This window comes from Mycolicibacterium confluentis (genome assembly GCF_010729895.1).
Taxonomy (GTDB): Bacteria; Actinomycetota; Actinomycetes; order Mycobacteriales; family Mycobacteriaceae; genus Mycobacterium; species Mycobacterium confluentis.
On the sequence record NZ_AP022612.1, the window covers coordinates 1 to 57,671 of the forward strand.

A 57,671-nucleotide genomic window follows, 5' to 3' on the forward strand; every position below is an offset into this window, starting at 1 on the left:
AGCCTGTTTCGACGACGTATTTGTCCTGTGCCTGCCACGGATAGTGCGGCAGCGCACCGGAATACGCCCCCGTCGGGCCGAGCATCTGCTCGTTTCCGTACGCGAGGTAGCTGAAGACGGGGAGCAGGATCGCAGTCTTCGCACTCGGTCGACCCAGAGCGGGCACGACGAAAAACGGGACATAGTCTTCATGTTCGCCTGCCGTGAGGTGTACCGCGTACACCCCGCTGCGAAGGTCGGAGGGAACAGTCCACTCGAACGAAGGGCTCCAGCCGGCGTCGGAAAGATCGTCGTCGTGGAAATGGATTGCGCCGTACTCCTCGGGCGCGTGTTTCCAGGAGAGCTCGCGGCCCGACCAATTGCGGCCGGTGACCCCGCGGGTCGGTTTGTTGACGACCTCGCCGTGGTGGCCGTTGCCCGAAGCATCGACCACCGACCAGGTGCTGATGCCCTGCGAGAAATCCCACGCCGCAGACGCATCAGTGGGCGCGGATGCGGCGTCATCGCGAATTGCTGCCAGCTCGTCGTCATCGAGCACACGCGTGAAAGCCTTCGGGGCGTCGATCTTGCCGTTGTAGAAGTTGCCGACGTCACCGCCAGCTGAGGTTTCCGCGGCGATCAGAAGGTCTCCCGGGCCCCACGCGCGGCCCGCGGGCATCGTTGCGGATGCGTGGCTGTCGAGTCCTGCCGTCATGCCCCAGCTCGGCTCGAGCGCAAGACGTGCAACTCCCGAGGCGGAGTCGTAGACCGCGGATACGCAGTACCACTGGCCGGCACGGACAGTCTGCTCGACGGATATCGCCGCCGATCCCATGCGCAGCGTCAGTCGGCCCTCTTCGAGCCGAAGAGCGAATCCGTCATCATCGCCGTTGCCCTTGGCGATGATCGTTTGAACAGGTTTTTCGGGAAGCGTCGGACAGATCCACATCTGAAGTGTGAGGTCGCGCGCTGCATCGAACTCCGCACTGCCTGTCGCCCGGATGTAGGAGCCGGGCCGCAGCTCCTGCAGGGCTCCGTCATACTCTCCGTCCAGCGTGCTTGCGACAGCCACGTCCTTGTAGCCCGGGCCTGCCGGGTTGGTATCGCCATGAATGAGACGGACCAGTCGAGCCGAAAAACGACCCGGCTCAGAACTCACCATGAAGGTGATTGCTGCGCCAGGCTCGACGCTCAACTTGTCCGCGTATCCAACAACCTTCATGTGGTTCCTCTGCTGGCTGGCACGCGGGCCCGGCCCGGGACCGCATTGGACTCCCAAAGGGGGAGCTGGCATTGTGCTCTTCTTTGAAGAACTTTCAATCTCTCCAACATCGCGTCCGCGAAGTAATCCGCCTCGTGTAAACCATGGCGGACAAACCTATGACAGATCGTCAACACGGGTGCACCGTCTAGAATCCGACGCAAGCGTGAATGACGGGTTGACCGTGGCGGGGCCCCGACCGCTCAGTTGGCGAGGACGGCCCGGCGTGGCGAGTAAATCCGGTGGCAGTCGCAAAGCCTCGGGCTTCTTTCGGATTTCCACAGCGACCGTTGCAGACCGAGGTGTTGCCATCGCGGGCGACAACGCGTTCGAGCCGAGGACTACGTCGCCGAAGCGACCGCTTGCACGCCTGACCACGCCCTCTCGCGGTTACCGACGTCGCTCCGAGTTGGCGGCACCGCCTCGAGGCCGACATCGCCAGCTCCTGTGCCCGCGTGATTAATCGGCCCAGTGCTAGATTTCAGCACATAATATTCGCAAAAGTCGAACGATTGGATCCGCAGTGCTGAATTTGCACCGAATGCGGCTTTTGGTCGAACTCAGCAGGCGTGGCACGTTGGCCCGGGTGGCGCAGGCGTTGTCGTTCAGCACCTCGACGGTTAGTCAGCAACTGAGCCAACTAGAGAAGGAAGCGGGCGCACGGCTCATCGAGCCTGTGGGTCGCGGAGTGCGGTTGACGGTGGCTGGCGAGATCCTTGTCGAGCACGCCGAAGTGATCCTGCGTCAGATTGACCGAGCCGAGGCGGCGTTGGCGGCCACCCGATCGGAGATCGTCGGCGTCGCCAAAGTGGCCACATTCCAGACCGCAGCGATCTCGCTGATCCCCGACGTGTTGCACGTCATGAGCGAACGACATCCTGGACTTACGATCTATCTTTCCGAGATCCAGCCCGATTCCGGCACGGCGGCACTGCTGGCCCGTGAGTTCGACCTCGTGCTCGGCGAGCAGTACCCGGGTCATGAGTCGCCGCCGGCCGCTGGTATCGATCGACGCCCACTGCTGAGTGATGCTTTGCGGCTCTACGTCAGCCCGCAACTGCGAGGAAATGTGGCACGGTCGGAGTTGGCGCACTTCGCGGATCTGCCGTGGGTACTTGAACCGAAGGGTAAGCCCGCTCGCATGTGGGCAGAATCCGCCTGCAAAGCAGCAGGATTCGAGCCGAATGTGCGTTACGAGTCGGCTGACCTGCTGGTACACGCGAGGCTGGCGGAGACCGGCCATGCGGTTGCCGTTCTGCCGGATCTCGTTTGGGAGACACGCCAACCCGGGGCGGAACTCATCGATCTGCCGAGCCGCCCGGACCGTCAGGTGTATACCGCGGTGCGTACGGGGGCGGAGACACGCCCAGTGCTGGTGGAGTTGCGTAGCGTGCTGGCGGAAGTCGCCGGCGGGCATATCGCGCCGCATAGATCGACACGGACGGCTCATGCAGAACCGCAATGAACTGTCGGCGTCGAGCGTCACGGCACCGGCTCCGAATTGGCCTGCTGGGGAACGGGCGGTGAGTTGTAGCCCGAGGTTTTGTGACCCGCGTCTGAAAGCCGCAACTTTACATTCTGTCCGGCACGGTCTGGACGTACGTGACACTTCGCTGATGTGAGCCAGGTCTCAACCCGTTGCAGTCTTATCTCACACGGATCGATGGGCGCGAATCGGCCCGCCGACCAGCGGGGGCGGTGCACCAGCAGCAGACCCCAATGCAGGTCCAAATCGTGAAGGAACGAGATGAGAACCAATAGGTGGGCCAATCTGTCCGTCGCGTACATCGCGCTGGTCGGTGCCTTCCTCCCGTATATCGGTTGGAGCGCCAGCCTCTCCGATATCAGTGAGGACCTGAGCCTGAGCTATTCGCAGGCCGGCAGCATCTCTTCTGTGACAGGGTTTGTCGCCGGTGTGATGATCCTGGTCGGTGGTGTGTTGGCTTCCCGGTGGGGCACCAAGCAGGTCGTCCTGACCGGTGTGGTTGCCGGTGTGGGTGGACAGCTGGTCTTCGCGATGGCGGAGAGCTTCGAGTTGGTGATCGCCGGCCGTGTCCTGGCCGGAGTGTCGGTTGGCTTCCTGTGGGTGGCCACGTACACGATGGCGGTCGACTGGTTCCGGGACAGCAGGCAGACCGGCCGAGCGCTGGGCATCATGATGTCCGGTGACGGTGTGGGGGCTTTGCTCAGCCTCTTCGCCTTCTCCGCGGTGATGACCGCCTTCGGCTGGCGCGTCGGCCTGGTCCTGCAGGCGGTGTTCATGGCGGTGGTACTGCTGCTCGTCGTCTTCGTGTCCAAGAACGCTCCAAAGGCCAGTGCGGACCTGGTGCAGGTGGAAGGCCTGGTCGACCGCACCGTGCCGGTGCCCGAGCGATCGGTGCGTGAGGTCGCCAACCGTAATGTGCTGTCTGCCGTGATCTTCTGGATCGGCGGTGTGGGACTGTTTTCGGTCATGGCGAGCTGGATGCCGGCCATCCTGGTCGAGGATGCCGGGATGTCCGAGTCGTTGGCGGGCTTTTTGACCTCGCTGTTCTCCATCGTGGGTATGGCCGCCGCGTTCGGTGCGCCGCTGCTGGCCGAACGTCTGGGCACCAAGAAGCCGGTGATCATCGCCGGCGGTCTGCTGACGGCCGGTTCGATCGCAGCGCTGACCGGGTTGCTGGCTACCGGCAACTATTTCTGGCTGGCCGTCTGTATCCCGTTGATGGGCCTGGGCGTTTACGCCGGCGAACCCCTCACGTTGGCCGAAGCAGTCGAATCGGTGAGCGCCAAGAACGCCAGCATTGTCAACGGCATCATTCTCGGTGTTCCGTGGATTGTCAGCGGATTCGCCTATCCGTACCTGCTTGGCGCGGTCAAGGATGCGACGGGCAGCTTCGTGCAGGGCTTCCTCGTGCTCACCATCGCGACAACGGCACTCTGCGCGATCTCGCCGCTGTTCATCAAGGAGCGCAAAGTCGCTGCAGCGCAGGAGTCGGACGCAGTGCCTGCCTAGCTTCGGAGGTGGCGAAAGCGTCCAATTTCGGGAGAACATGACCTGTGCCGACGAACGTCGACGCAGGTCATGTTTCTCTCTGATCTGGCTTTTCAGGGACTACCGAATCGAGCGTCTCACCGCGGCGGTTCCTTCTTGATTCGAGCGATCAGGGGACCGTAATCACCTTCACGGTGGTAAACCCGAGACCAGCTATGTAGCCGCTCCAAGCTCATCGCGGGTAGCGAGTGCTGTTTCTGGACTGCAATGTGCAGGATCCGGTCGATGGCGTTCAGGAAATCGCCGCAACCTATATCTACGAACACCGCGGTGCGTTCTTCGGGACTGAGCCGAGTGCCGATTCGGTCAGCCAACTCCCAGGCCAACTGGCTCTCCGTTACTCGGAGCATGTTGTGCCTCCGCTCCCTCTCGGCAAAAGCATTGTCTAACAGTTATTTTCGCGAGCAATGTGGCTGCGCGAGGTCGCCTGCGCCTTCGGCGACGTAGCCCTGCCGCGGGTGACGTCCATGATGACGCCACTCGTGAGCATCTCAGCCATGCTGCGCTCCACCCGTGCGGTAACGGTCTGAGAAACGTCCCAAATTCGGCCGCATACAACAAAGTCTGTCGAACTGCTCAACGAGAATCGAACGGCTGACTGTCTGTCATCTTCGGGACTTCATCTGACAAGTCGTCCACTGGCCGCAGTGCGGCGCAAACAAGCTGCTGTCCGACAATCCACAACCAGAGTCCGTGCCGCTGGCACACATCTCTTGACTCCGAAAACGCAGAGAGCGTTCCTGGCAGTTTGGCCCAAGATTTGGTCAATCTGCGGTTTGCCGGGTCTCGCTGACAGCCTGTGTGGCCGCCGAGTAGGTCTGCTGCACTGGAAGAATCGGAGTGCAGAGCTGGCGAGACGCCCCGGCTCTTCCCCGCGAGCGGCCTGGGGTCCCCGCGAGCGGCCGGGTCTGTACGGCGACACGCCGTGCCGGCCGTACAAGAGTGGCCGCTCGCGGGAAGTGACAGAGCTACTTGCTGGCGCGGATGGCTTCGAAGACGCTGGGGTCGAGCAGTGTTGAGGTGTCGCCGAGTTCGCGGCCTTCGGCGACGTCGCGCAGCAGACGGCGCATGATCTTGCCGCTGCGGGTCTTCGGCAGTTCGGGCACGACGTGGATCTCGCGGGGCTTGGCGATCGGCGAGATCTCCTTGGAGACTTCGGCGCGCAGTTCGTCGACCATCTGTTCGTGGCTCATCTCGGCGGCGTGCGATTTGAGGATGACGAACGCGCAGATGCCTTGGCCGGTGTGTTCGTCGGCGGCGCCGACGACGGCGGCCTCGGCGACTCCGGCGTGCCCGACGAGGGCGGATTCGACCTCGGCGGTGGAGATGCGGTGCCCGGAGACGTTCATGACGTCGTCGATGCGGCCCAGGACCCAGATTTCGCCGTCGGTGCCGTAGCGGGCGCCGTCACCGGCGAAATACCAGCCCTGTTCGGCGAACCGCGACCAGTAGGTCTCCTTGAATCGCTCGGGATCGCCCCAGATGCCGCGCAGCATGGCTGGCCAGGGCTTGTCGAGCACCAGGTAGCCGGTGGTCTGCTCGCCGTGCTCGGTGGCGGGCGGCAGTTCCTTGCCGTCGTCGTCGACGATCTTGGCCGAGATGCCGGGCAGGGGGCGCATCGCTGAACCGGGCTTGCAGTCGGTCACGCCGGGCAGTGGGGAGATCATGATGGCGCCGGTCTCGGTCTGCCACCAGGTGTCGACGATGGGGGTCTTGTCGCCGCCGAACACCAGTCGGTACCAGCGCCAGGCTTCGGGGTTGATGGGTTCGCCGACCGATCCGAGCAGGCGGATGCTGGACAGGTCATGCTCGAAGGCCAGTTCGCGGCCCCACTTCATGAAGGTGCGGACCACGGTGGGGGCGGTGTAATAGATTGTGACGCCGTACTTTTCGATCACCTGGAAGTGTCGGTGCTCGTCGGGGGAGGCGGGGGTGCCCTCGTAGACGACCTGCGTGACGCCGTTGGACAGTGGTCCGTAGACGATGTAGGTGTGCCCGGTGACCCAGCCGATGTCGGCGGTGCACCAGTAGACGTCGGATTCGGGCTTGACGTCGAAGACGTTGTAGTGGGTGTAGGAGGCCTGGGTCAGGTATCCGCCCGAGGTGTGCACGATGCCCTTGGGCTTGCCGGTGGTGCCGGAGGTGTAGAGCAGGAACAGTGGCTGCTCGGAGTCGAACGCCTCGGGAGTGTGCTCGGTGGAGGCCTTGGGGACCACCTGGTCCCACCACAGGTCGCGGCCCTCGGTCCAGGGCACGTCCATGCCGGTGCGGCGCACCACGAGCACGTGTTCGACGGGGCTGTCCTCGAGTCCTTCGAGGGCCTCGTCGACGCCGGCCTTCAGGGGTGCGGCCTTGCCGCGGCGGAACTGACCGTCGGTGGTGATGACGAGTTTGGCCGACGCGTCCTCGATGCGGGCGCGCAGCGCGGAGGCCGAGAAGCCGGCGAACACCACGCTGTGCATGACGCCCAGGCGTGCGCACGCCAGCATCGCGATGATCGCCTCGGGGACCATCGGCATGTAGATCGCGACGCGGTCACCGGCGGTCAGGCCGAGGTCGGTCAGGGTGTTGGCGGCCTGGCTCACCTCGTCCTTGAGCTGGGCGTAGGTGATGTCGCGGGCATCGCCGACGGGTTCACCCTCCCAGTGGATGGCGACCCGGTCGCCGTTGCCGGCCTCGACGTGGCGGTCCACGCAGTTGTAGGCGACGTTGAGTTTGCCGCCCACGAACCACTTGGCGAACGGGGCCTCCGACCAGTCCAGAACCTCGGTGAACGGGGTGTCCCAGTGCAGCCGATCGGCCTGCTTGGCCCAGAACGCCAGCCGGTCGGCCTCGGCCTCGTCATACAGCGCCGCGGTGGCGTTGGCATTCGCGACGAATTCCGGGGCCGGCGGATAGCATGACAAAACTTCGGTGTGCGTCTCGGTCATGTCTGTGAGGGTAGTCACCTGACGTTGCATCGACGTTGGCAACTCACATCTGCGCCCACAGGCGGCGGATGCGGTGCGCCGAGCGGTAACCGATTCCAGGGCGAGCGGTCCTGTGAGCATCTCGTCTAGGAGGTCGGCGTGCGTCGCATCCGCCCGGTGATGGCCCTTGCGGCTGTCCTTCTGACCGGAGTGTTGACGCTCTCGGCCTGCGGTGGCGGCGACGGCGGCGGCAGCGGGTTCGTCACCGTCAACGGCGGCGAACCGCAGAACGCGCTGATCACGACCAACACGAACGAGACCAACGGCGGGCGCATCCTCGACCGGTTGTTCGCGGGACTGATGTCCTACGACGCCAAGGGGGTGCCCTCACTCGAGGTGGCCGAGTCCATCGACACGACCGACAACGTCAACTACCGCATCAAGCTCAAGCCCGACTGGAAGTTCACCGACGGCTCACCGGTGACCGCGCAGTCGTTCGTCGACGCGTGGAACTACGGCGCGCTGACCACCAACGCGCAGTTGATGCAGAGCTTCTTCTCGCCCATCGTCGGCTATGACGAGGTCGCCGCGCCCGAACCGACGGCCGAGACCATGTCGGGCCTGCAGGTGGTCAGCGACACCGAGTTCACCGTGCGTCTCAAGGCGCCGACGATCGACTTCGAACAGCGCCTGGGGTTCACGCCGTTCTACCCCCTGCCGCCCGTGGCCTTCGAGGACATGGAGGCCTTCGGCCGCAATCCCGTCGGCAACGGCCCGTACCAACTGGCGCTCTCAGACCCGTGGCAGCACAACGTGCGCATCGACCTGGTGCCCAACCCGGACTACCGCGGCAACCGGGTGCCGGCCAACAAGGGCCTGCGCTTCGTGTTCTATGCCAACCTGGACACCGCGTACGCCGACCTGCAGGCCGGCAACCTCGATGTCCTCGACACGATTCCCAGCAGCGCGCTGCCCACCTACCGTGACGACCTCGGTGACCGCGCGATCAGCGGGCCGACGGCGCAGAACCAGACGCTCGACATCCCGTTGAGGCTGCCGCAGTTCGGTGGCGAAGAGGGCCGGCTGCGCCGCTTGGCGGTGTCAGCGGCGATCAACCGCAGGCAGATCTGCGACCAGATATTCCACGGTGCGCGCTCGCCCGCAAGGGATTTCACCGCCAGCTCACTCCCCGGCTTCAACCCCAACCTGCCCGGCGCCGACGCGCTGGACTACAACCCGCGGCGCGCCAAGCAGTTGTGGGCCCAGGCTGACGCGATCGCCCCGTTCAGCGGTCAGTTGGCCATCGCCTACAACGCCGACGGCGGCCATCAGGAGTGGGTGGACGCGGTGGCCAACAGCATCAAGAACACCCTCGGCGTCGACGCGGTGGGCGCGCCGATGCCCACCTTCGCGCAGTTGCGCACCGAGATCACCAACCGCACCATCGACACCGCGTTCCGGGCCGGGTGGCAGGGCGACTACCCGTCGATGCTCGAATTCCTGGAACCGCTGTTTGTGACCGGCGCCGGATCCAACGACGTGGACTACTCCAACCGGGACTTCGACGGGGCGCTGACCGTCGCGCAGGCCGCACCCACGCTCGAGGAGTCCTACGCGCTGACCAACGACGCCCAGCAGATCCTGCTCAGGGATATGCCGGTGATTCCGTTGTGGGACTACATCAACGCCGCCGGGCACTCCGACGCGGTCCGTGACGTGGCGATCGCGTGGAACGGCCTGCCCGACTACGAGCGAATCGCGCACGCCGCCGGCACCGACTGAGGGCTGGGCCGGTTATGGGTGGCTACTGGGCTGCGTTCATCGCGCGTCGCACCCTCGCGATGATCCCGGTGTTTCTCGGGGCGACGCTGCTGATCTACGCCATGGTGTTCCTGCTGCCCGGGGACCCGATCGTTGCCCTCGGCGGCGACCGCCCCCTGAGTCCCGCGATCGTGGCCCAACTGCGCGCGCAGTACCACCTCGACGACCCGTTCTGGCTGCAGTACCTGCGCTACCTGGGCAACATCCTGCGCGGCGACTTCGGCACGTCGTTCTCGGGCCTGCCGGTGCGTGACGTTCTGGCACAGGCGTTTCCGGTCACACTGCGCCTGGCCCTGGTGGCGCTCGTGGTCGAAACCGTCTTCGGGATCGTGTTCGGCGTGCTCGCTGGACTGCGCCGCGGCGGGTGGTTCGACGCAACCGTGCTGCTGGCGAGCCTGGTGATCATCGCGATCCCGATCTTCGTCCTCGGGTTCCTGGCCCAGTTTGTGTTCGGTGTCCGGTTGGGCATCGCCCCGGTGACGGTCGGTGATCAGGCCACCTTCGGGCGCCTGCTGCTGCCGGGCATCGTCCTGGGCTCGGTGTCGTTCGCCTACGTCGTGCGCCTGACCCGCTCGGCGGTCGCCGAGAACGCGGGCGCCGACTACGTGCGCACCGCGACCGCCAAGGGGTTGTCCCGACCGCGCGTGGTCACAGTGCACATCCTGCGCAACTCGTTGATCCCCGTCGTCACCTTCCTGGGCGCGGACTTCGGCGCGCTCATGGCCGGCGCCGTCGTGACGGAGGGCATCTTCAACATCCACGGCATCGGCGGCGCGCTCTACCAGGCCGTGACCAGGCAGGAGGCGCCGACGGTGGTGTCGATCGTGACGGTGTTGGTCATGGTCTACCTGCTGGCCAACCTCCTGGTCGACCTCCTGTATGCGGCGCTGGACCCGCGGATCCGGGAGGCCGGCCGTGTCTGATCTTCTTCGCCGCCCGCAGTTCGTGGTGGCCGGTGCACTCATCCTCCTGGTGGTGTTGGTGGCCGCGTTCCCCGGCCTGTTCACCAGCATCGACCCGCAGTACGCGAACCCCGACGAGAGCCTTCTCGGCCCGTCGGCGGCGCACTGGTTCGGTACCGACCTGCAGGGCCATGACGTGTACGCCCGCACCATCTACGGGGCGCGGGCCTCGGTGTTGGTGGGTTTGGGAGCCACGACCGCGGTGCTGCTGGTCGGGGGTGTGCTGGGTGCGCTGGCCGGGTTCTACGGCGGCTGGCTCGACGCCGTGGTGTCCCGACTGGCCGACGTGTTCTTCGGCATCCCCCTGCTGCTCGCGGCGATCGTGCTGATGCAGGTCATGCAGCACCGCACGGTGTGGACGGTGATCGCGATCCTGGCCGTATTCGGGTGGCCGCAGGTCGCCCGCATCGCCCGCGGGTCGGTGCTGCAGGTCCGGGAAGCCGACTACGTGGCGGCGGCCCGGGCGCTGGGACTGCACCGGTTCGGCATCCTGGTCCGCCATGTGGTCCCGAATGCGCTGGGCCCGGTGATCGCGGTCGCCACCATCGCGTTCGGTGTCTTCATCGTCACCGAGGCCACGCTGTCCTACCTCGGGGTGGGGCTGCCGCCGTCGGTGGTCTCATGGGGCGGGGACATCAACGCCGCGCAGAGCAGGCTGCGGTCCGGGTCGGCCGTGCTGTTCTACCCCGCGGGTGCCCTGGCGCTGACGGTGCTGGCGTTCATGCTGATGGGCGACGCCCTGCGGGACGCCCTCGATCCGGGGTACCGGGGCCGGATGGGTTGGCGCGCATGAGCGAACCCGTGCTGAGCATCACCGACCTGGCCGTGCGGTTCGGGGCCGACGAACCCGCCGTGAGCGCTGCCAGTCTCACTGTCCACGCCGGGGAGACCGTCGCGGTGGTGGGGGAGTCGGGGTCGGGGAAGTCGACGATGGCCGCCGCGGTCCTGGGCCTGTTGCCTGGGGGCGGGCGCATCGTCGGCGGCCGCATCGAATTCGCGGGCGCCGACATCACCGGCGCCGACCAGAACCGCATGCGGGCCATCCGCGGGACCGGCATCGGCTATGTGCCGCAGGATCCGGTGACCAACCTCAACCCCGTCTGGCGGATCGGCTTCCAGATCCGGGAGGCGTTGCGAGCCAACAACATCGGTGAGCGCAGCGAGGTCGGCCAGCAGGCGGTGGAACTGCTCGGCCACGTCGGCATGCCCGACCCCGCGGTGCAGGCGCGCCGGTACCCCCACCAGCTGTCGGGCGGGATGTGCCAACGGGCCCTGATTGCGATCGGCTTGGCGGGACGACCGCGGCTTCTGATCGCCGACGAGCCGACGTCGGCGCTGGACGTCACGGTGCAACGGCAGGTGCTCGACCACCTGCAGCAGATGGCCGCCGAACTGGGTACCGCGGTGCTGTTGATCACCCACGACCTGGCGCTGGCCGCCGAACGGGCCAGTCGGGTCGTCGTCATGCACCGCGGCCGCACGGTCGAATCCGGTGCCGCACAGGACATCCTGCGCCACCCGAGTGAGGACTACACCCAGAGGCTGGTGGCCTCGGCTCCCGCGCTGACAGCACGGTCCGCGGCGCCGCACGTCGTCGAGCGCCCACCCGGCGACGATCTCCTGGTCGCGACCGACGTCACCAAGGTCTTCCGGACCGGCGGGGGACTGCTGGATCGCACTCAGGAGCACACCGCGGTGGAGTCGGTGTCGTTCCGGCTGCCCAAGGCCACCACCCTGGCCGTCGTCGGCGAATCCGGTTCGGGCAAGACCACTCTGGCGCGCATGGTCCTCGGGCTGCTCACACCCACCTCCGGACGGGTGACGTTTGACGGTGTGGACGTCGCGACCACTGACCGGGCGGGCGAACTGGCGCTGCGGCGGCGCATGCAGCCCGTGTTCCAGAACCCATACCGCAGCCTCGACCCGCGCTACTCGGTCCGTCGAGCGATCGAAGAACCGCTGCGCATCCACGGTGTCGGTGACCGCGCGCAGCGCCGTCAGCGGGTCGCCGAACTGCTCGACGAGGTCGCGCTGCCAGCCGCGGCGATGGACCGGCGGCCGCGTGAGTTGTCGGGTGGGCAGCGGCAGCGGGTCGCCATCGCGCGGGCGCTGGCGCTGCGTCCGGAACTCGTGGTCTGGGATGAGGCGGTCTCGGCGCTCGACGTGATCGTGCAGGCGCAGATTCTGGAGCTGATGGCCGATCTGCAGCATCGACTGGGTTTGACGTACCTGTTCATCAGCCATGATCTGGCGGTGGTCCGGCAGGTCGCCGACACCGTGATCGTGATGTCGCGTGGCCGCGTGGTGGAGTCGGCGTCGGCCGAGGCCGTGTTCACCGATCCCCGCGACGAGTACACCCGCCGGCTGCTCGACGCGATTCCCGGAGCGCGGCCCGCGCTGTAACGTGAGCCGCCGTGACCGCTGATCCGCTCGCCCCGCTGCTGGCGCTCCCCGGTGTCGCCGAGGCCGCCGAGCAGACCCGCGAGGCCCTTGGCCGCGCCCACCGCCACCGCGCCAACCTGCGCGGATGGCCCGTGACTGCCGCCGAGGCCTCGCTGCGTGCGGCGCGCGCGTCGTCGGTGCTCGACGGCGGCGCCCTCCAACTGGACGAGGACAGTGCCAGCGACCCGGTGTTCGCGGGTGCGTTGCGCGTGGCGCAGGCCCTCGAGGGCGGCAGCGGCACCCTGGTCGGCGTCTGGAGGCGGGCCCCGCTGCAGGCGCTGGCCAAACTGCACTCACTGGCCGCCGCCGACCTCGTCGACGACGAGCAGTTGGGCCGGCCCCGCGTCTCCCCGGAGATCTCGGCGCGCCTCGACCTGATGTCCCGACTGGTCACCGGCGGCAGCGCCGTCCCGGCCCCGGTGCTCGCGGCGGTGGCGCACGGAGAACTGCTGGCGCTGGCCCCGTTCGGCAGCGCCGACGGCGTGGTGGCCCGCGCGGTGGCCCGACTGGTGACGATCGCGACGGGGTTGGATCCGCACGGCCTCGGCGTGCCGGAGGTGCACTGGATGCGGCGGGCCGCCGACTACCGCAAGGCCGCGCAGGGTTTCGCCTCGGGAACCGAGAACGGCCTGACCGAATGGCTGCTGCTGAGCTGTCGAGCAATGCAGGCCGGCGCGCGTGAGGCGCTGTCGATCGCGGATTCCAAGGACCAGGCCGGCAAGTCGGACGACACCGAGAAATAGACCCGTACATGCGAAGCGGGCGGCGCTCCGAAGGACTCGGATCGCCGCCCGCTAGCACGGTAGCCGGTTACCAAGCGTGCGACGTTTGGTTGCGTGGGTTGGCCTCGGCGTGTTTGGGTTGCGCTTCGGGTGTCACCCAACCCAAAGGGTTGACACGTCCGTCCGCTTTCCGCCAATTACGCAGGCCCGCAACGCTTCTGCCTCTATCGCGGCTTCGGCTCCGCGTGGGTGCCCGGTACCGTGCTGGGTTGCCCGCCTTCGGGAGATCGGTCCTTCTCTTCCGGGCCGATCTTGGCCTCGTCGGGCTTCCGTGCTTCCTTTGTACTCCGTGACCTCGGTCACATCAAGTACAAAACCCGGACATGTCGAAAAGACGATTTCGGATCGTTACCTGTCCCCGATTCAGACGCCGCGCGGACGTCAGTCTCGGAACGCGAACCGGCGCAACAGCGAATACGTCAGCGCGCCCGCGGCGAGCGCGCTGACGCCCACGGCGGCGGTCGTGGCCACGGCCGCTCCCGTCGGCGCGGGCAGGCGATCACGCAGCGACACCGGATTGGAGAACGTCAGCACGGGCCAGTCCCGGCCGGCGGCCTCCTTGCGCAGGGTGCGGTCGGGATTGACCACCGCGGGATTGCCCACCAACTCGAGCATCGGGATGTCGGTGATCGAGTCGGAGTAGGCATAGCAGTGCTCAAGGGCGTAGCCCTCGCGCGCCGCGAGTTCTCGAACGGCCTGGGCCTTGTTCTCGCCGAAGCAGTAGAAGGCGATGTCGCCGGTGTACTTGCCGTCCTCGACGACCATGCGCGTGGCCATCGCGTGCGTGGCGCCGAGGGCGCGCGCGATTGGCGCGACGACCTCCTCGCCGGACGCCGAGACGATCACCACGTCGCGGCCGCACAACTTGTGGTCGGCGATCAGGTTGGCCGCCTCAGCGAACACCAGGGGCGTCATGATCTCGTCCAGCGTTTCGGCGACCACGGCCTTGACCTGTTCGACGTCCCAACCCGCGCACATGCTCGTGACGTAGGACCGCATGCGGTCCATCTGATCGTGGTCGGCACCCGACATCAGAAACACGAACTGGGCATAACTGGACTTCAGCACCGTCCGCCGATTGAGCAGTCCCTGAGCGAAGAAGGGTTTGCTGAACGCGAGCGTACTGGACTTCGCGATGACGGTTTTGTCCAGATCGAAGAACGCGGCAGTGCGTTGAGGAGCGTCGTTCGGGGGCCTGGAGTGCTCAATATTGACGGCCGTGTGGTCTGGAACAGGGGCGGTCACGTAAGCCAGAATAGGTCGGCTCCGACATTTTCTGGGGTGATGATCAAAATGGCAGATCAAGCCACCTGTCGCACACTGCAATTCTTCAGTGTTGGTCAGATGACCAATCTCGTGTCGAGACTTGCGCTAGCCCGCGGTTACGTGTGTATAGTGAGTATTACTCGGCTTATGGCCGGGTGTGCATCAGCCCGACCCCCCGGGGCTGATACACGACGACCCTCGCCTCCTCCCCCCCTGGCGGGGGTCGTCCCTTATCTACAGGTCTTTCCTGTACCTCTCCGCTAACGCATTTCAGAGTTGCGGAATCCTGTTTTCGGCGAATGCGCAGCGGGCTGTCCACAGTTCCGCATCGATCCACAATTCGGTGTGCCGCAGTGGCGTCGCGATTCCTCCGGCCCGCACTGTGGCCTCGTGAGTGCAGACACCGGTTCGGTAGCAGTTCTCCTCGACGATTCTTCGCTGAGTGACGAGGTCCATGCCGTCACCGCCGCTGCGGGTCTGCGCACCGTGAGGGTGTCCGGGCCCGCCGCGCTCACCCGCGCGGGATGGTCGGCGGCACTGGCCGTCGTACTCGATACGGCGTCGGCACGCCGGTGCGCCGACGCACTGCCGCGACGACCCGACGTCTACGTCGTGACCCTGACCCAACCCGATGACGAGGATTTCCGGGCCGCGATAGCGGTCGGCGCCCAGGCGGTCCTTCGGCTTCCGCACGCGGCGGGAGAACTCGTGGCGGCGCTCGCCTGCACCCACGAGGCCGTGCGTGCCGACACGGACCGGGGCGAGTCGCTTGCGGTCATTGGAGGCCGCGGCGGTGCGGGCGCGTCGGTCTTCGCCGCCGCGCTGGCACTTCGCTCGTCGGCCCTGCTGGTCGATCTGGATCCGCACGGTGGCGGGCTGGACCTCCTGCTGGGCACCGAGGGCACAACCGGCCTGCGCTGGCCGGACCTTGAGGCCAAATCCGGCCGGGTCAGCTGGGACGCGCTGCGCCAGGCACTGCCGGCGGTCGGCACCGTCACCGTGCTGTCCGGGGCTCGTCGGGGCGGTGATCCGGATCCCGGCGCCACCGAGGCAGTCATCGAAGCCGGCCGACGCGGCGGCACCGCGGTGGTAAGCGATGTGCCGCGCCACATGTCCGATGCCGCCGTCGTCGCGTTGGGGTCTGCCGACCTCGTGGTCGTCATCTGTCCCGCAGACATCCGATCGTGTGCGGCCACCGCCGCCCTCGCCCCGGCCGTGGCGGCGGTCAACCCCAACGTCGGGGTGGTGGTGCGCGGTCCGGCGCCCGGTGGACTGCGCGCGGCCGACGTCGCCGCGATCACCGAGCTTCCCCTGCTGGCGTCGATGCGGCCCGAACCGCTGCTCGGCGAGCGACTCGAACGTGGGGGCCTGACGGTGAAGACGCGCTCACCCCTGGCCGCGGCGGCGAACCGAGTCTGGGATGTTCTGCGGCAGCGCCGACCCGGCGCGGTGGCCGCATGACCGCGTCACTGATCGACAGGGTGCGCGAACGGTTGGCGGCCGAGTCCGCGCCGCTGCGCCCCACCCAGGTGGCCGCGGCCATTCGCGCCGAGACCGGCGGCGTCGTCGGTGACACCGAGGTGCTGGCCACCATGCGGATGCTGCAGACCGAGTTGACGGGTGCGGGTGCACTGGAACCGCTGCTGAGCGCACCGGGCACCACCGACGTTCTGGTCAGCGGGCCGGACTCGGTGTGGTTCGACGACGGAATCCGGCTTCGCCGCAGCGCAATCCGGTTCGCCGACGACGCGGCGGTGCGCAACCTCGCGCAGCGTCTCGCGCTGGTCGCGGGTCGGCGCCTCGATGACGCCCAGCCCTGGGTCGATGCCGTGCTCACCGGATTGGCGGCCGGTGCTGCCGCGGTGCGCCTTCACGCCGTGTTGCCGCCGATCGCCGTCGAGGGGACGTGCATCTCACTGCGGGTACTGCGTCCAGCCACCCAGACCCTCGACGGATTGGCGGCGGCGGGCGCCATTGCGCCTGAGGCGTTGCGCCTGCTGACTCAGACCGTCACCGCGCGCCTGGCGTACCTGATCTCCGGCGGTACGGGCGCCGGGAAGACAACGTTGCTGAGCGCGATGCTCGGGGCCGTCGATGCGAGCGAGCGCATCGTGTGCGTGGAGGACGCCTCGGAGTTGGCACCGGCTCACCCGCACGTCGTCCGACTGGTGTCCCGCGGCCCCAACATCGAAGGGGCCGGCGAGATCACCCTGCGCCAGCTTGTCCGGCAGGCGCTGCGGATGCGCCCGGATCGGATTGTGGTGGGGGAGGTGCGCGGCGCGGAGGTCGTGGATCTGCTGGCGGCGTTGAACACCGGCCACGACGGCGGTGCGGGAACCGTGCACGCCAACAGCGCCGCCGAAGTCCCGGCCCGCCTGGAGGCGTTGGCGGCGACCGGCGGCCTCGACCGTGCCGCCCTGCACAGCCAGCTCAGCGCAGCCGTCCAGGTCGTGCTCCATGTCGACCGTCTGCGTGACGGGCGGCGCCGGTTGGCGGAGGTCGCACTGTTACGCCGTTCCCCGCACACGGGTCACAGCGAGGTCGTGACCGTGTGGCATGTTGACCGTGGATTCACCTCTGCTGTAGAGGATTACGAGGCTGCGGTAGCTGCGAGGCGGGCCTCGTGATCGGTACGGCCGGGGCGGCACTGAGCCTGGCGGCCGCGATCGTCGCCGCTCCCACGCCGCCGGGACGCCGGTTGGTCCCGGCCGAACGTCGCGTGCGGTCGATGCGGGGTGTGCAGACCGGAGGGTGGCTGGCTCTCATCGCTGTGGGTGCGGCGATGGGCGGAGTTCTGGCCGGGCTCGCGTGCGCGCTGCTGGCCCTCACCATCTCGGCCCGGGTCCGGCGCCGCATCGCCCAACGTCGCGCCACGAGGGACACGCACACCATGGAGGTGGCGCTGGACGTGCTGGTGTCTGAACTGCGGGTCGGCGCCCACCCGGTGCAGGCGTTCATGGTCGCGGCGCAGGAGTCGCACGGTGAAGTGGCCGCGGCGTTTCGGGGCGTGGCGGCCAGAGCCCTGCTCGGCGCCGACGTCCCCGCCGGACTGCGCTGCGCTGCAGCCACTTCGACGCGCGCAGCAGACTGGGAGCGGATGGCGGTGTTCTGGCGGCTCGCGGTCGACCACGGGTTGGCCATCGCGACACTGATGCGGGCGGCGCAACGCGACATCGTGGAGCGGCAGCGGTTCCGTGCCCGCGTCGAGGCGGGGATGGCCGGGGCCCGCGCGACCGCCTCGATCCTGGCGGGTCTGCCCGTGCTCGGTCTGGCGCTCGGTCAACTCATGGGTGCGCACCCCGTCGCGTTTCTGCTGAGCCGGGGCGCTGGTGGATGGTTCCTGCTGGTCGGGGTCGGCTTCGTGTGCTGCGGACTGCTGTGGGCTGATCACATCACGGGTTCGCCATGATCCTCGCCGCGCTGGCCCTGGCGATTGCGCTGCTGTTGAGCGGTCGGCCCGCCCGGGTCCCGAAGGAGGTGCGCCCTGTCGGTCGGATCGCGCCGCAGGCCGCGGATCCGTTGGCCGTCGCGTCGAGCCTGGACGTGCTGGCGGTCTGCCTGATCTCAGGCATGGCCGTCGTCACCGCGGTGCGGGCGACCGCACCGTCCGCACCGCCAGTCCTGGGCGACCTGTTGCGCGGCGCCGCGGATCTGCTTGCCCTCGGCGCGGATCCGGCGAGGGCCTGGGCGCCGAGGCCCGGCGAGCCACTCGACGAGTCGTCGACCGCGCTGCTGCGGTTGGCGCGCCGGTCCTCGTCGTCGGGTGCGGCACTGGCTGCGGGGGTGACCGAACTCGCCGAACAGTCGCGACAGGAGACCGGCCATCGTGCCGAAGCCGCTGCGCAACGTGCCTCGGTGGTGATCGCCGGTCCGTTGGGCCTGTGTTTCCTGCCCGCATTCGTATGTCTGGGCATCGTGCCGGTGGTGGCAGGTCTGGCCGGCGATGTCCTGGGTTCAGGGTTGATGTGACAGCTCGAGGAGAGGGGAAAAGTAGTGAAAGAGAACAGGTTACGTGTGCTCAAGGACAGGTTGGTGCTGCTGGCGGTCGACGAGAGCGGCATGTCCACAGTCGAGTACGCCATCGGGACCATCGCGGCCGCGGCGTTCGGCGCGATCCTCTACAGCGTGGTGACGGGGGACTCGATCGTCAGCGCCCTGACCAACCTGATCACTCGTGCCCTGAACACCGCCGTCTGAGCGGTGATGCCGGAATGGGCACGGTCGAGGCCGCGCTGGCGTTGGCCGCGCTGGTGGTTGTCACGGTGTTGTGCGTCAGTGGTGTCACGGCGGTCATCGCCGGCGTGCGGTGCACCGACGCAGCGCGGGAGGCAGCCCGGTTGGCGGCCCGCGGTGATGGGTCGGCGGCCACGGCGACGGCGCTGTCGGTGGCTCCGCCGGGCGCCGAGGTCCATGTGCGTCGTGACGGCGGATTCGTCATCGCGACGGTCACGGCGCGGCATGCGCTGCTGCCGGGCATCCCGATCCGAGCGCACGCCGTTGCCGCCGTGGAACCGTCGATGTCGGGGTGATTCCGGGGCCGCGAGTGTGGCGGCCGCCCTGTTCATGCTCGCGCTGCTGGCCGTGACGATGGCGGGAGCGCAGATCGGTTCGGCGGTGCTGGCGCGGCATCGAGCACAGGCCGCGGCAGACCTGGCGGCGTTGGCTGCCGCGGGTGCGCTGCCGTCGGGACCCGAGGCCGCCTGCGCGCGGGGCCGGGACGTCGGGGCGGCGATGACGACCGCGGTGGTGGGCTGTCAGGTGGATGGCCTGGACATCATCGTCAACGTCGAGGCCGCCGCGATCGTCGGTGTCGCGCGGGCTGCGGCGCGCGCCGGGCCGGTCACGGAGTAGAAGCGCGCCAGTTCATCGCCCGTGCGATGCGGTGCTGCGCTCCGCCCTCGACGCGTTCGAGGTTGACCCGGACCACGAAGCCGACCGATATGGGCTTGCCCTCCTGGTCGGCGACGTTCCAGACGTTGCAGTACGTGGTGCCCGGTGCGGCCTCGCCAGCCCGGGCCAGGGCCCGTGCCTCCATGGGGCTGAGGTTGCGGTCGGGCAGGTCATCGACGAACGCGCGGCTTCGGCTGGTGTCGGTGTCGGGATCCAGGCCGCTGTTGAGCAGCGACTGCGCGGTGTCGGTGGCCAGTCCGGTGGTCAGATTCCAGATCAGCGGCCCGGGCATGGCGCGTTCGGGCGGTTCGGTGTCCTTGGGCCCCACCCAGACATGTACACCGTGCACGGCGCCGTCGGTCATCCGGACCGGTTCGGTGCAGATCACCCGGCTGCCCTTGGGGTTGATGCTCGCCAGGCTGGTACCTGAGGCGACGGTCTCGGTGATGGCAGTCTGGATGGCCGCGAGATACGGACTGCGCCGCAGCACAGACCGGATCGGGACGAGCTCGGCCAACTCACGTCCCCGCGCGACGACGGCGGGTTCGCTGCCCAGCGTCTCCACCAGCAGCCAATCATGGCCCATATCGGCTGATCTTACTGAGCGGGGACAAACGCGTGCGAAGCGGCGCTCAGCAACGGCCTCATGGCGGGTTGGCCGGTGTCAGACGCTTGTAATGTTTCGCCAGCAATGTTGGGCGGTTGCACAGCGTCGGTGGTAGCGGTACGTTCGGAGGACGCTCGGTCGCCCCGATCACGCGTGTCGGCCGGAGCGTTTGGTGTTGGCCGCCCCTGGGGGCGATCGTTTGAGGGGTCGGTCGTTACCCCAGTCGGGCCAGCACGGTGCGCAGCACCCTGACCGCACCGGGCTTGTCCAACGGGTCGTTTCCATTGCCGCATTTCGGCGACTGCACACACGACGGGCAACCCTGCGGGCATTCGCACGCCTCGATCGCGTCCGCCGTGGCGCCCAGCCACGTCGCGGCCTGCCGGAACCCGCGCTCGGCGAACCCGGCGCCCCCGGGATGGCCGTCGTAGACGAAGACCGTGGGCAGTCCGTCCTCGGGCCCGATCGGAGTCGACAGTCCGCCGATGTCCCCGCGGTCACAACTGGCCACCAACGGCAGCAGGCCGATCGCCGCATGCTCGGCGGCGTGCAGTGCCCCCGGTGTGCCCAAGGTTTCGATTCCGTTCTCCGCCAACAGTTCCGGAGTGATCGAGTACATCACCGCCACGGTCGACAACGTCTGGGTGGGCATCGTCAACTCGACGAAGTCGATGACCTCACCGGCCATGGTGCGGCGCAGATACCCGATCACGGTGTGGGAGACGTCGACAGGCACCAACCCCAGGGTGACCTCGCCCAGGTCGACGCGCTCACCCTCTCCGGTCACCGCGATGTCGGTGCGTTCCCGGGCGTAGGTGGTGTAGCCGGGGTCCTCGGCGTGCACGAACGCCACCGCGTCCTCAAGCTGCAGGGCGTCGACGACGTAGGTCTCACCCTGGTGCAGGTACACCGCACCGGGATGCACTGTCGCTGGCGCCTGGCCCGCGCCGACACCGCCGAGCAGGCGCCCGGTCTCGGACTCGACGATTGCGACCTGCCCGCCGGCCCCGCGGATGTCGACGACGGGATGCGGATCCACATCCGGCGCGGGGAAGTATCGCCCCGACCGATGTCGTAACAGGCCGTCGTCCACCAGCGACTCGGCCACCATTTCGGCGTTCCAGGTCCGCACCTCGGCGTCCTCGAGCGGCAGTTCAGTGGCCGCGCACAGCAGTTGCGGCCCCAGCACGTAGGGATTGGTCGGGTCGATCACTACACGTTCGATGGGTCGGTCCAGCAGCGCCGCCGGATGGTGCACCAGATAGGTGTCGAGCGGGTCGTCGCGCGCGATGAGCACGATCAGCGCGCCCTGCCCCCGCCGCCCGGACCTGCCGCCCTGCTGCCAGAACGACGCCACGGTGCCCGGAAAACCGGCCAGCACGACGGCGTCCAACCCGGCGATGTCGACGCCGAGTTCGAGCGCGTTGGTGGTGGCCACCCCCAGCAGTTCACCCTCGGCCAGGGCCCGTTCCAGCACGCGCCGGTCCTCGGCGAGATATCCCGCGCGGTACGACGCGACGCGATCGACCAGGTGCGGCGCGCGCTCCTCGAGCCGAGACCGGGCGCTGAGCGCGGTCAGTTCGGCGCCGCGGCGCGACCGCACGAACGCCAGGGTCCGCGCGCCCTCGGCGACCAGGTCGGCCATCACGCGCGCGGCCTCCGAACCGGCGGTCCGGCGCACGGGAGCGCCGTGTTCCCCGGTGACGTCGGTGCGCAATGGTGGCTCCCACAGCGCGACGGTCCGCTCGCCCTGCGGTGAACCGTCCTCGGTCACCTCGACGACGGCCTGCCCGACCAACTCCGAGGCCGTCTCGCCTGGCGAGGCGGTGGTGGCGCTGGCGAAGATGACGGTCGGGGCGCCCCCATACCGCGCGCACAACCGCAACAGGCGCCGCAGCACCATCGCCACGTTCGACCCGAACACGCCGCGGTAGTAGTGGCATTCGTCGACCACGATGTAGCGCAGGCCGCGCAGGAACACCGCCCACCGCGCGTGATTGCGCAGCATCGACAGGTGGATCATGTCCGGGTTGGAGAACAGCCACCGCGACCGCTCCCGCGCGAACCGGCGGATCTCGCTGGGGGTGTCCCCGTCGTAGGCGGTCGGGCCCACATCGGCCAGGCGCGGTATCTGCGTGGTCAGCGCATGCGCTGCGCGCAGCTGGTCATGCCCCAGGGCTTTCGTCGGCGACAGGTACAGCGCACGGGCCCGCGGATCCTGCGCCAGGGCGGTCAGGATCGGCACCTGATAGGCCAGCGACTTCCCCGATGCGGTGCCGGTGGCCACCACGACGTGCCTGCCGTCGTGGGCGTGCTGGGCCGTCGTGGCCTGATGCGACCACAGCGCCCGCACTCCGCGCTCGGTGAACGCGGCCACGACGTCGGGGTCGACCCAGTCCGGCCAGGGCGCGGTCATACCGCTTCGAGCAGGCAGTTCGGCGATGTGCCGGATGGGATCGTCGACCACGCCGACGGGGGCTCCGGCGGGGCTTCCGCTGCCCGAAAGGGCCGCAGCGAGCAGTTCGCTGCCGAAATTCGCCGTCACATCCGTAATTGTTCACCAGAACGTTGCAACGAGACTGTCGCGGACGCTCTGATCATGATTTGATGTGGGTGGTCGCAGCTTCTGTGTGGTGTGCAACGCTCTCGCAGGATCGACGTTGCGGTCGCGGTTCCTGCGAGGGATGTGCGGTCACAACGGGCCCGGTGTTCCGCAACGGTGGTGCACCGCACCCGGTAGGAAAGTAAGGAAAGATCGGAAGATGCCACAGGGAACTGTGAAGTGGTTCAACGCGGAAAAGGGCTTCGGCTTTATTGCTCCCGAGGACGGCTCCGCTGACGTGTTCGTCCACTACACGGAGATTCAGGGTTCGGGCTTCCGCACCCTCGAGGAGAACCAGCGCGTCGAGTTTGAGGTCGGCCAGAGCCCCAAGGGGCCGCAGGCAACCGGCGTGCGCGCCGTCTGAGTTTCAACTGACAACAAGCGTCCCGGGCGGTTCCTACCGCCCGGGACGTTTTGTCTGCCTTAGTGTCGTGTCGTGAGCCAGTTGTCCTTCTTCTCTGCGGAGTCGGTGCCGCCTGCGGTCGCCGATCTCTCGGGGATGCTGGCTGCGTCGGGACAGATCGTGCTCGTGGCTGCCCCGGCGGGGTCGCAGGGCGTCGCCGCGCGCCTGTCGGTGGTGGTGGATCGGCCGTGGCGGGCGACGGGTCTGGCCGAGATGATCGAGGACGCCGGACTGCAACCGGAGATCGCCCGCACCGACGAGGACACGCCCCTGGTGCGCACCGGTGTCGAACCGCGCCTGGTCGTCATGGCCCGCGAGTGGACCCGGGGTGCGGTCAAGACCGTGCCGGAGGACTGGTTGCCGGGGTCGCGCGAACTGCGCGCCTGGACGCTGGCGGCCGGATACACCGACGGCGACCGGTATCTGCTGGGTCTGGACCCGCACGCGCCCGACACGCATTCGCCGCTCGCCTCGGCGTTGATGCGGGTGGGAATCGCACCCACTCTGATTGGAACTCGCGGAACCCGGCCGGCGTTGCGGATCAGCGGCCGTCGACGCCTGTTACGCCTGGTAGAGAACGTGGGGGAACCACCTGGTGATGTCGAAGCGTTTTCCCAATGGCCCCGTGTATGACAATGGTCAGCGGGGGAGTCAGTTTGCGTCTAGGTGTTCACAATGCAAAATTGGCAGTTGCCCGCAGGGATGGGGGCCTGCATGGCGATCAATGACGTAGGAGCGTAACCGCAGTTGGCTGGCGATGAGGGCAATGGCAGCGTCCGACGGCTCGTAATTGTCGAGTCGCCCACTAAGGCGCGCAAAATCGCCGGCTATCTGGGCCCCAACTACATCGTTGAGTCGTCGCGAGGGCACATCCGTGACCTGCCGCGCGCCGCGGCCGACGTGCCCGCGAAGTACAAATCCGAGCCGTGGGCCCGCCTCGGAGTCAACGTGGACGCCGACTTCGAACCGCTCTACATCGTCAGCCCGGACAAGAAGGGCACCGTCACCGAGCTCAAGGGCCTGCTCAAGGACGTCGACGAGCTCTATCTGGCGACGGACGGTGACCGCGAGGGTGAGGCCATCGCCTGGCACCTGCTGGAGACGCTGAAGCCCCGCGTCCCGGTCAAGCGCATGGTGTTCCACGAGATCACCGAGCCCGCGATCCGTGCGGCCGCCGAGAACCCGCGCGAACTGGACATCGACCTGGTGGACGCGCAGGAGACCCGGCGCATCCTGGACCGCCTCTACGGCTACGAGGTCTCACCCGTGCTGTGGAAGAAGGTGGCCCCGAAGCTGAGCGCTGGCCGCGTGCAGTCGGTCGCGACGCGCATCATCGTGCAGCGCGAACGCGAGCGCATGGCCTTCCGCAGTGCGACGTACTGGGACATCGTCGCCGAACTCGACGCCAGCGTCTCCGACCCGACCGCTGCGCCGCCGGTCTTCACCGCGCGCCTTGTCAACGTCGACGGTCAACGCGTGGCCACGGGCCGCGACTTCGACTCCCTCGGGACGGTCAAGAAGCCCGCCGAGGTCGTGGTGCTCGACGAGTCCAGTGCGGGTGCGCTGGTCGCCGGGCTGCGCGGCGCGTCGCTGTCGGTGGCGTCGGTCGAGGACAAGCCCTACACCCGTCGGCCGTACCCGCCGTTCATGACCTCGACGCTGCAGCAGGAGGCCGGCCGCAAGCTGCGCTTCTCCTCGGAGCGCACGATGAGCATCGCGCAGCGGCTGTACGAGAACGGCTACATCACGTATATGCGTACCGACTCGACGACGCTGTCGGAGTCGGCCATCAACGCGGCCCGCAACCAGGCCCGTCAGCTCTACGGCGAGGACTACGTCTACCCGACGGCCCGCCAGTACACCCGCAAGGTCAAGAACGCCCAGGAGGCACACGAGGCCATCCGCCCGGCGGGTGACACGTTCGCGACGCCGGACGCGGTGCGGCGCGAGTTGGACAACGACGAGTTCCGGCTGTACGAGCTGATCTGGCAGCGCACCGTCGCCTCGCAGATGGCCGACGCGCGCGGCACCACCTTGAGCCTGCGGATCAGCGGCCAGGCCGAGTCGGGCCAGCAGGTCACGTTCGCCGCGAGCGGTCGCACCATCACGTTCCCCGGCTTCCTGAAGGCCTACGTCGAGACCGTCGACGAACTGGCCGGTGGTGAGGCCGACGACGCCGAGCGGCGACTCCCGAACCTGCGGCAGGGCCAGCAGGTCCGGGCCGAGAACCTGACCCCCGACGGGCACGCCACCAATCCGCCGGCCCGCTACACCGAGGCCTCGCTGATCAAGGCGCTCGAAGAACTGGGCATCGGGCGGCCGTCGACGTACTCGTCGATCATCAAAACCATTCAGGACCGCGGCTACGTGCACAAGAAGGGCAGCGCGCTGGTGCCGTCCTGGGTGGCGTTCGCAGTGATCGGCCTTCTGGAACAGCATTTCGCGCGGTTGGTCGACTATGACTTCACCGCGGCCATGGAGGACGAACTCGACGAGATCGCGTCCGGTTCGGAGCGGCGCACCAACTGGCTGTCGAACTTCTACTTCGGCGGCGAGCACGGCGTCGAGGGTTCGATCGCGCGCTCCGGCGGCCTCAAGCAGCTGGTGGGCGGCAACCTCGAAGGCATCGACGCGCGAGAAGTCAACTCCATCAAGCTGTTCGACGACAGCGAGGGCCGCGCGATCAACGTCCGGGTCGGCCGCAACGGCCCGTACCTGGAGCGCATGGTCACCGGTGAGGACGGCGAACCGACCCCTCAGCGGGCCAACCTCAACGACGACCTGACCCCCGACGAGCTGACGCTTGAGCTGGCCGAGAAGCTGTTCGCCACCCCGCAGGGCGGCCGCAGCCTGGGCATCGACCCGGAGACCGGACACGAAATCGTCGCCAAGGACGGCAGATTCGGCCCGTTCGTCACCGAGGTGCTGCCTGAACCGCCCGACGACGGCGAAGCGGGCACCCCGGCCAAGAAGGGTAAGAAGCCGACGGGTCCGAAACCGCGCACCGGTTCACTGCTGCGCTCGATGGACCTCGAGACCGTGACGCTCGAGGACGCGCTCAAGCTGTTGTCGCTGCCCCGCGTCGTGGGCGTCGACCCGGCCACGAACGAGGAGATCACCGCGCAGAACGGGCGGTACGGCCCGTACCTCAAGCGCGGCACGGATTCCCGTTCGCTGGCCACCGAGGACCAGATCTTCACGATCGACCTCGATGAGGCGCTCAAGATCTACGCCGAGCCCAAGCGTCGCGGCCGCCAGGGTGCGGCCACGCCGCCGTTGCGTGAACTCGGCACCGACTCTGTGTCGGGTCAGCCGATGGTGATCAAGGATGGCCGCTTCGGACCGTACGTGACCGACGGTGAGACCAACGCGAGCCTGCGCAAGGGTGACGACGTGCTGTCGATCACCGACGAGCGGGCCTCGGAACTCCTTGCTGATCGGCGTGCCCGCGGTCCGGTGAAGAAGAAGGCGGCCGCCAAGAAGACCGCGGCCAAGAAGGCGCCCGCGAAGAAGGCCGCCAAGAAGGCGCCCGCGAAAAAGGCCTGAGCCGCGACAGGTCTGAGCTGAATCAGACCTCGACGTTGAATCAAGCCTCGACCGAGGGAACCTCCGACTTCGACAACCCTTCGGGCACCGCAAGATTGATGGGCCGGGCCAGCTGGGTCGGGGCGATGCGTCCGCGCAGTTCGACGATCTCGCCGACGTCCCAGCACAGCGCCTCGGCATCGATGGCGTCGCTGACGGCCTTGGCCGACGCCAGCACGTGGCCGGATTCGAGCTTGGCCAGTTCCGTCAGGCGTGCGGCCTCGTTGACCGGGTCACCGATCACGGTGTACTCGAAGCGGGCCTGCGCGCCGATGTGTCCGGCGATCGCGCGGCCGGCCGACACTCCGATGCCGAACTCGGCGTCACCGAGCACCGGCAGCAGGTTGTCGTGCAGTTCGCGCGCGGCGGCCAGGGCCGCGGCGGGGGCGTCCGGATGCTCGATCGGGGCGCCGAAGATACACAGCGCCGCGTCGCCCTGGAACTTGTTGACGAATCCGCCGTGGCGGGCGACGACGTCGACGACCACCCGGAAGAACTCGTTGAGCAGGCTGACGACCTCGCCGGGCGGACGCGTCGCCGCCAGGTGCGTCGAGCCCACCAGGTCGACGAACAGCACCGCGACGTCGCGCTCCTGGCCGCCCAACTCGGTGCCGCGCTCCAGGGCGCGGCGGGCCACGTCCTCACCGACGTAACGGCCGAACAGGTCGCGCAGGCGCTGCCGCTCCGACAGGTCGCGCACCATGTCGTTGAAGCCGGCCTGCAGCAGGCCCAGTTCGCTTGCGTCGTAGATCTGCATGTGCGCGTTGTAGTTGCCACGCTGCACCTCGCCGAGCGCCCACCGCAGCTGACGCAGCGGATCGGCGATCGACATCGCCACCAGAACCGTGCCCGCAAAGCCGATCCCCAGGGCGGCCAGGGCCATCAGCAGGATCGGGGTGACCAGCTGATCGGCCGAGGCCCGCAGGAAGGAGTATCTGCTGGCCACCACCGCGAGCACGATCGCCAGCAGCGGGACACCGGTGCTCAGCACCCAGGTCAGGACTTGGCGCAGGATCACGCCGGGCGCGCTGAAGTTCTCCGGCACACCGCCGCGCAGCGCCGCGACCGCCACGGGGCGCAGCACGCGTTCGGACTGCAGGTAGCCGATGATGGCGGTGGCGGTGGCGCCCAGCCCCGTGGCCACCGCCAGGACCGGCGCGGAATGACCTGCCACGGGCCAACTCGCGGCGATGAACACGAACGCGCCCAGCAGCCAGTTGGTCAGGCTGATGGCCGTGCGGTAGATCGGCATCCGCAGGGCGCGCGTGCGCGCCAACTCGGTGGCCTCCGGGTCGGAGTCGGTCAGCAGGCCGTCGCGGCGCTGCCACCGGAACACCGGCACCAGCAGGCGCAGGCTGACGAACGCGCCGATCGCGAACGACACCAGAAGGTAGGCCAGGAAGATCGCAAGGTTGAGCCGGGGCAGATCCTGGAGTTGGATGCGTTCCTGCGGCGGCAGTCCGAACCGCAGGAAGCCGAGGACGAACAGCGCGCCGATGATGTCGGCCTGGACCATGCCGAGCGTGAAGACCGGCCACGGGGTACGCACCACCCAGCGGACGAATGCGCTGATCCGTCCGCGCGGCGCCTCCCCGGTGGTCACCCGATTACCGTATCGGTCAAGGCCGACCAATCCGAACCCCACATCTCGCCTGTTGGTCCACCGTGTCGGCCGCGACCACTACTGTTTGACCGGTGTCCGGGGTTTTCACGCGATTGGTGGGCCAACACGCCGTGGAGGCGGAGCTGGTGGCGGCCGCAGCGGCGGCCCGCGGTGACGAGACTCACAGCGGCGTCACAGCCGGAACTATGACTCACGCCTGGCTGATCACCGGACCGCCCGGCTCTGGCCGGTCCGTGGCCGCGCTGTGCTTCGCGGCCGCGCTGCAGTGCGCATCGGACGGGACACCGGGTTGTGGAACCTGCAAGAACTGCACGACGACCATGGCGGGTACGCACGCCGACGTCCGCCGCGTCATTCCTGAGGGACTCTCGATCGGTGTCACCGAGATGCGCGCGATCGTGCAGACCGCGTCCCGGCGGCCCAGCACCGGCCGCTGGCAGATCGTCGTGATCGAGGACGCCGACCGTCTCACCGAGGGCGCGGCCAACGCCCTGCTGAAGGTCGTCGAGGAGCCGCCGCCGTCGACGGTGTTCCTGTTGTGCGCGCCGTCGGTGGACCCCGAGGACATCGCGATCACCCTGCGGTCGCGGTGCAGGCATGTGGCATTGGTGACGCCGCCGCCCGAGGCCATCGCCGGGGTGCTGATGGACACCGACGGGCTCAGCCCCGATGAGGCCCGGTGGGCCGCGTCGGTCAGCGGCGGGCACGTCGGCCGGGCCCGGCGTTTGGCGACGGACCCGGAGGCCCGGGATCGGCGCAAACGCGCGCTGGGTCTGGCGCGCGACGCCGCCACGCCTTCACGCGCGTACGCCGCGGCCGAGGAGTTGGTGGCGGCGGCCGAAGCCGAGGCCAAGGCGCTCACCGAGGGGCGCAACGAAGTCGAGACCGAGGAATTGCGGACGGCGCTCGGTGCGGGCGGCACCGGCAAGGGCACCGCGGGCACCATGCGGGGCGCCGCCGGCGCGATGAAGGATCTGGAGAAGCGGCAGAAGTCCCGACAGACCAGGGCATCCCGCGACGCCCTGGACCGCGCGCTGATCGACCTCGCGAGCTACTTCCGGGACGCGTTGATGGTGTCGACGGGCAGCGCCGGAATCACGGCCAATCACCCGGATATGGCGGAAAAGGTGGCCGCGATGGCCGACCACGCCTCGCCGGATCGGCTGCTGCGTTGCATCGAAGCCGTGCTCGAATGCCGAGAGGCGCTCGCGATCAACGTGAAGCCGAAATTCGCCGTCGACGCCATGGTGGCCACCGTGGGTCAAGCACTCCGCAGCGACCTGTAGACTCTCCTGGGCCCGGTGCTCCGGGCACGCCGCCTTAGCTCAGTCGGCAGAGCGATTCACTCGTAATGAATAGGTCGGGGGTTCGATTCCCCCAGGCGGCTCCACAGAAGGCAGGCTCAGCGCCTGCCTTCCTTGGTATTCCCCGTCTTTTGTGCGGAAATGCAGCTCGGAACCGTGTTTTCGCGACAATTCCGCACATTTCAGGCGGCCGAGACCCGGCCGAGCCCCGCGAGGGTCCGCTCAGAGGTCGTGGTCCGGCTTGAAGGCGCGCAGCGCCGCGGCCTTGGCGGTGTTGGCGGCCGGGAAGCCCGCGTAGCCGCTGGCGTGGTAGACCACCTCGGCCAACTCCTCGTCGGTCAGCCCGTTCTGCTTGGCGATGCGGAAGTGTGACTCCAGCTCGTCTTCGGCACCCAGCGCTATCAGGATGCCGAGGGTGACGAGGCTGCGGTCCCGGCGGGCCAGGCCTTCGCGGGACCACAGCCGCCCGAAGATGCCCTCGATGCCGATCTCCATCAACTCGTTGGCGAAGCCCTTGCCGAAGTTCACCTTCTCGTTGGGGAGGTCGGCGGGGAGGATGCCGGGCAGCATCTCGCGGAAGACGTTGAGACCCTCGTCACGCAAGTTAGTCATACGAAGTACTGTGGCACAGCCGACCGCTCCTTGCGGAAGTGATGCGGTGCTACGGAAATAGTGCTACGGTTTATGCATGGCGAAGGATTGGCGCACGCATCCCGTGACTCGCTGGGTCAGGCTCATCGTGCTCGGCGCCGGCGCTGGCGGGGCCATGGTCTGGTTCCTGCACAGCATCGTGCAGGGGGATCTCGCGGTGGCCTCGATCGCGCTGGGGCTGACCTTCTCGCTGCTTCTCATGCTGATCGGGACCGCCTGGATCCACATGGGTGCGATCCGTCGTCATGCCCGCTGGGACCGGCGCGGCACCACGTTCGAGCCCGACCCGGTGCACGGTGCGTTCACCAGGGCGATGACGTACTGCCTCACGGTCACCGCGGCCCTTGCGATCGTCCTGACCTGGACCGGCCGCCTCGCGGTGCCCGTCGACCCGATCAACGCGGAAGCGTTCTGGAAGGCGATCTGGGCCGCGGTGTTCCTGCTGGCCTACGGCCTGACTCAAGCGCCGACGTGGTTTCGCTCGGCGAGCCCGCACGGGTACCTGCGCCTCACTGACGAGGAGATCACCTTCAGTTCGGGATGGCGGACCAAGCGCGTCCCCTGGTCGGATCTCGTCGACGTCACCGATCAAGTTCCGGGGCGCTACGGCGTCCCGGAGGCGGTGCGGTTCTTCACAGCCACGGGGCCGGCCGGGCATGTCGACGCCAGCTTCTTCTCCGACGATCCCGAGGCGCTGAATCGGGTGGTGCTGCACTACTGGAGGAACCCGGACCAGCGTGGTCAACTCGCGGACGGAAGTGCGGCCCGCCGATTCGTCAGCGGGCAGGCGCCAGGTGGCCCAGCGGGCCTGAAGCCAGGCACACCGAAAGCGCGGCGGTTGCAGCCTGTGCCGTGATCGCGTGCCCGGCGCCTGAGAGGCGCACGTAAACCCGGTTGAGCCCGGGGTGGACGGGCACCTTGGCGGGCAGTCCTTCGTCCAGCGTGAGCACCATCGATCCCTCGCTGTTGGCCAGGTAGTTGATCTCGGCTGTCCAGTCCGCGGGCAGTAGCGGGCCGTCCAGGGGCATCCGCACCGGGCTGTCCGGCTGGGTCAGGTAGCCGCAGTTCGGCGTCGGGCCCGGGGCGATCATGCGGACCCAGGTGACGTTGGCGTCGACAAGGTGTCCGGCCGAGTCGAGCATGCGCAGTTTCGTTGTCGACGAGTCGAACTCGGGCCGGTCACGCAGCAGGGCGAACATGTGGCTGGCCAGGTTCTCCGGGTATGCCACCCGCTGCAGGATCATCGGATCGACCTCCTGGTCCAGCACAGGTGCGTCGGAAACCTGCTGTGCGGCAGCAAGACTGGCCTGTGCGTTCTGCAGGTAGGCCCGGGTCGGGTTGTCGCGCCAACTGGTCAGGAACGTCGCGGTGGAGTACAGACTGCTGACCAGGAACGCCGCCACGGCCGCCGTCACCAGCACCGTCCGGCGCGTCGAGGCGTCCAACCACTCGCTGCCCCGGCGGTTGGGCGCACACAATCCGACCGCGGCGCACAGCGTCAGCACCACCACCAGATCCGGCAGGTAGCGCAGGGTCTGCGCCAACTCCAGTGCGGTGAATCGGGACGAGCGCATCAGGTAGATCGGGATCTGGCAGGCCACTGCGTATCCCAGCGCCAACAGCCACACCGGGCCGATCCGCTGTTTGCGCCAGAACGTGAGGGCCACGACCGCGGCCAGCGCCACCCAGCCCAACACCATGACGGTCGTCGGCGGCACCCCCCAGGGTGAGGCGGGCGCCCAGCGCTGCCACGTCCAGGGACCGCCGACGAGTCCCGGCACGATGCCGTGGGTGAAGGAGCGGCTCAGCAGATCCCACGTCATCGACAGATCCGAACTCCACCGCTTCTGGTCCACCACAACCAGATAGAGCGCGATCCACACCGCCGTCAGGGCCAACGACGCGGCCCACAACCGCGTCCCGCGCCGCCACGCCGCCACGAGCGGTCGTGGTTCCCCCTGTACGTGGAGCAGCAGGGCGACCACGGCGAACGCCACGAACGGGATGACGGCGGCCTTCTCGAAGAACAGCAGGCCGCCGAGGAACACGAGCGCGCCCGTTGCCGCATAACGCTGATTGCCGGTGCGCGCCAACAGGATCGCATCGCCGCATACCCAGGCCAGCGCGGCCAGCATGGGCAGCGAGTTCAGCCCCGCGGCCCACCACGCGAAACCCGGCACGCCCAGCGGGGTGAACAGTGCGAACACCCATGGCACCAGGAGTACGGGGCGCCAGCCCAGGATCACGTGCAGCGTCCGAAGCAGTGCCAGCGAGGCCAGCAGTTGCAGCACCACCAACGACGCCGCGGGCCAGAACCAGACCAGCGGTGCGGCGCGCGTGATCAGTCCGCCCAGCAGGAATCCGCCCGGCATCACGTGGCCGTCGTGATCGTCGAACAGGTAACCCGTCGACAGCAGGTCCTGCGTCCCGGCCCGGCCCACCAGGATCAGGTCGTCCCAGTAGAAGTAGCCCCCGAACGCGAGCACGCCGCGGACCGCCAGGGCCACCCCGATCAGGGTGGCGGCGATCACAGCGACAGAACGGGCGCGCACCCTGCATTCATACCTGGGTAGATTGGGGCGGATGCGAGCACTGGTCACCGGCGCTGCCGGCTTCATCGGATCCACCCTGGTGGACAGGCTGCTGGCCGACGGCCACTCGGTCGTGGGCCTCGACAACTTCGCGACTGGTCGGGCCACAAACATCGAGCACCTCTCGGACGAGCCCGAATTCTTCTTCGCCGAGGCCGACATCGTGACGGCCGACCTCGACGCGATCTTCGCGCAGTACCACCCCGAGGTGGTGTTCCACCTCGCGGCGCAGATCGACGTCCGGCATTCGGTGGCCGACCCGCAGTTCGACTCCTCGGTCAACGTGCTGGGCACGGTCCGGGTCGCCGAGGCGGCACGCAAGGCTGGCGTGCGCAAGATCGTCCACACCAGTTCGGGCGGATCCATCTACGGCGTGCCAACGGAGTTTCCGACCGGTGAAGGCGTGCCCGCCGACCCGCACTCGCCCTATGCCGCGGGCAAGGTGGCCGGCGAGATCTACCTCAACACGTTCCGCCACCTCTACGACCTGGACTGCTCCCACATCGCGCCCGCCAATGTGTACGGACCCCGTCAGGATCCGCACGGTGAGGCCGGCGTCGTCGCGATCTTCGCGCAGGCCCTGCTCGAGGGCAGGACCACCAAGGTCTTCGGCGACGGGTCGAACACCCGCGACTACGTGTTCGTCGACGACGTCGTGGACGCGTTCGTCAAGGCCTCAGGCGGGGCCGGCAGCGGGTTGCGGTTCAACGTCGGCACCGGCATCGAGACCTCGGACCGCGAGCTGCACACGGCCGTGGCCAAGGCTGCGGGCGCGCCTGACGATCCGGAGTTCCACCCGCCGCGGTTGGGTGACCTCAAGCGGTCCTGCCTGGACATCAGCCGCGCCGAGCAGGTATTGGGCTGGCGACCTCAGGTCGAGTTGGCCGAAGGCGTGCAGCGCACCGTGGAGTACTTCCGCTCGCACGGACGCTGATCCGCTACGGCGCCTCGGACCCCGGTTCGCGGGCATTCTGCAGTGCCACGGCACGAGCCAGTCGGGCGTACTTCAACTCCAGGTCCCGGAAGCGCATGTAGGTGCTCATCGTCGTGAAGATGAACACGATGATCAGCACGTAGCCGATCAGATCCGCGCCGCGGGCCACGCCCAGCCAGTTCGCCACCACCGTGGTGTCGTCGGGGCGCAGGATCGCGTAGACCGCGGTGACCACGAACAGCAGATATCCGACCTTGACCCAGGCACGAGTCTTGGCGTTGGTCCGCGAGCGCAGCAGATAGAACAGCAGCAGCACCACCGCGGCGATCAGCAGACCCTGAATCCAGTTCATCGGGGCATCCTCCGCCGCAGGAATCCGTCGAAGACGATGTTGACGCCGTTGAGCAGTGGCTGTCCCTTCGACATCGAGTAGTCCGTGTACAGGATCTCGACGGGCGCCTCGGCCACGCGCCAGTGGTTCTCGGCGATCAGCGAGATGAACTCGCTGGCGTGGCTCATGCCGTTCATCGTGAGGTTCAGGCCGTCGGCCACCGTGCGGTTGAAGACCCGAAGCCCGTTGTGCGCATCGGTCAGCCCGAGGCGGCGGCTCGCGGGACTCACGGCTGCCGCGGTCCGCAGGATCACCCGCTTGAGCCACGGCACCTGTGTCGGCGGTCCGTGCGCGAACCGGGTGCCGATCACGATGTCGGGGCGATCGGGTTCGGCCATCCGGTTGATCATCGCCACGACGTCCGCGACGCGGTGCTGACCGTCGGCGTCGAACGTGACGAACAGGCGGGCACCGGGCCGCTGTCGCGCGTACTCCACGCCGGTCTGGATGGCCGCGCCTTGGCCGAGGTTCACCGGGTGGGTGACGACGTGCGCTCCGGCCCGCAGCGCCAGCGCCGCGGTGTCGTCGCGACTGCCGTCGTCGACACAGACGACGTTCGGGAAGACCGTGCGCACGTCGGCGATGACGTCGGCGATGACGGACGCCTCGTGATAGGCCGGGACGACGACCCACACCCCGTCGGGCGGGTGAGCTTGCGTTTCGATGGTGACAGGCTACGCGGGGTCGCTGGCAGGCCCTGGTCAGCGCGCCGAGGTCACGCCCAAAGTCGACTTGTTGACCGATTCCCCCAGGACGCCCCGCGAACAAGTCAACCTTCGGCGCGCAGGAACTCAGCCCCGCTCTCAGGTCTTGGCCAGCGCGGCGAGATGCACCGCAATGCCCACCACGGGTCCGCACAGCAGCGCGACCACAGTGCGGGTCTCCAGGTCGAGCGGTGTGGCGAGCAGCGCCGCGGCGGCCACCGTCGCACCCACCCAGCCCGCCGAGTAGGCCCGGTGCCGGGCCGCGGCGACGGTTGCCGCGCCCGTGACTGTCAGGACCGCGATCGCGACCGCGCCGGCCGTCAGCCAGGCCAGCAGCGCACCGTCGGCGATGTAGTCCGGCCCGAAGCCCACGCGCAGCAGCCACGGCCCGGCGACCGCGGCGAGCGCGACGCCGACCGCCCCGACCCCGACCACCAGCGCGATCGGCGCCAGCAGTGCGCGCAGGCGGTGCCGACGCTGATCGACGAAGTGCGCGATCAGGTTGCCCTGCATCGCGGTCAGCGGGACCAACAGCGGTGCGCGGGTCAGCGTGACGGCCAGGATCACCACGCCGCCGGTGGCGCCGAGATCACCGCCGGTGGCCTGCAGCAGCACCGGGAAGCCCATCACCAGGATCGCGCTTGCGCCCGCCGCGGCCACCGCGTGTGCCGCACCGCGGAGAAATCCGCGGGTGTCCTCGTGCGCGACCAGGGTCGCCGTCAGGCGCGCGGTGGGGGAGGCCAGCAGCAGAAGCAGCCAGGCCAGCGCGCCGCCGACGGTCGCCCACAGAAACCCGACCAGGCCCCAGCCCACCAGCACGGTCGCCCCGGCGATCAGCACGCGGATCACCGCGTCGGTCACCATCAGCGCGCCGTACTGCGACCAGTGGCCCGCCCCGGCGAGCATGCCGAGCAGCGTGGCGTGCAGACAGAACCCGGCCAGGCCCGCGGCCAGCAGCAGCACCGACAGCCATCGGGCCTGCACGAACACGTGCGACGACCACAGGAGTGCGGTCGCGACGACCGCCGCGGCTGACACCAGGCCGACGACGGCGGCCAGTCGCATCGGCCGCGTGACGGCACCGCCTGGGGCCTGTCTGCTGGCCAGTCGAATCTCGCGGGTGCTCTCCTGCAGTAGGCCGTTGGCGGCGCCGGTGACCAGACCGAAGGCGCCCCAGAACACCGCGAAGACCGAGAAGCCGGCCGGATCGAGGTCACGCGCGGCCAGATACAGCACCGCGTACCCGCACACCGCAGTGACGGCGGTGGCCATCCCCACGCGGGCGACCCCGCTGCGGGTGACGGGCCCCGAGGGCCCGGTGGGGACGGCCGCGTCGGTCACAGCTGCGGAACCGCGGTCGAATGAAGCCAGGCGTCCCACAGGGGCCGCAGTGTCTCCTCGGCATAATGTGCGGCCAGGCCGGTGAAGTCGTCGGTGACGACGGTGGCATGCCGGTGCCGCGTGGTCCAATCCCGAAGCAGTGCAAAGAAATTCTTGTCACCGAGCACACCCCGCAGGCTGTGCAGGGTCAGCGCGCCGCGCTTGTAGACGCGGTCGTCGAACATGTCCTCCGGGCCCGGGTCGGCCAGCAGCAGATCCTGCGGTGAGTCGACCAGTTTCTCGTAGTAGTGCCGCGCCCACTCGTCGGCGCTGGGGCCACCGGACTCCTCCGACCACAGCCACTCGGCGTAACACGCGAAGCCCTCGTGCAGCCAGATGTCGCGCCACCGCCGCACCGTCACGCTGTTGCCGAACCACTGATGCGCCAACTCGTGGGCGATCAGCCGTTCCGAGCGCCTGCTGCCGTCGCAGTGGTTGGCGCCGAAGATCGAGATTCCCTGTGCCTCCAAAGGGATTTCGAGATCGTCATCGGTCACGACGACGGTGTACCCGTCGACCAGTGGGTACGGGCCGAACAGTTTGGTGAACAGTTTCATCATCTGCGGTTGGCGGGCGAAGTCGTGGTCGAAGTCGTCCCGCAGGTGTGCGGGAAGAAACGCCTGCATCGGCACCGAGTCCTTGTCGGCCTTCTCGGCCTTGCCCGACTTCGGCAGCTTGTGCGCCACGTAGTCACCGATCTGCAGGGTCACCAGATAGGTGGACGTCGGCTCGGCGAGTTCGTAGGTCCAGGTGGTCTGGCCGGCCCGCACCCGGCGAGACGTCAACGCGCCGTTGGCGATCGCGGCATACGGGCTGTCGGTGCTGATCTGGATGCGGTAGCTGGCTTTGGCTCCGGGGTGGTCGTCGCACGGGAACCACGACGCCGCGCCGTTGGGTTGCCCGGCCACCAGCACCCCGTTGGTCAGCTCCTCCCAGCCGACCTCACCCCACAGGCTGCGGATCGGACGCGGATTGCCGCTGTAGCGCACCTCGACGGTCATCGCGGCACCCGCGGGAAGCGGTGCGGCCAAGGTGATGCGGAGCTTGCCGTCGGAGGTGCGGTACCCCTGGGGGCGCCGTCCGTTCACCGAAACCTTGGACACTCGCAGCGCATCCGAGAGGTCCAGCGAGAACGAACTGAGCGCCGCGAGCGTGACGGCGGTGACGGTGGCCGACCCGGTGAGGCGGTTCGCCGACACCCGGTATTCGAGGTCGAGTTCGTAGCGGGACACCCGATAGCCGTAGTTGCCGTTGCGCGGCAGGTACGGGTCGATGACCGGGGGCTTCCCGGGCGCACTCCTGTTCTTTCTCATCGGCGTCGCTTCCGGCCCGAGACCGGCCAGGGGGCAATGGGATTGCCCTGCCATCTGGTGGACGACGGCACCTCGTCACCGCGCATCACCAGGGACGCGGGCCCGACTGTCGCACCCGCGCCCAGTCGGGCGGCGGGCAGCGCGACGCAGTGTGTGCCCAGCGTCGCGCCGTCTTCGAGGACGACGGTGTCCATCCGCATGATGCGGTCGTGGAAGAGATGGGTCTGCACGACGCAACCGCGGTTGACGGTGCTGCCCCGCTCGAGGGTCACCAGGTCGGCCTCCGGCAGCCAGTACGTCTCGCACCACACCCCGCGTCCGATGTCGGCGCCCAGGCCCCGCAGCCAGATGTTGATCACGGGCGTGCCGCTGGCGGCCCGGGCGAACCACGGCGCGGCCACGGTCTCGACGAACGTGTCCGAGACCTCGTTGCGCCACACGAACGACGACCACAGTGGATGTTCAACCGTTCGAATGCGGCCCACCACAACCCATTTGGCGATCACCGAGATGGTTCCGGCTAAAGCTCCCGCGGCCAGCAGCACGACCCCGCCGGACAGCGTGGCCCATCCCCAGCCGAAGTGGTGCGCGATCGCCTGCAGGGCGCCCAAGACGGCCACCCCGATCGCGAACGACACCATGACCGGGATCAGGCGGCAGGTCTCGACCGCGCCGCGCATGATTCGAAGCCCGAGCGACGGGTGGAACGTCCGCAGGGCGTCGGCCGCCGTGGGTTGCCTGCGTAGGCGGATCGGCGGACTGCCCAGCCACGACGATCCGCGTTTGGCCTTGGGCGGCGTCGCCGACAACACCGCGACCAAGCCGTCGTCGGGCACCCGGCGGCCGGGTTGCGTGATGCCGGAGTTGCCCAGGAAAGCGCGCTTGCCGATGGTGGCCTTGGCGGCGTGGATCCAACCGCCGCCGAGTTCGTAGCTGGCGACCATCGTGTCGTCGGCCAGGAATGCACCGTCCTCGATGACCGTGAACTTCGGCGTCAGCAGGGCCGTCGAGATCTCGGTGCCCCGGCCCACTTCGGCGCCGAGCAGGCGCAGCCAGATCGGTGTGAGCAGGCTCGCGTACAGCGGGAAGAGGTAGTTTCGCGCGCCGTCCATCAGGCGTTCGGTGGCCCACAACTGCCAGCCCACCCGACTGCGCACCGGGTGATACCCCTCGGTGAGTCCGATGGAGAGCAGGCGCACCAGCACCACCGTCAGCGCCGCGTAGACCCCCAGCGAGGCGAGGGTGGCGACGGGCACCCACAGGAGCGCGGGCACGATGGCCGCCGACAGCGTCTGCGTATCCCGGACCGCAAGGGCGATCACAGCCAGTCCCGCGGCCAGGGCGAGCAGCGGCAGCGCGCCCAGGACCAGCGACGTCACGCCGTAGACAGGCACCCAACCGAGGGCCCGCGGCGGGCGGTGTTCGGGCCATGGGTGCCGGGCCTTGCCCGACTTCACCGCGGGCGAGCCCTTCCAGTACTGGCCGTTCTTGACCTTGCCGATGACGCCGGATCCCGCCGCGACGTCGGCGTTCTTGCCGACCACGGCGCCGGGCAGCAGCGTGGTGCGCGCGCCGACCGTCGCGTCGTTGCCGATGGTGATGGGACCGACGTGGAACAGGTCACCGTCGATCCAATGTCCCGACAGGTCGACCTCCGGTTCGATGGAACTGCGGTGGCCAAGGGTGAGCATGCCGGTGACCGGAGGCGTGGAATGCAGGTCCACTCCCTTGCCGACCTTGTTACCCAGCGCCCTGGCGTAGTACACCAGCCACGGGGCGCCAGCCAGGTTCTCCGCGCCGCTGGCCTCCGACAACCGCTCGGCCAGCCACACCCGCAGGTGCTCGGAGCCGCCGCGGCGGTAGGTGCCGGGCTCCAGGTTGGACAGCATCATCTGCGCGGCCACGGCCGCGATGCCCATCCGTCCCAGCGGGGTGATGAACAGCACGAACGCGACGATCACCCACCACCAGTTGAGCTCCGCCAGCCACGGCAGCGGATGTACGGCCGCGAGCACATTGTTGGCCAGCGCCAGCCACGTCACCCACTGCAGGCCCGTCAGTGTCGCGAGCGGCAGGGCGGCCGCGACCTGCACGGCCTGGGTGCCCACGCCGGTCGGTTCGACGCGGCGAGTTTCAACCTTGACCGGTGGGGCGAGTTCGTCGAGGAACCCGGCCAGCGATCCCAGCCGGGGGTGGTCGTACAACTGCGCGACCGTCACCTCGGGGTAGCGCGCGCGCAGCGCCGCGACCAGTTGCGCCGCGGCCAGCGATCCGCCGCCCAGGGCGAAGAAGTCCGCTTCGGGTCCGTCGACGCGCGCACCCAGCACGTCGCGCCACAGCCCGGCCAGCCACCCCATGGTGCCAGCCAGTTCGAGGGTGTCATCCGCATCGGCGTCGCCGACGGGCCAGGGCAGCGCGTCGCGGTCGACCTTGCCCGAGGTGCGGGTCGGCAGTTCGTCGACCAGCACCAGGCGGGGCACCAGGGCGGCGGGCAGCGACTCGGCGAGCGCCGCGCGGGCCGCATGCACGTCGAAGTCGGGGTCGGTGCTCGCCACGTAACCGACCAGCAGGGGAGTGCCGCTGGCGGTCCGGCGCACAGCCGCGGCGCCGCCGGAGACGCCCGGGAGGTTGACCAGCGCGGAGTCCACCTCGCCGAGTTCGATGCGCCGTCCGCCGACCTTGACCTGGTCGTCGGCGCGGCCCTGGAAGCACAGCCCGTCGGGTTCGAGTCGGACCAGGTCACCGCTGCGGTAGGCGCGCGACCAGCCCAGTGTCGGCATCTCGGCGTACTTCTCGGCGTCCTTGTCCGGGTCCAGGTAGCGCGCCAGGCCGACCCCACCGATCACCAGTTCCCCGGTCTGTCCGTAGCCGACGGGATTGCCCTCGGGGTCGACGACGGCCAGGTCCCAGCCGGGAAGCGGCAGGCCGATCGTGACGGGCCCGGTGCCGTCGAGCTTCGCCAGGCACGCCACCACGGTGGCCTCGGTGGGTCCGTAGGTGTTCCACACTTCGCGGCCCTCGACCGCGAGTCGTTCGACGAGTTCGGGCGGGCACGCCTCGCCGCCGAAGATCAGCAGCCGCACCTGTTCGAGAGCTTCGGCGGGCCACAGCGCGGCCAGCGTGGGCACGGTCGAGACGACCGAGATGTCGCGGGACACCAACCACGGGCCGAGGTCCATGCCACTGCGGACCAGTGACCGTGGGGCGGGCACCAGGCACGCGCCGTGGCGCCACGCCAGCCACATCTCCTCGCAGGACGCGTCGAAGGCCACCGACAACCCGGCCAGCACGCGGTCTCCGGGCCCGATCGGGTTGTCCTGCAGGAACATCCGTGCCTCGGCGTCGACGAAGGCCGCGGCGCTGCGGTGTGTGACCGCGACACCCTTGGGGGTACCCGTCGAGCCCGAGGTGAAGATGATCCACGCGTCGTCGCGCCCCAGCGGTGCCCCGGCCCGCCACCCTCGCGACGAACCGGACCCGCGGACCAGGCCCGCCTCGGTGATGATCCCGACCACCTGGGCCTCGGAGAACACCAGTTCGGCCCGTTCGGCGGGGTCGTCGGCGTCGACGGGGACGTAGGCCGCCCCCGTGGCCAGGGCCGACAGGATTGCGACGTAGAGCGCATAGCTGCCCGACGGCATCCGGATCCCGATCCGGTCGCCGCGACCGATGCCCCGCGCGGCCAGCCACGCGACGCTGTCCTCGATGTCGGTGATCAGTTCGCTGTATGTCAGCTGGACGTCGCCGTCGTCGATGGCTGCGGCGTCTGGATACCGCGCCGCGGTCTCGTAGAGGATGTCGATCAGGGTTCGGGGTTCCGGGGCATCCCCCGAGAGCAGATACTGCGGGGGGATCTGCGAGACGGGGTCCGCTGCCACAAGTCGAAAATACTAAGCGCCCGCGGCATCGGCATCGGCACCGTCGCGTCAAGCGGGCGTTTTGGTGACGAGTTCTCACTTTGCGGGTAGACCTGACAGACTGGCTGTCAGAGGGGAGTACTCCTTCGCCGCGGAGTCGTCATCACGTCGACCGTCATCGGACGACCGGCGCCGTGGGCCGCATCGACGATTAGCGGCGGAAGAGACCTCTGGCGTTTTGGCGACCGGAGGATTTCTGCATGAACGTGTCCGCTCTTGAGTGGGCCATCACGCTCGGCGTGACTGTGGCTGTACTGCTTTTCGACGTGGTGGTCATTGGCCGCAGGCCCCATGAGCCGTCGACGCGGGAATGCGCGACGTATCTGTCGATCTACGTGGGTCTGGCGATCCTGTTCGGCATCTTCGTGTGGAATTTCCACGACCGGCAGTTCGGCCTGGAGTTCTTCGCCGGCTGGCTCACCGAGTACAGCCTGTCGATCGACAACCTGTTCATCTTCATCATCATCATGGCCAGCTTCAAGGTGCCCAAGGTGTATCAGCAGCAGGCCCTGCTGGTCGGCATCATCCTGGCGTTGATCTTCCGCGGCATCTTCATCGCGCTCGGTGCGGTCGCCATCAACCAGTTCTCCTGGATCTTCTACATCTTCGGCGCGTTCCTGGTCTACACCGCGATCCAGTTGGCGCGGGACACCGACCACGACGACGATGCCGACAACAGGATCGTGAAGTTCGCGCGCAATCACCTCAAGTTCAGCGAGAACTGGGACGGGCTGAAACTGTGGGTCAAGGAGAACGGCTCGCGCGTCATGACGCCGATGTTCCTGGTGATCGTCGCGCTCGGCACCACCGACCTGCTGTTCGCGCTGGACTCGATCCCCGCCATCTACGGCCTGACCCGCGAGCCCTACCTGGTGTTCACGGCCAACGTGTTCGCCCTGATGGGCCTGCGCCAGCTCTACTTCCTGCTGGGCGACCTGCTCGACCGGCTGGTGTACCTGTCCCAGGGCCTGGCCTTCATCCTGCTGTTCATCGGCGTGAAGCTGATCCTGCACGCCCTGCACGAGAACGAGCTTCCGTTCATCAACGGCGGTGAGCACGTGGCGGTGCCGGAGATCCCGACGCTGTGGAGCCTCGGCGTGATCATCCTCACTCTGTTCATCACGATGATATTGAGCCTGCTCAAGACACGCGCCGAGGCCAAGCGGTCGGCGTAGTTCCGCTCTGCCTGAGCGCAACCGACGACGTGCGACATGGGGCCGCTTAGCGTGGCCCCATGTCCTCGTTGCGCATCTTCATCGCCGGTTCCGACAGCGCTGCGGACTGGACCGAACTGACCGCCGGAGCCGAACCGGCCGTGCGGATTCAGGCGCGAGACCTCCAGCATGCGCAGCGGGCCAGCCGTCGAGTCCGGGCCGAGGCGGCCGTCGAGTCGGCCGTCGTGCTCGATCTCGAGGTGCTGATCGCCGACGACAGGCGCACGGCCCGCAGGCTGATGTCCTCGGTGACCTCCGAGCACGACACCGTGCACTACGTCGGCACGGTCGACGGCCTGGCTGGACTGGTGGCCGACATCTACTCCGCCGGGGTGGCCGACGGCGTGACGCTGATCCCGGTGTCGCCGGAGCAGGACGCCCGCGCCCTCGGGGAGAGCACCCTGCAGCGCCTGCGGTTCAAGACGGCCTGCTGAGGGGCTCCTCAGTACCAGTTCTGATAGCCGCCCTCGGGGCCGAGCATGCGCTCCAACCGGGTGCGATTGATGCGGGCCAACTCGTTGCGCACGACCTTGCGTTCGGTCTCGGTGTCGTTGTGCAGACGGTCGGTGACGGCGCAGAGCACCTCGCGGGCGGTCTGACCGCCGCAGCACATGATGAACCCGAAGCCGAACTTGTCCTCGTAGTCCTGCGCCGTGGTGCGCAGTGTCGCCATCACCGCCTCGTCCTCGTCCCAGACCGAGCACTGTTCGGCGTGGGACTTGAGGCTGCGGGGCCGGCGGCCGACGTGCGGATACGCCACCAGGATCTGGTCCACGGCCGTCTCGGACAGGCTGAACAGCAGTGAATCGGCGCGCCGGAACAGCGCGTCGTGGCTCGCATACGGCCGGTTATCGGCCAGTGCGTGAGCCAGGATGACGCTGTTGCAGCATTCGTAGAGTGCGTGCACCGCGCGACTCTCGGACAGCGCATTGAACGCGTCCAACCCCATCCCCTGATGCATCAGCACACAATCATCATGAGAACTCGATTGGACAGCGGCGTTACCCCGTGTTACGGGGAGGAAAAATCAGTGCCCGCTGGTCTTGAATCGCTCAATCGAGCGCTCGACCTCGGCCTCGGCCTCGGCGCGCCCGACCCAGTCGGCGGCCTTGACGAACTTGTTGGGCTCGAGGTCCTTGTAGTGCACGAAGAAGTGCTTGATGGCCTCGAGTTCGAAGTCCGACACGTCGCCGATGTCCTGGATGTGGTCCCAGCGCTTGTCGCCCGCGGGCACACACAGCACCTTGTCGTCGCCGCCGGCCTCGTCGACCATCTTGAACATGCCCACGGGGCGGGCCTCGACGATCACACCGGGGAACACGGACTCGGGGAGCAGCACCATGGCGTCCAACGGGTCGCCGTCCTCACCAAGGGTGTCCTCGATGAAGCCGTAGTCGGCCGGGTAGGCCATCGGGGTGTAGAGGTAGCGGTCCAAGCGCACGCGGCCGGTCTCGTGATCGACCTCGTACTTGTTGCGCTGTCCCTTGGGGATCTCAATCGTCACGTCGAATTCCACCGGCATGGCTCCTTCGCCTCGCTGGGTCTGCAAAGTCTCGGAGCCACCCTAACGTGAACGGGTCGACGGTTGATGGGGCGATACCCTGCTCTACATGCATCCACAGCGGTGGCGCCGCGCCACTCACCTTCTGGTGGGACTCGGCGTACTCGCCGTCGTGGTCATCGCGGTCGCCGCCGCGGCGATCTTCGTGGGCGATCGGCACGGTGGTGACGCCCAGGCTGCGCCGCGCCCGGCACCCGCCGCGGCCAACCCGGGAGTGGTGCCCGTCGCCGACGACTCGGAGATGCCGACCGGGAGGGGGCTGGCCGCCACGCTGGCACCGCCGCTGGCAGATCCCAATCTGGGCCTCCTGACCGGACGCATCACCGATGCGCTCACGGGCGACCAACTGTGGCAGCAGGGCGACGACCTGCCGATGCAGCCCGCGTCCACCAACAAGGTGCTGACCGCCGGGGCCGCTCTGCTGACGCTCGACCGAGACGCGCGCATCACCACCAGGGTGGTCGCCGCCGACCAGACGAGGGCCCCGGGCCTGGTGGTCCTTGTGGGGGCGGGGGACCCGACACTGTCGGCGGCACCGCCCGAGCAGGACACCTGGTATCGCGGCGCCGCACGGATCAGCGACCTCGCTGATCAGGTCCGCCGCAGCGGCGTCGACGTCACCGCGGTCCAGGTCGACACGTCACTGTTCACCGGTCCCAAGATGGCGCCGGGCTGGGATCCGGCCGACATCGACGGCGGCGACATCGCGCCCATCGAATCGGTGATGCTCGACGGTGGCCGCACTCAACCCACGACCGTCGAATCCCGACGGTCGCTGACCCCGGCGCTGGACGCGGGCCGGGCGCTGGCCGCCGCCCTCGGCGTGGATCCCGCGACCGTCACCACCGCCCCCGGGCCGGCCACCGGCCAGGAGTTGGCCTCGGTGCAGTCCGCCGCGCTGATCGAGCGTCTTCGGCAGATGATGGTCACCTCCGACAACGTCATGGCGGAGTCCATCGGGCGTGAGGTGGCCGCCCAGCAGCGCCGGCCCCTGAGCTTCAGCGGCGCCGTCGACGCGATCACCGGCACGCTCAAGGCCGAGGGCGTCGACGTGGACGGCGCCCGGCTCGTCGACTCCAGCGGCCTGTCCGTGGACAACCGGTTGACGGCCACGACTCTCGACGAGGTGGTCGGTCTGGCCGCGGGCCCGGACCATCGCGAACTGCGTCCGCTGCTGGACCTGCTGCCGATCGCGGGAGGCTCGGGCACGCTGTCGGACCGCTTCCTGGACCCGGTGGCCAGCCAGGGCGCCGCGGGGTGGCTGCGGGCCAAGACCGGCTCGCTGACCGGTACCAATGCTCTGGCCGGCGTGGTGACGGACCGTAGCGGGCGGGTGCTGACCTTCTCATTCCTGTCCAACAACGCCGGGCCGACGGGTCGGCTCGCGATCGACGCACTGGCGGCGACGCTGCGCACCTGCGGGTGCGTCCGATGAGCAGCACGGTCGGCGAGGCCGTCGACTGGCAGTTCGCCGCGACACTCGGCGCCCGGTTGGCCCGTCCCGCCCCGCCGGTGACCGACTACACCCGCAATCAGGCACTCGAGGAGCTGGCCGGGGCCTCGCGCGCGGCCGAACCGCCGGTCCGCGAGGTCACCCGGCTGCACACCGACGGCCCAGTGCCCGACGCCCGCATCGTCGACCGCCCCGACTGGATCCGCGCGGCCAGCGAGTCCATGCGCGTGATGACCGGCGGAGAACAGCGCGCCAGCGGTCTGTTGACCGGCAGGATCACGGGTGCGCAGACCGGCGCCGTGCTGGCGTTCGTCTCCTCGGGCATCCTCGGCCAGTACGACCCGTTTTCGCCCGACGGCGGGAAGCTGCTGTTGGTGTATCCCAACATCATCGCGGTGGAACGCCAATTGCGCGTGCCACCAAAGGATTTCCGGTTGTGGGTGTGCCTGCATGAGGTGACCCATCGCGTGCAGTTCACCGCGAACCCGTGGCTGGCCGGGTATATGGCCGAGACGCTGGGTGTGCTCACCAGCGACGCCGGCGACGAATTCACTGCCGTCGTAAGACGTTTGGCGGAGTTCGCCCGAGACCGAAGTGACGGTGTGGTGGGCTTCCTGCGGGCCGTGCAGTCCGAACCTCAGCAGCAGGCCCTGGACCGACTCCTGGTTCTCGGCACGCTGCTCGAAGGCCACGCCGACCATGTGATGGACGCCGTGGGTCCGGCGGTCGTGCCGTCGGTCACCACCATCCGGCGCCGGTTCGACGACCGCAGGCAGCGCAGACAGCCTCCGCTGCAACGACTTCTGCGGGCACTGCTGGGAATCGACGCCAAGCTTGCGCAGTACACCCGTGGCAAGGCGTTCGTCGACCATGTCGTGGAACGCGTCGGCATGGACGACTTCAACACCATCTGGACGAGCGCGGAGACCCTGCCGTTGCCCGCTGAAATCGATGAGCCGCAGCTGTGGATCGACCGGATTCTGTAGGCCGGCTGCGCACCGCCGTCTCGAATTTCGCCAAGGAGTGGCTCCCTGGCGCCGATCGTTGGTGCGTCGCCCTCTCGGGCGGCCCGGATTCGCTGGCTCTCACCGCCGCGGCAGCGAGTCTGCTGCCGACCACCGCGCTGATCGTCGATCACGGACTGCAGGACGGCTCCGCGGCGGTCGCGCAGCGGGCGCGGGACCAGGCGATCGCCCTGGGATGCGTTGAGGCGCAGGTTCTCTCGGTCGAGGTCGGCGGTGACGGCGGTCCTGAGGCCGCGGCCCGGACGGCCCGCTACGCCGCACTGGCGCAGGCCCGCGACGGCGCACCGGTGCTGATTGGCCACACTCTCGACGATCAGGCCGAGACCGTGCTGCTGGGCTTGGGCCGCGGATCCGGTCCCCGGTCGATCGCTGGGATAAGGCCCTACGACCCGCCGTGGTGTCGCCCGCTTCTGGGCGTGCGCCGTGAGGTGACCGAGGCGGCGTGTGATGCCCTGGGACTGCAGGCGTGGCGCGACCCGCACAACAACGACGCGCGCTACACCAGGTCGCGACTGCGGCACGAGGTGCTGCCACTGCTCGAGGACGTGCTCGGCGGCGGCGTCGCCCAGGCGCTGGCCCGCACCGCGACCGCGCTGCAGGAGGACGGTGACGTCCTCGACGAACTGACGACGCGGGCGGCCGCCCTGGTCGTGACCGAAGAGGGCCTCGACGCCGTGAAGCTGGCCCGCTTGCCGGCGGCCGTTCGCCTGCGCGCGATCCGGGAGTGGCTGCTGGCCGGCGGGGCGCGCAATCTGACCAGTCGGCACATCCGCGGAGTCGATGCGCTGGTGACGGCGTGGCGCGGGCAGGGTGGCGTCGCCATCGCCACCGAGTTCACCGACCGCCGGGTGTTCGCCGAACGCCGGGACGGCCGCTTGGTGCTGCGACACACACCACGGTGAGCTCCCACCGCGTTGGTCCTGCACGCCGCAACGTGGCACGCTGTCAACGTGCCAGTGAATTCTGCGGAAATCTATCCGGGGGACATCAAATCGGTGCTGCTGTCCGAAGAGGACATCCAGAACCGCACCGCTGAACTCGCGGCCCTGGTGGCAGCCGACTACCGCGAATTGCTGGGCTCAGAGGACCTGCTGCTCGTGACGGTGCTCAAAGGTGCCGTGATGTTCGTGACCGACCTCGCCCGTGCGATCCCGCTGCCCACGCAACTGGAGTTCATGGCCGTCAGCTCCTACGGATCGTCGACGTCGTCGTCGGGCGTCGTGCGGATCCTCAAAGACCTCGACCGCGACATCAACGGCCGCGACGTCCTGATCGTCGAGGACATCATCGACTCGGGCCTCACGCTGTCGTGGCTGCTGCGCAACCTGGCCACCCGGAACCCGCGCTCGCTGGAGGTCTGCACGCTGCTGCGAAAGCCCGACGCGGTGCGCACCGACATCGACGTCAAGTACGTCGGCTACGACATTCCGAACGAGTTCGTCGTCGGATACGGCCTCGACTACGCCGAACGGTATCGAGATCTGCCTTACATCGGCACACTGGAGCCGAAGGTCTACAGCCACTGATCTTGGAGGCGCCATGCGCACGGAACTCCGCATCTGTCCGATCTGCGAGGCGACGTGTGGCCTGGCCCTGACCATCGACGGTGACCATGTCACCGCGGCGCGCGGGGACGCCGAGGACGTCTTCAGCGCGGGGTTCATCTGCCCCAAGGGCGCGACGTTCGCCGACCTCGACAACGACCCCGGGCGGCTGACGGGCCCGATGGTGCGTCGCGCCGGGGAATTGACCGAGGCCACGTGGGACGAGGCGTTCGACGCCGTCGCCGAGAGTCTGGGTGCCGTACTCGCCGAGCACGGCGGCCGATCCGTCGGGGTGTACGTCGGAAACCCGAACGCGCACACCGTCGCGGGTGCGCTGTACGGGCCCATGGTGATCAAGGCCCTGGGCACGCGCAATGTGTTCTCGGCAAGCACGCTGGACCAGATGCCCAAGCAGGTCGCGCTCGGACATCTCTTCGGCAGTCCGTTCGCGTTCGCGGTGCCCGACCTGGACCGCACCGACCACCTGGTGATCATCGGGGGAAACCCCCTGGTGTCCAACGGCAGCCTCACGACGGCCCCGGACTTCCCGGGCAAGCTCAAGGCGCTGCGCAGGCGTGGGGGCCGGCTGACCGTGATCGACCCCGCCCGCACCCGTACCGCCGCCCTGGCGGACTGGCATCTTGCGCCTCGCCCCGGCACCGACGCCGCCCTGCTGTTCTCGGTGGTGCACGTGCTGTTCGACGAGGATCTGGTGGCCCCGGACCTCGGGGGCATCGCCGAGCATGTCACGGGGGTCGAACGGGTCCGCGAGATGGCGCTGGACTTCAATCCCGACCTGGTGGCCACACACTGTGGCGTCGAACCCGAGGACATCCGGCGACTGGCACGTGAGATCGCGACCGCCGAGAGTGCCGCGGTGTATGGCCGCATCGGCACCTCGACCGTCGAGTTCGGGACGCTCGGAAGCTGGCTCGTCGAGGTCGTCAACGTCCTGACCGGCAATCTGGACCGGCCGGGCGGGGTGATGTTCCCGCTGTCGCCGACCGCGTCCAAGCCACGCCCGCCGCATCGAGGCCGGGGCTTCCAGGTGGGACGCTGGCACAGTCGCGTGTCGGGCCACCCCGAGGTGACGTCGGAGTTCCCGGCCGTCGCGCTGGCCGAGGAGATCGACACCCCCGGTGACGGTCAGATCAAGGCGCTGATCACCATCGCGGGCAATCCGGTGCTGTCGGCGCCCGACGGGGACCGGCTGTCCAAGGCGCTCGACGGCGTCGGGTTCATGCTGAGCATCGACCCCTACCTGAACGAGACCACGCGGCACGCCGACGTGATCCTGCCTCCGCCACCGCCTTCCCGCAGCCCGCACTTCGACTTCGTGCTCAACAACCTCGCCGTGCGCAACAACGCCCGCTACTCACCCCCGGTGCTGCCGCTGGACGAGGGTTGGCCCGACGAGACCGAGATCCTGGCCAGGATCGCCCTTCTGGTCTTCGGCCTGGGGGTGCACGCCGACCCGACGCTGGCCGACGAGCAGGTGATCCGCGGGACGCTGACCAAGGAGTCGGAGGACCCGGAGTCGCCGGTGGCCGGGCGTTCGGTCGACGAGATGATCGGCATGCTGCCCGCGGGGCCGGGCTATGAGCGGCGACTCGACATGATGTTGCGGGTCGGCCCCTACGGCGACGCCTTCGGCGCCGAACCGGGAGGGCTGACGCTGCAGCGGCTTCTGGACGCACCGCATGGCATCGACCTCGGCCCCCTTCAGCCCCGGCTGGCAGAGGTGCTGCGCACCCCGTCGGGTCAGGTCGAGTTGGCGCCCGACGAACTGATCGCCGACGCGGCCCGGTTGCGCGAGTCGCTGGCCGCACGGGTGGACGGTTTGGTCCTGATCGGCAGGCGGCACCTGCGGTCGAACAACAGCTGGATGCACATGACGGGCGGCACCAACCGGTGCACGCTGCAGATCCATCCGGACGACGCGGCGTCGCGGGGCCTGACCGACATGGTGTCGGTGAAGGGGCCCGGCGGGGAGATCCTCATCCCGATCGAGGTCACCGACACGATCCGGCCGGGCGTGGTGTCCATCCCGCACGGGTGGGGCGAGGCGAACGTCAATCAACTCAACGACGGCGCGGCGATCGATCCGCTGTCGGGGACGGCCGTGCTCAACGGCATCCCGGTGGACGTGACCGCAGTGGACGTGACCGCAGTCCACTAGCTGTCCACTGGCCAACAGCAGTCCGCTACTCCGGCGAGTGCCCGTGTCTGTACGTGGCGCGCCGCCTGAAAGCGGCCCAATGCGGCCACTCGCGGGAGGAACCTCGGGCCTAGCGCAGTTCCCAGATCGCGGTCACCGAGAAGCTCACGGTCTGCTGCCCGGGTGACAACGGCACGTCGGCGGCCATCGCGCGTGGCATGGGTGTCGGGGCCGGCGGTGTCGAGCCGTCAGTGGCCTCCGAAATTGAGATCACATCGCCCAGTGTCAGCCCGGACAACTCGGCGTACTGCTCGGCGCGCGACTTGGCGTCCTCGAAGGCGCGGGCCCGGGCGTCCCGGACCAGGTCGGAGTCGTCGTCGATCGAGAACGTCACGGAGTTGATCCGGGTGGCGTTGCCGCCGATGTTCGCGATCAGCGGCAGGGCACGCGACGCCGCGTCGACATCGTGGATGCGCACATCGATCGTGTTGGTGGACTGGTAGCCGGCGGGCGTGGTGCCGTCGGGACCGTACTGCGGTTGCAGGGTCGCGCCGGTGGTGGCGATGTTGTCGCGATCCACCCCGCCGCCGACGAGTGCGTCGATGACGGCCTGCTGGCGTTCGTTGGTCTGGTTGAGCACCGACACCGCATCCGTCCCGGTGAAGCTGATCCCCACATTGGTGGTCACGGTGTCGGGGGTGCCCTGCACCTCACCGGCCCCGACGACGGTCACCTGGCGCGCGGTCGGCGTCCCGGACGCGGGACTGACGGCGTCACACCCAGACAGCGCGACAGCGGCCAGGCCCGCGAGCGCGGCCACGGACAACCGGATGGGGGTCTTGGAGTTCCCGGCGATGGGCATGGGTGGCACCCTACCGGCGATCCCTGCGTGCCACCGGCGGGCTCCGTCGGGAATTCACCTGCGCTGCGCGCAAGTTCAAGTAGTCGACTACTCACGCTCCCGCCAACAGGCGGGGTCGACGCTTGGTCTTGAGCCGATCGCTCACCGCGGTCGGTGGATCGGAAGGGGGACCATCATGGTCGCCAATGCATTGAGAATCGGTCACCTGCCGCACGCGCATCTGCCGTCAGTTCCTGCGCTCGCACATCAAGTCGCACACGGGTGCACCGTGTGCTGGCACGGTCTCGCCAACGCCGCGACTGTGGGTGTGGCACCCGAATCACACCGCCGTCCCGTCCGCGCCGCATACCTGGAGCGGGCCGAGATGACACGCGAGATCACGCACCTGTGACGTCGGCCAGGAACTCCAGCAGGATTCGGTTGACCTCCGCGGGTCGCTCCTGCTGGAGCCAGTGGCCCGCACCATCGACCCAGACCTCCCGATAGGGGCCGGCGACGACCTCACGGGCACGTTCGGGGCGCATTGTGTGCCGGACCGGATCCGCGTTTCCACCGACGAACAGAGCGGGCACGTCGATGTGCGCGTCCGCCAGATGCGGGGTCGCCGCCCAGTTGCGGTCGTAGTTGCGGTACCAGTTCAGGGCGCCGGTGAACCCGGTGCGGCTGAACTGCCGCACGTACACCTCGAAGTCGGCCGCTGAGATCCAGTCGGGCAGGCCCTGTTGTCTGCCCTCGGCGAACAGGTCGCGCATGGTGACCGCGACATCGGCGGCCATCTCGGCGTCGACCACCCCGGGGGCCTGGTACTGGAGCATGTAGAAGTCCTCACCGAACTTCTCGCGCCACCGCTCGGTGGGCCGAGTGCGCGCCCGCGGAATCGGCGGCACGCTCAGGCCCGCGACGGCGCGGACCCGAGTGGGGTGCAGCAGCGCGGTCTGCCAGACCACCAGCGCGCCCCAGTCGTGCCCGATGAACACCGCCTGCTGCGCGCCGATGTCGTCGAGCAGGCCGATGAGATCGCCGGTCAGCGCCGTGATGTCGTACGCCTCGACCGCGGTGGGCCGGTCGGAGTCGCCGTAACCGCGCTGATCGGGCGCCAGGACCCGAAAGCCCGCATCGGCCAGCACCGGGATCTGATGACGCCACGAGTACGCCAACTCGGGGAATCCATGCGCGAGCACCACCACCGGTTGGTCGACGTCGCCGGTCGCACCGGCGTCGAGGACGCGCAGACGGACGCCGTCGCGCACGACGAAACGCTCGTCTGGTTCGCCCACCTGGCCACCAAACCACACCGGCGGGAACCTTCGATCGTTGGACTAGCGGTAGCCTGACTGAACGCAGCTCACAACTCTGCCCCGCACGTGGAAGGACCCGGCCGACCCGCACCCGCAGGCCAAAGACTGACGATGAACCGAAAAAACGTGATCCGCACGCTGACCGTGATCGGCGTCGTGCTCCTGCTGGCGTGGTCCTTCTTCTACTTCAGTGACGACACTCGGGGCTATAAGCCCGTCGACACCTCGGTGGCGATGTCACAGATCCAGGACGACAACGTCAACAGCGCCCAGATCGACGACCGTGAGCAGCAGCTCCGGCTCGAGCTGAAGAGCGGCAACGGCGACACCGAGAACAGCGACAAGGTCATCACCAAGTACCCGACGGGGTACGCGGTGCCGCTGTTCGACGCGCTGCAGAGCAAGAACGTCAAGATCAACACCACGGTCAACCAGGGCAGCGCCCTGGGCTCCCTGCTGATCTACATGCTTCCCCTGCTGCTGCTGATCGGCCTGTTCGTGATGTTCTCGCGCATGCAGTCCGGTGGCCGGATGGGCTTCGGCTTCGGCAAGTCCAAGGCCAAGCAGCTGTCCAAGGACATGCCCAAGACCACGTTCGCCGATGTGGCGGGCGCCGACGAGGCCGTCGAAGAGCTCTACGAGATCAAGGACTTCCTGCAGAACCCGAGCCGCTACCAGGCTCTCGGCGCCAAGATCCCCAAGGGTGTGCTGCTGTTCGGCCCGCCCGGAACCGGCAAGACCCTGCTGGCCCGCGCGGTCGCCGGTGAGGCCGGGGTGCCGTTCTTCACGATCTCCGGCTCGGACTTCGTCGAGATGTTCGTCGGTGTCGGCGCCTCCCGCGTGCGTGACCTGTTCGAGCAGGCCAAGCAGAACAGTCCCTGCATCATCTTCGTCGACGAGATCGACGCCGTCGGCCGCCAGCGCGGCGCCGGCCTCGGTGGCGGTCACGACGAGCGTGAGCAGACGCTGAACCAGCTGCTGGTCGAGATGGACGGTTTCGGTGACCGCCAGGGCGTCATCCTGATCGCCGCGACCAACCGGCCCGACATCCTGGACCCCGCGCTGCTGCGCCCGGGCCGCTTCGACCGCCAGATCCCGGTGTCCAACCCGGACCTGGCCGGCCGCAAGGCCGTCCTGCGGGTGCACTCGCAGGGCAAGCCGATCGCTCCCGACGCCGACCTCGACGGGCTGGCCAAGCGGACCGTCGGAATGTCGGGCGCCGACCTGGCCAACGTCATCAACGAGGCCGCGCTGCTGACCGCGCGCGAGAACGGCACCGTCATCACGGGCGCCGCGCTCGAGGAGGCCGTCGACCGTGTCGTGGGTGGCCCCCGCCGCAAGAGCCGGATCATCAGCGAGCACGAGAAGAAGATCACCGCGTACCACGAGGGCGGCCACACGCTGGCCGGGTGGGCGATGCCCGACATCGAGCCGATCTACAAGGTGACGATCCTGGCCCGCGGTCGCACTGGCGGCCATGCGATGGCCGTGCCTGAGGACGACAAGGGCCTGTTGACCCGCTCGGAGATGATCGCCCGCCTGGTGTTCGCGATGGGCGGCCGTGCCGCCGAGGAACTGGTGTTCCGCGAGCCCACCACGGGAGCGTCCTCCGACATCGACCAGGCCACCAAGATCGCCCGCGCGATGGTGACGGAGTACGGCATGAGCGCCAAGCTTGGCGCGGTCCGCTACGGCACCGAGCACGGCGATCCCTTCCTCGGCCGCACCATGGGCACGCAGGCCGACTACAGCCACGAGGTGGCTCGCGAGATCGACGAGGAGGTGCGCAAGCTGATCGAGACCGCGCACACCGAGGCCTGGGAGATCCTGACCGAGAACCGCGACGCCCTGGACCGATTGGCCGGCGAGCTTCTGGAGAAGGAGACGCTGCACAAGGCCGAACTCCAGGTGGTGCTGGCCGACGTCAAGAAGCGGCCCCGGATCACGGCGTTCGACGACTTCGGTGGCCGCATCCCGTCCGACAAGCCGCCCATCAAGACGCCGGGCGAACTTGCGATCGAACGTGGCGAGGAGTGGCCCAAGCCGGTGCCCGAGCCCGCGTTCAAGACTGCGATCCGCAACGCCAGCACCAATGGCGTCAACGGTGCGAACGGCGCGAATCCGACCAATGGAGCCCCGCAGCAGCCCCCCAACGGCCCGACTCAGCCGGACTACGGCGCCCCCGCAGGGTGGCACGCTCCGGGGTGGCCGCCGCCGGGCGGTGCAGCGCCGCAGGGTGGGTGGTACCCGCCGCCGCAGGGCACGCCACCGCCGTCGGGTGGCTGGCAGGTGCCGCCGCAGCAGCAGTACCCGGGTCAGGGGCAGCCCTACCCGTATCAGCCGTACCCGCCGCAGAACCCGCCGCCGGGCGAGCCTTCGGGCGGCGATGCGAACCGGACCGTACCGCCGGGAAATGCCTGATGACGAACGGAGTCTTGCATGGTGCTGCCGAATTCACGGACCGCAACGGTTGATCATCCGGTGTTCGATCAAGCGCGTGCAGAGGCGGCGGTCCGCGAATTGCTTTACGCAATCGGCGAGGATCCTGATCGGCACGGTCTGATCGAGACACCGGCCAGGGTTGCCCGCGCGTTCGAGGAGATGTTCGCCGGGCTCTACCTGGATCCCGACGAGGTGCTCAACACCACGTTCGACGAGCAGCATGACGAACTGGTACTGGTCAAGGACATTCCGATGTACTCGACCTGCGAGCACCACCTGGTCGCCTTCCACGGTGTGGCACATGTGGGTTACATCCCCGGAGTGGACGGACGCGTCACGGGGCTGTCGAAACTGGCCCGCGTCGTCGACCTCTACGCCAAGCGTCCGCAGGTGCAGGAACGTCTGACCGCTCAGATCGCCGACGCCCTGATGCGCAAACTCGACCCGCGCGGCGTGATTGTCGTGGTCGAGGCCGAGCATCTGTGCATGGCGATGCGGGGCATCCGCAAGCCGGGCGCCACCACCACCACGTCGGCGGTCCGGGGACAGTTCAAGTCGGACAAGGCCTCTCGGGCTGAGGCGCTGGAACTCATCCTGCGTAAATGACGCTCACGGCGGGTCTGCCCGTACAGGTGATGGGGGTTGTCAACGTCACCGACGACTCCTTCTCCGATGGTGGCCGCTACCTCGATCCCGGGCGTGCGATCGACCATGGCCTCGAACTGGCCGCCCAGGGTGCGACGATCGTCGACGTGGGCGGTGAGTCCACGAGGCCCGGAGCGGTCCGGATCGCCGCCGACGTCGAGTCGGGCCGCGTCGTCCCTGTGATCAGAGGGCTTGCTGCGCAGGGGATGACGGTCAGCATCGACACGATGCACGCCGACGTCGCGCGGGCCGCCCTGGACGCGGGCGCCCAGATCGTCAACGACGTCTCCGGTGGGCGCGCGGACCCAGGGATGGCCGCCGTCGTCGCCGACGCCGGGGTGCCATGGGTGCTGATGCACTGGCGTTCGGTGAAAGCCGAGCATCCGCATGAGATTCCGCAGTACGACGACGTGGTCGCGACCGTGTGTGCCGAACTGCAGTCCGCGATCGACGACGCCCTGGCCGCGGGAGTGGCCCGCAGCCAGTTGATCATCGATCCGGGGTTGGGTTTCGCCAAGACCGCACAACATAATTGGGCGCTGCTGAACGCGCTGCCGAGCTTTGTCGAGACTGGCCTTCCGGTACTGATCGGTGCGTCCCGCAAGCGTTTCCTGGGCTCGCTGCTGGCCGACGCCGAGGGCGCGGCCAGACCGCCAGACGGGCGCGAGGTCGCCACGGCCGTGATCTCGACCCTTGCCGCCACCCACGGTGCCTGGGGAGTCCGGGTCCACGACGTGCAGGCCTCGGTGGACGCCCTCAAGGTGCTGGCGGCCTGGGACGGTGCCGGAGGAGGGGTGAATGACTGATCGAATCGAATTGCGCGGCTTGAAGGTTCGCGGTAACCACGGGGTGTTCGACCACGAACGTCGCGACGGCCAGGACTTCATCGTCGACATCACAGTGTGGATCGACCTCGCGGCCGCCGCGGCCAGCGACCAACTGTCCGACACCTACGACTACGGGGTGCTCGCGCAACGCGCCGCCGCCGTCGTCGGCGGGGAACCGCGCAACCTCATCGAGACCGTCGCCGGCGAGATCGCCGACGACGTGATGTCCGATGAGCGCGTGCACGCCGTCGAGGTCGGCGTGCACAAACCCCAGGCGCCCATCCCGCTGGACTTCGCCGACGTCGCCGTGGTCGCACGCAGGTCGCGTCGCGGTGGCCGCGGTTCGATCATTCCGGTGGCGGGGGAGACCCTGTGACCCGCGTCGTGCTCTCCATCGGGTCCAACCTCGGCGACCGGTTGGCGCGCCTGCAGGGTGCGGTCGACGCACTCGGCGAGCGCGTGGTGGCGGTGTCGCCGGTCTACCAGACCGCCCCGTGGGGTGGTGTCGACCAGGGGCCGTTCCTCAACGCGATCGTGATCGCCGAGGATTCCGGCCTCGACGGGCCGGGATGGCTGCAGGTCGCCCAGCAGTTGGAGCGCGACGCTGACCGGGTGCGTGCGCAGAAGTGGGGACCGCGGACGCTCGATGTCGATCTGGTCTCCGTGCAGGACCCCGCCAATCCCGAAGCACCCGAGGTGATCTCCCGCTCCGATGGATTGACCCTGCCACACCCGTTGGCGCACCTGCGGGCATTCGTGCTGGTCCCCTGGCTCGCGGTGGAACCCGAGGCCACCCTGATCGTCGCCGATGAGCGACGCAGCGTGCTCGACCTGCTCCATGAGGTCGATGCGTCGGAACGCGAGGCTGTCGAACTGTTCGCGGCGGAGTTGCATGGGCCCGACGAGAAAGCGTGACCTGGCCGCGGCCGTGGTCGCCGCCGCCGTCCTCGGATACCTTGCGGTGCTGCTGCTCTATCGGTGGTTCCCGCCGCTGACCATCTGGACCGGGATCTCGCTGGCCGGTGTCGGACTGGTCGAGGCGGTCTGGGGATGGCACGTGCGCACCAAGATCGCCGACAACAAGATCGGATTGGGCGGAGATCGGCTGCACCCGCTTGCGGTGGCGCGCACCGTGGTGATCGCCAAGGCGTCGGCTTGGGTGGGAGCGGTGGTGCTCGGGTGGTGGCTGGCGGTGCTGGCCTACACATTGCCGCGCAGGACCACGCTGCGGGTGGCCGAGCAGGACACCCCGGGTGCGCTCGTCGCGGCGGGCTGCGCGCTGGCGCTCAT

At 68.4% G+C, this 57,671-nt stretch carries 50 protein-coding genes and 1 tRNA gene (1 of these 51 running past the window's edge); 34 read left to right on the top strand and 17 right to left on the bottom strand.

Going from position 1 to position 57,671, the window contains the following annotated elements; genetic code table 11:
- Window positions 1-1,201: N,N-dimethylformamidase beta subunit family domain-containing protein (locus G6N34_RS00005; protein ID WP_163645270.1), on the bottom strand; the 1,201-nt coding region annotated here is incomplete at its 3' end.
- A gap of 562 nt (window positions 1,202-1,763) precedes the next feature.
- On the opposite strand from G6N34_RS00005, the gene G6N34_RS00010 reads away from it, so the two are divergent.
- Window positions 1,764-2,705 (top strand): LysR family transcriptional regulator, encoded by a 942-nt coding sequence (locus G6N34_RS00010; protein ID WP_085152388.1) that lies wholly within the window; start codon window positions 1,764-1,766, stop codon window positions 2,703-2,705.
- Window positions 2,706-2,987: 282 nt separating this feature from the next.
- The gene (locus G6N34_RS00015) at window positions 2,988-4,235 is read left to right on the top strand and encodes an MFS transporter (RefSeq protein ID WP_085152387.1); all 1,248 of its coding nucleotides are present in this window, start codon (window positions 2,988-2,990) and stop codon (window positions 4,233-4,235) included.
- 1,007 nt (window positions 4,236-5,242) lie between these two features.
- Here G6N34_RS00015 and acs read toward each other — a convergent pair.
- Window positions 5,243-7,204 carry an acetate--CoA ligase gene (gene acs / locus G6N34_RS00020; protein WP_085152386.1) on the bottom strand — a complete coding sequence of 654 codons (1,962 nt, stop codon included), beginning with the start codon at window positions 7,202-7,204 and terminating at the stop codon, window positions 5,243-5,245.
- Between the two features lie 159 nt (window positions 7,205-7,363).
- On the opposite strand from acs, the gene G6N34_RS00025 reads away from it, so the two are divergent.
- The 5 genes from G6N34_RS00025 to G6N34_RS00045 are packed head-to-tail and all read left to right on the top strand — an operon-like array spanning window position 7,364 to window position 13,151.
- The gene (locus G6N34_RS00025; protein WP_085152385.1) at window positions 7,364-8,965 is read left to right on the top strand and encodes a peptide ABC transporter substrate-binding protein; all 1,602 of its coding nucleotides are present in this window, start codon (window positions 7,364-7,366) and stop codon (window positions 8,963-8,965) included.
- 14 nt (window positions 8,966-8,979) lie between these two features.
- Window positions 8,980-9,927: an ABC transporter permease gene (locus G6N34_RS00030; protein ID WP_085152384.1), complete on the top strand. Its 948-nt coding sequence runs from the start codon at window positions 8,980-8,982 to the stop codon at window positions 9,925-9,927.
- Window positions 9,884-10,759, top strand: a complete 876-nt coding sequence (locus G6N34_RS00035) for an ABC transporter permease (protein WP_085152383.1) — start codon at window positions 9,884-9,886, stop codon at window positions 10,757-10,759. The genes G6N34_RS00030 and G6N34_RS00035 overlap by 44 nt, the downstream gene beginning before the upstream one ends.
- Window positions 10,747-12,369, top strand: coding sequence for a dipeptide ABC transporter ATP-binding protein (locus G6N34_RS00040; protein WP_085152382.1), 1,623 nt, complete (start codon window positions 10,747-10,749; stop codon window positions 12,367-12,369). The genes G6N34_RS00035 and G6N34_RS00040 overlap by 13 nt, the downstream gene beginning before the upstream one ends.
- Before the next feature lie 11 nt (window positions 12,370-12,380).
- Entirely contained in the window at window positions 12,381-13,151 is a 771-nt protein-coding gene (locus tag G6N34_RS00045; RefSeq protein ID WP_085152381.1) for a Fic family protein, read from the top strand.
- A 420-nt stretch (window positions 13,152-13,571) separates the two neighbouring features.
- On the opposite strand, the gene G6N34_RS00050 is transcribed toward G6N34_RS00045, so the two are convergent.
- Window positions 13,572-14,435 (bottom strand): HAD-IB family hydrolase, encoded by an 864-nt coding sequence (locus G6N34_RS00050; RefSeq protein WP_085152380.1) that lies wholly within the window; start codon window positions 14,433-14,435, stop codon window positions 13,572-13,574.
- Window positions 14,436-14,846: 411 nt separating this feature from the next.
- On the opposite strand from G6N34_RS00050, the gene ssd reads away from it, so the two are divergent.
- The 7 genes from ssd to G6N34_RS00085 are packed head-to-tail and all read left to right on the top strand — an operon-like array spanning window position 14,847 to window position 19,307.
- Complete coding sequence (ssd, locus tag G6N34_RS00055) at window positions 14,847-15,917, top strand: septum site-determining protein Ssd (protein WP_085152379.1); 1,071 nt, start codon at window positions 14,847-14,849, stop codon at window positions 15,915-15,917.
- Window positions 15,914-17,083, top strand: coding sequence for a TadA family conjugal transfer-associated ATPase (locus tag G6N34_RS00060; protein ID WP_085152378.1), 1,170 nt, complete (start codon window positions 15,914-15,916; stop codon window positions 17,081-17,083). Before ssd ends, G6N34_RS00060 begins: the two co-directional genes overlap by 4 nt.
- Window positions 17,080-17,865 (top strand): type II secretion system F family protein, encoded by a 786-nt coding sequence (locus G6N34_RS00065; protein WP_234812919.1) that lies wholly within the window; start codon window positions 17,080-17,082, stop codon window positions 17,863-17,865. Before G6N34_RS00060 ends, G6N34_RS00065 begins: the two co-directional genes overlap by 4 nt.
- Complete coding sequence (locus G6N34_RS00070) at window positions 17,862-18,425, top strand: type II secretion system F family protein (protein WP_085152377.1); 564 nt, start codon at window positions 17,862-17,864, stop codon at window positions 18,423-18,425. Before G6N34_RS00065 ends, G6N34_RS00070 begins: the two co-directional genes overlap by 4 nt.
- 24 nt (window positions 18,426-18,449) lie before the next feature.
- The gene (locus tag G6N34_RS00075) at window positions 18,450-18,653 is read left to right on the top strand and encodes a DUF4244 domain-containing protein (protein WP_085152376.1); all 204 of its coding nucleotides are present in this window, start codon (window positions 18,450-18,452) and stop codon (window positions 18,651-18,653) included.
- A 14-nt stretch (window positions 18,654-18,667) separates the two neighbouring features.
- On the top strand, window positions 18,668-18,985 hold the full coding sequence (locus tag G6N34_RS00080) for a TadE family type IV pilus minor pilin (RefSeq protein WP_085152375.1): 318 nt from the start codon (window positions 18,668-18,670) through the stop codon (window positions 18,983-18,985).
- Window positions 18,915-19,307 (top strand): Rv3654c family TadE-like protein, encoded by a 393-nt coding sequence (locus G6N34_RS00085; protein ID WP_085152374.1) that lies wholly within the window; start codon window positions 18,915-18,917, stop codon window positions 19,305-19,307. Before G6N34_RS00080 ends, G6N34_RS00085 begins: the two co-directional genes overlap by 71 nt.
- On the opposite strand, the gene G6N34_RS00090 is transcribed toward G6N34_RS00085, so the two are convergent.
- Together G6N34_RS00090 and G6N34_RS00095 are read right to left on the bottom strand one after the other, a co-directional pair.
- Window positions 19,297-19,932, bottom strand: a complete 636-nt coding sequence (locus tag G6N34_RS00090) for a PAS domain-containing protein (RefSeq protein ID WP_085152373.1) — start codon at window positions 19,930-19,932, stop codon at window positions 19,297-19,299. The genes G6N34_RS00085 and G6N34_RS00090 overlap by 11 nt on opposite strands.
- A 235-nt stretch (window positions 19,933-20,167) precedes the next feature.
- Window positions 20,168-22,498, bottom strand: coding sequence for a DNA 3'-5' helicase SftH (locus G6N34_RS00095; RefSeq protein ID WP_407663196.1), 2,331 nt, complete (start codon window positions 22,496-22,498; stop codon window positions 20,168-20,170).
- Window positions 22,499-22,715: 217 nt separating this feature from the next.
- On the opposite strand from G6N34_RS00095, the gene G6N34_RS00100 reads away from it, so the two are divergent.
- The 3 genes from G6N34_RS00100 (at window position 22,716) to topA (ending at window position 26,504) form a co-directional block, all read left to right on the top strand.
- Window positions 22,716-22,919 (top strand): cold-shock protein, encoded by a 204-nt coding sequence (locus G6N34_RS00100; RefSeq protein WP_005138711.1) that lies wholly within the window; start codon window positions 22,716-22,718, stop codon window positions 22,917-22,919.
- A gap of 72 nt (window positions 22,920-22,991) precedes the next feature.
- Entirely contained in the window at window positions 22,992-23,591 is a 600-nt protein-coding gene (locus G6N34_RS00105) for a hypothetical protein (RefSeq protein WP_085152371.1), read from the top strand.
- 114 nt (window positions 23,592-23,705) lie between these two features.
- Complete coding sequence (gene topA / locus G6N34_RS00110; RefSeq protein ID WP_085152370.1) at window positions 23,706-26,504, top strand: type I DNA topoisomerase; 2,799 nt, start codon at window positions 23,706-23,708, stop codon at window positions 26,502-26,504.
- A gap of 40 nt (window positions 26,505-26,544) precedes the next feature.
- On the opposite strand, the gene G6N34_RS00115 is transcribed toward topA, so the two are convergent.
- On the bottom strand, window positions 26,545-28,188 hold the full coding sequence (locus G6N34_RS00115) for an adenylate/guanylate cyclase domain-containing protein (RefSeq protein WP_407663197.1): 1,644 nt from the start codon (window positions 28,186-28,188) through the stop codon (window positions 26,545-26,547).
- A 50-nt stretch (window positions 28,189-28,238) separates the two neighbouring features.
- On the opposite strand from G6N34_RS00115, the gene G6N34_RS00120 reads away from it, so the two are divergent.
- Window positions 28,239-29,453, top strand: a complete 1,215-nt coding sequence (locus tag G6N34_RS00120; RefSeq protein WP_085152369.1) for a DNA polymerase III subunit delta' — start codon at window positions 28,239-28,241, stop codon at window positions 29,451-29,453.
- Between the two features lie 28 nt (window positions 29,454-29,481).
- Window positions 29,482-29,557, top strand: a tRNA-Thr gene (locus tag G6N34_RS00125).
- 136 nt (window positions 29,558-29,693) lie between these two features.
- On the opposite strand, the gene G6N34_RS00130 is transcribed toward G6N34_RS00125, so the two are convergent.
- The gene (locus G6N34_RS00130; protein WP_109788514.1) at window positions 29,694-30,083 is read right to left on the bottom strand and encodes a carboxymuconolactone decarboxylase family protein; all 390 of its coding nucleotides are present in this window, start codon (window positions 30,081-30,083) and stop codon (window positions 29,694-29,696) included.
- A gap of 76 nt (window positions 30,084-30,159) precedes the next feature.
- On the opposite strand from G6N34_RS00130, the gene G6N34_RS00135 reads away from it, so the two are divergent.
- Window positions 30,160-30,978 carry a hypothetical protein gene (locus G6N34_RS00135; protein WP_085152367.1) on the top strand — a complete coding sequence of 273 codons (819 nt, stop codon included), beginning with the start codon at window positions 30,160-30,162 and terminating at the stop codon, window positions 30,976-30,978.
- Here G6N34_RS00135 and G6N34_RS00140 read toward each other — a convergent pair.
- On the bottom strand, window positions 30,899-32,740 hold the full coding sequence (locus G6N34_RS00140; RefSeq protein ID WP_179965708.1) for a hypothetical protein: 1,842 nt from the start codon (window positions 32,738-32,740) through the stop codon (window positions 30,899-30,901). The two genes, G6N34_RS00135 and G6N34_RS00140, sit on opposite strands and share 80 nt — an antisense overlap.
- Here G6N34_RS00140 and G6N34_RS00145 point away from each other — a divergent pair.
- Window positions 32,706-33,647 carry an NAD-dependent epimerase/dehydratase family protein gene (locus G6N34_RS00145; RefSeq protein WP_085152365.1) on the top strand — a complete coding sequence of 314 codons (942 nt, stop codon included), beginning with the start codon at window positions 32,706-32,708 and terminating at the stop codon, window positions 33,645-33,647. The genes G6N34_RS00140 and G6N34_RS00145 overlap by 35 nt on opposite strands.
- Window positions 33,648-33,651: 4 nt before the next feature.
- On the opposite strand, the gene G6N34_RS00150 is transcribed toward G6N34_RS00145, so the two are convergent.
- From G6N34_RS00150 to G6N34_RS00170, 5 genes are all read right to left on the bottom strand, one after another.
- Complete coding sequence (locus tag G6N34_RS00150; protein ID WP_085152364.1) at window positions 33,652-33,999, bottom strand: DUF2304 domain-containing protein; 348 nt, start codon at window positions 33,997-33,999, stop codon at window positions 33,652-33,654.
- Entirely contained in the window at window positions 33,996-34,673 is a 678-nt protein-coding gene (locus tag G6N34_RS00155) for a polyprenyl-phospho-N-acetylgalactosaminyl synthase PpgS (protein WP_407663198.1), read from the bottom strand. The genes G6N34_RS00150 and G6N34_RS00155 overlap by 4 nt, the downstream gene beginning before the upstream one ends.
- Before the next feature lie 168 nt (window positions 34,674-34,841).
- Window positions 34,842-36,083, bottom strand: a complete 1,242-nt coding sequence (locus tag G6N34_RS00160; RefSeq protein WP_085152362.1) for a hypothetical protein — start codon at window positions 36,081-36,083, stop codon at window positions 34,842-34,844.
- The gene (locus tag G6N34_RS00165) at window positions 36,080-37,435 is read right to left on the bottom strand and encodes a M1 family metallopeptidase (RefSeq protein ID WP_085152361.1); all 1,356 of its coding nucleotides are present in this window, start codon (window positions 37,433-37,435) and stop codon (window positions 36,080-36,082) included. Before G6N34_RS00165 ends, G6N34_RS00160 begins: the two co-directional genes overlap by 4 nt.
- Window positions 37,432-41,313 (bottom strand): Pls/PosA family non-ribosomal peptide synthetase, encoded by a 3,882-nt coding sequence (locus tag G6N34_RS00170; RefSeq protein ID WP_085152360.1) that lies wholly within the window; start codon window positions 41,311-41,313, stop codon window positions 37,432-37,434. Before G6N34_RS00170 ends, G6N34_RS00165 begins: the two co-directional genes overlap by 4 nt.
- 239 nt (window positions 41,314-41,552) lie before the next feature.
- On the opposite strand from G6N34_RS00170, the gene G6N34_RS00175 reads away from it, so the two are divergent.
- Both G6N34_RS00175 and G6N34_RS00180 read left to right on the top strand, forming a co-directional pair.
- Entirely contained in the window at window positions 41,553-42,527 is a 975-nt protein-coding gene (locus G6N34_RS00175) for a TerC family protein (protein WP_085152359.1), read from the top strand.
- Window positions 42,528-42,586: 59 nt separating this feature from the next.
- Window positions 42,587-43,000, top strand: a complete 414-nt coding sequence (locus G6N34_RS00180; RefSeq protein ID WP_085152358.1) for a hypothetical protein — start codon at window positions 42,587-42,589, stop codon at window positions 42,998-43,000.
- Between the two features lie 8 nt (window positions 43,001-43,008).
- Here G6N34_RS00180 and G6N34_RS00185 read toward each other — a convergent pair whose 3' ends face one another.
- Entirely contained in the window at window positions 43,009-43,527 is a 519-nt protein-coding gene (locus G6N34_RS00185) for a 2-oxo-4-hydroxy-4-carboxy-5-ureidoimidazoline decarboxylase (RefSeq protein ID WP_085152394.1), read from the bottom strand.
- Between the two features lie 66 nt (window positions 43,528-43,593).
- A complete protein-coding gene (locus G6N34_RS00190; RefSeq protein WP_085152393.1) occupies window positions 43,594-44,082 on the bottom strand; it encodes an inorganic diphosphatase in 489 nt (162 codons plus the stop codon).
- Between the two features lie 94 nt (window positions 44,083-44,176).
- On the opposite strand from G6N34_RS00190, the gene dacB reads away from it, so the two are divergent.
- Genes dacB through G6N34_RS00215 form a run of 5 tightly spaced genes read left to right on the top strand, consistent with a single transcriptional unit; the run spans window position 44,177 to window position 50,328 of the window.
- Window positions 44,177-45,562: a D-alanyl-D-alanine carboxypeptidase/D-alanyl-D-alanine endopeptidase gene (gene dacB, locus G6N34_RS00195; RefSeq protein ID WP_085152357.1), complete on the top strand. Its 1,386-nt coding sequence runs from the start codon at window positions 44,177-44,179 to the stop codon at window positions 45,560-45,562.
- Window positions 45,559-46,566, top strand: a complete 1,008-nt coding sequence (locus tag G6N34_RS00200; protein ID WP_085152392.1) for an Rv3626c family coenzyme F420 biosynthesis-associated protein — start codon at window positions 45,559-45,561, stop codon at window positions 46,564-46,566. The genes dacB and G6N34_RS00200 overlap by 4 nt, the downstream gene beginning before the upstream one ends.
- Complete coding sequence (gene tilS / locus G6N34_RS00205; protein WP_085152356.1) at window positions 46,545-47,507, top strand: tRNA lysidine(34) synthetase TilS; 963 nt, start codon at window positions 46,545-46,547, stop codon at window positions 47,505-47,507. Before G6N34_RS00200 ends, tilS begins: the two co-directional genes overlap by 22 nt.
- Before the next feature lie 48 nt (window positions 47,508-47,555).
- Window positions 47,556-48,131, top strand: coding sequence for a hypoxanthine phosphoribosyltransferase (hpt, locus tag G6N34_RS00210; RefSeq protein ID WP_179965709.1), 576 nt, complete (start codon window positions 47,556-47,558; stop codon window positions 48,129-48,131).
- Between the two features lie 13 nt (window positions 48,132-48,144).
- Window positions 48,145-50,328, top strand: coding sequence for a molybdopterin-dependent oxidoreductase (locus tag G6N34_RS00215; protein ID WP_085152354.1), 2,184 nt, complete (start codon window positions 48,145-48,147; stop codon window positions 50,326-50,328).
- 109 nt (window positions 50,329-50,437) lie between these two features.
- Here the strand turns inward: G6N34_RS00215 and G6N34_RS00220 are convergent, their stop codons facing one another.
- Together G6N34_RS00220 and G6N34_RS00225 are read right to left on the bottom strand one after the other, a co-directional pair.
- Entirely contained in the window at window positions 50,438-51,169 is a 732-nt protein-coding gene (locus tag G6N34_RS00220) for an SIMPL domain-containing protein (RefSeq protein ID WP_085152353.1), read from the bottom strand.
- Window positions 51,170-51,546: 377 nt separating this feature from the next.
- Window positions 51,547-52,446 carry an alpha/beta fold hydrolase gene (locus G6N34_RS00225; RefSeq protein ID WP_109788513.1) on the bottom strand — a complete coding sequence of 300 codons (900 nt, stop codon included), beginning with the start codon at window positions 52,444-52,446 and terminating at the stop codon, window positions 51,547-51,549.
- A gap of 132 nt (window positions 52,447-52,578) precedes the next feature.
- Between G6N34_RS00225 and ftsH the strand changes: the two genes are divergently transcribed.
- The 6 genes in view from ftsH to G6N34_RS00255 are tightly spaced (at most 18 nt apart) and all read left to right on the top strand, a layout consistent with a single transcriptional unit that may run on beyond the window.
- On the top strand, window positions 52,579-54,888 hold the full coding sequence (ftsH, locus tag G6N34_RS00230) for an ATP-dependent zinc metalloprotease FtsH (RefSeq protein WP_085152350.1): 2,310 nt from the start codon (window positions 52,579-52,581) through the stop codon (window positions 54,886-54,888).
- Window positions 54,889-54,906: 18 nt separating this feature from the next.
- Entirely contained in the window at window positions 54,907-55,515 is a 609-nt protein-coding gene (folE, locus tag G6N34_RS00235) for a GTP cyclohydrolase I FolE (protein WP_085152349.1), read from the top strand.
- Window positions 55,512-56,360, top strand: a complete 849-nt coding sequence (folP, locus tag G6N34_RS00240; RefSeq protein WP_179965710.1) for a dihydropteroate synthase — start codon at window positions 55,512-55,514, stop codon at window positions 56,358-56,360. Before folE ends, folP begins: the two co-directional genes overlap by 4 nt.
- A complete protein-coding gene (gene folB, locus G6N34_RS00245) occupies window positions 56,353-56,757 on the top strand; it encodes a dihydroneopterin aldolase (protein WP_085152347.1) in 405 nt (134 codons plus the stop codon). The genes folP and folB overlap by 8 nt, the downstream gene beginning before the upstream one ends.
- A complete protein-coding gene (gene folK / locus G6N34_RS00250; RefSeq protein ID WP_085152346.1) occupies window positions 56,754-57,296 on the top strand; it encodes a 2-amino-4-hydroxy-6-hydroxymethyldihydropteridine diphosphokinase in 543 nt (180 codons plus the stop codon). The genes folB and folK overlap by 4 nt, the downstream gene beginning before the upstream one ends.
- Window positions 57,274-57,671, top strand: the 5' portion of a protein-coding gene (locus G6N34_RS00255; RefSeq protein WP_085152345.1) for a DUF3180 domain-containing protein. It continues 88 nt past the right edge of the window; 398 of the gene's 486 nt are visible here — the first part of the coding sequence; it begins with the start codon at window positions 57,274-57,276; the stop codon falls past the right edge of the window. Before folK ends, G6N34_RS00255 begins: the two co-directional genes overlap by 23 nt.

Excerpts from the sequence above, each read along its gene's own strand:
- folB (WP_085152347.1), top strand. The coding sequence starts at position 56,353 with ATGACTGATCGAATCGAATTGCGCGGCTTGAAGGTTCGCGGTAACCAC.
- G6N34_RS00175 (WP_085152359.1), top strand. The coding sequence starts at position 41,553 with ATGAACGTGTCCGCTCTTGAGTGGGCCATCACGCTCGGCGTGACTGTG.
- G6N34_RS00200 (WP_085152392.1), top strand. The coding sequence starts at position 45,559 with ATGAGCAGCACGGTCGGCGAGGCCGTCGACTGGCAGTTCGCCGCGACA.
- G6N34_RS00185 (WP_085152394.1), bottom strand. The coding sequence starts at position 43,527 with ATGCATCAGGGGATGGGGTTGGACGCGTTCAATGCGCTGTCCGAGAGT.
- G6N34_RS00090 (WP_085152373.1), bottom strand. The coding sequence starts at position 19,932 with ATGGGCCATGATTGGCTGCTGGTGGAGACGCTGGGCAGCGAACCCGCC.
- G6N34_RS00035 (WP_085152383.1), top strand. The coding sequence starts at position 9,884 with ATGCGGCGCTGGACCCGCGGATCCGGGAGGCCGGCCGTGTCTGATCTT.
- G6N34_RS00130 (WP_109788514.1), bottom strand. The coding sequence starts at position 30,083 with ATGACTAACTTGCGTGACGAGGGTCTCAACGTCTTCCGCGAGATGCTG.
- G6N34_RS00140 (WP_179965708.1), bottom strand. The coding sequence starts at position 32,740 with ATGAAGCCGGCAGCGCCGGTGACCAGTGCTCGCATCCGCCCCAATCTA.
- acs (WP_085152386.1), bottom strand. The coding sequence starts at position 7,204 with ATGACCGAGACGCACACCGAAGTTTTGTCATGCTATCCGCCGGCCCCG.
- G6N34_RS00215 (WP_085152354.1), top strand. The coding sequence starts at position 48,145 with ATGCGCACGGAACTCCGCATCTGTCCGATCTGCGAGGCGACGTGTGGC.
- G6N34_RS00135 (WP_085152367.1), top strand. The coding sequence starts at position 30,160 with ATGGCGAAGGATTGGCGCACGCATCCCGTGACTCGCTGGGTCAGGCTC.
- G6N34_RS00080 (WP_085152375.1), top strand. The coding sequence starts at position 18,668 with ATGGGCACGGTCGAGGCCGCGCTGGCGTTGGCCGCGCTGGTGGTTGTC.
- G6N34_RS00165 (WP_085152361.1), bottom strand. The coding sequence starts at position 37,435 with ATGAGAAAGAACAGGAGTGCGCCCGGGAAGCCCCCGGTCATCGACCCG.
- G6N34_RS00145 (WP_085152365.1), top strand. The coding sequence starts at position 32,706 with ATGCGAGCACTGGTCACCGGCGCTGCCGGCTTCATCGGATCCACCCTG.
- G6N34_RS00150 (WP_085152364.1), bottom strand. The coding sequence starts at position 33,999 with ATGAACTGGATTCAGGGTCTGCTGATCGCCGCGGTGGTGCTGCTGCTG.
- folE (WP_085152349.1), top strand. The coding sequence starts at position 54,907 with ATGGTGCTGCCGAATTCACGGACCGCAACGGTTGATCATCCGGTGTTC.
- G6N34_RS00025 (WP_085152385.1), top strand. The coding sequence starts at position 7,364 with ATGGCCCTTGCGGCTGTCCTTCTGACCGGAGTGTTGACGCTCTCGGCC.
- G6N34_RS00030 (WP_085152384.1), top strand. The coding sequence starts at position 8,980 with ATGGGTGGCTACTGGGCTGCGTTCATCGCGCGTCGCACCCTCGCGATG.
- G6N34_RS00180 (WP_085152358.1), top strand. The coding sequence starts at position 42,587 with ATGTCCTCGTTGCGCATCTTCATCGCCGGTTCCGACAGCGCTGCGGAC.
- G6N34_RS00220 (WP_085152353.1), bottom strand. The coding sequence starts at position 51,169 with ATGCCCATCGCCGGGAACTCCAAGACCCCCATCCGGTTGTCCGTGGCC.
- G6N34_RS00060 (WP_085152378.1), top strand. The coding sequence starts at position 15,914 with ATGACCGCGTCACTGATCGACAGGGTGCGCGAACGGTTGGCGGCCGAG.
- ftsH (WP_085152350.1), top strand. The coding sequence starts at position 52,579 with ATGAACCGAAAAAACGTGATCCGCACGCTGACCGTGATCGGCGTCGTG.
- folP (WP_179965710.1), top strand. The coding sequence starts at position 55,512 with ATGACGCTCACGGCGGGTCTGCCCGTACAGGTGATGGGGGTTGTCAAC.
- dacB (WP_085152357.1), top strand. The coding sequence starts at position 44,177 with ATGCATCCACAGCGGTGGCGCCGCGCCACTCACCTTCTGGTGGGACTC.
- G6N34_RS00015 (WP_085152387.1), top strand. The coding sequence starts at position 2,988 with ATGAGAACCAATAGGTGGGCCAATCTGTCCGTCGCGTACATCGCGCTG.
- G6N34_RS00100 (WP_005138711.1), top strand. The coding sequence starts at position 22,716 with ATGCCACAGGGAACTGTGAAGTGGTTCAACGCGGAAAAGGGCTTCGGC.
- G6N34_RS00070 (WP_085152377.1), top strand. The coding sequence starts at position 17,862 with ATGATCCTCGCCGCGCTGGCCCTGGCGATTGCGCTGCTGTTGAGCGGT.
- G6N34_RS00085 (WP_085152374.1), top strand. The coding sequence starts at position 18,915 with ATGCGCTGCTGCCGGGCATCCCGATCCGAGCGCACGCCGTTGCCGCCG.